This is a genomic window from Blautia sp. Sow4_E7 (genome assembly GCF_052116245.1).
GTDB lineage: Bacteria > Bacillota > Clostridia > Lachnospirales > Lachnospiraceae > Blautia_A.
The window spans coordinates 170,024-227,694 of sequence record NZ_JBQKLL010000003.1 but is presented as its reverse complement, the minus strand read 5'-3'; the positions used below and the strand labels follow the sequence as shown (position 1 = coordinate 227,694).

Genomic DNA, 57,671 nt, shown 5'->3' with positions numbered 1-57,671 from the left:
AGAGACTGGGACATAAGGACATTATTGCAGAGGACCTTGGTTTCATGACGGACTCTGTGAAGCGTCTTGTGGAGGAGAGCGGTTACCCTAATATGAAGGTTATTGAGTTTGCCTTTGATGAGCGTGATACTGGAAATGCCAGTGATTATCTGCCGCATAACTATACCAGCAATTGTGTGGTTTATACAGGAACCCACGATAATGAGACGCTGCTTGGCTGGTATGCGGATATTACTCCTGAGGAGCGTCACATGGTCCGTGAATATCTGTGGAATTTTCATGATGATGAGAAAGGCATCTGTCGAAATATGATCCGTCTTGTTATGGGAAGTGTGGCTGGAAGATGTATCATTCCTATTCAGGATTATCTTCAGCTTGATAATTCAGCCCGTATCAATCAGCCGTCCACTTTGGGAACCAACTGGAAATGGCGTCTGAAAGAGGGACAGTTTAGCAAGGAATTGCAGAAAGAAATGCTGATCCTGGCGACCAGATTCGGAAGAAGAAACTGGACACCAGATCCAGTAGAAGAGAAATAGTTGCATAAAAAGTGAGAATAGAGTAAGATTGAGGGCAAATAGTTTTGCCCTCAATTTTGCTATATGGAGAGCGAAAATAGTTCATATTTTATAAAAAAGATATGAGGAGGAAACCAAGTTGGAAATTGAGAGAAAGTTTCTTGTTAAGAAAGAGAATCTTCCAGAGAATCTGGAGCAGTATCCAAGTAAGGTAATTGAGCAGGGATATCTGTGCACAGAGCCGGTAGTGCGGATCCGCAAGTCAAACGACAATTATTATCTGACTTATAAGTCAAAGGGACTGCTAGCAAGAGAGGAATATAATCTGCCGCTGACAAAGGAAGCCTATGAGCACTTAAAGCCAAAAGCAGATGGAATCGTGATCTCCAAGGTTCGCTATGTGATCCCCGAAAAAGACGGCTTATCCATTGAATTGGACGTGTTCAAAGCCCCCTATGAAGGTCTTCTCCTGGCAGAAGTAGAATTCCCTACCGAAGAAGCCGCCCACGCCTACCAGCCGCCAAAGTGGTTCGGGGAGGATGTGACGTATTCTACGGAGTACCATAACAGTACGTTAAGTAAGGGGAAAAATAGATAAGATTTTTATTTTATAATGAGCCTTAACTAAACAACGGTCTACATGAGAGGAGCAGAAGATATGAAAATTGGATTTATCGGATGTGGAAATATGGGTTCTGCAATGATCGGTGGAATCCTGAAAAAAGGTGTATTTAAGAAAAATGAGATTATTGTTTCAAATCTTACAGAAGAGGGAAGTCGAAGAAGCAAGGAAAAACTTGGGGTTGTCACCACTCTGGATAATTGTGAGGTTGTGAAAAATGCAAATATTGTTATATTAGCTGTGAAACCTCAGTTTTACGAAGAAGTAATTAATGAGGTAAAAGATTACCTGACACCAGAGCATATGATCGTAGGTATTGCCCCTGGCAAAACACTTGCATGGCTGGAAGAAAAGTGCGGTCAGCCGCTGAAAGTAGTACGCCTTATGCCAAACACTCCGGCTCAGGTAGGCGAGGGTATGACTGGTGCATGCGTCAACGAACGTGTTACTAAGGAAGATCTGGATCAGATCCTTACCATCACAAACAGTTTCGGACGTACAGAGGTAGTACCGGAAAGAATGATGGATGCAGTTGGTGCAGTCAGCGGATGCTCTCCGGCTTATGTGTTTATGTTTATTGAAGCAATGGCAGACGCAGCAGTAGCCCAGGGAATGCAAAGAAAGCAGGCGTATCAGTTTGCAGCACAGTCTGTGCTTGGAAGTGCCAAGATGGTTCTGGAAACAGGCATGCATCCAGGTGAACTGAAGGATATGGTATGCTCTCCGGCTGGAACAACTATCGAAGGCGTCCGCATTCTGGAACAAAATGGCTTCCGTAGTGCAGTGTTTGAAGCACTGCAGGGCGCTGCTGATAAGGGTAAGAAAATGTAAATATTGTTATTAAAAATTAACTAGGAGGTTCTTAATATGAGCAAAAAAGTATATATCTTCCTCGCCGATGGTTTCGAAGACATCGAAGGCTTAACCGTAGTTGACCTTATGCGAAGAGCAGGGATCACCATCACAACGGTTTCTATTAAAAACACCAAACAGATCACCACATCCCACGGAATCACCATGCTGACCGATACCACCTTCCATGAGACTGATTTCTCTGACGCAGATATGCTGGTGCTTCCAGGCGGACAGCCAGGAACTACCCATCTTGGCGCATTCGAGCCGCTGACCGGTCTGGTTAAAAACTTCTATAATAATGGAGGCAAGATCGCTGCCATCTGTGCGGCTCCGACTGTCTTTGCAGAAATTGGACTTTTACATGGAAAGAAAGCAACTGCATACCCGGCTTGCATGGAGGGGCTTGGGGACGCAGTAAAATCCGAAGAGAACGTTGTAATTGACGGAAATATCACCACCAGCAGGGGACTTGGAACAGCAGTAGACTTTGCCCTTTCCCTGATCGCCCAGCTTCTTGGACAGGAAAAAGCAGACCAGATTGCAGAATCCGTAGTTTATAAGTAGGAAATATTATAAAAATCCCTGATTTTTTAAGGAATAACAGGGAAAACCATAAAAAAACACTGGCGTTTTTAATTTGGTTGTGCTATACTTCTACAATGACTGTAATAATAGGGGGAAACCCTGCGCATTTATAACCGCAGAAGGATCGCAGTGACAGGAACCTGTTTCGGACTTTCCGGTTATCATCTGCGGTATCATTATTAAGAAATGGACAATGTCAATGCATTGGACCTGACATTTTACCTGAGAATATTAAGGAGGAACACGAAAATGAGTTTACAGGTGGAGAAATTAGAGAAAAACATGGCGAAACTTACCATCGAAGTTTCCGCTGAAGATTTAGACAAGGCAATGGAGAAAGCTTATCAGAAACAGAAAAGCAGAATCAGCCTTCCAGGATTCCGTAAAGGAAAAGCTCCTAGAAAAATGATCGAGAGCATGTATGGCAAGGGCGTATTCATGGAAGACGCTGTTAACTCTCTCGTACCACAGGAGTACACAAAAGCACTTGGCGAGTGCGATCTTGAGATCGTTTCCCAGCCAGAGATCAACGTTACACAGATGGAGCCAGGAAAAGCTCTTATCTTCACAGCAGATGTAGCTGTGAAACCAGAGGTTACTCTTGGAGATTACAAGGGAGTAGAGGTTCCGAAGTCTGAGATCGTTGTAACAGACGAGGAAGTTGACGCTGAAGTTAAGAAAGAGCAGGAGAAGAACGCAAGAACAGTTGCAGTTGAGGATCGTGCAGCAGCAAACGGCGATATCACAACAATCGACTTCGAGGGATTTGTTGACGGTGTTGCATTTGACGGCGGTAAAGGATCTGACTACGCACTGACACTTGGTTCCGGTACATTTATCCCAGGATTCGAGGATCAGCTTGTTGGAGCAAACGCTGGTGACCACGTAGAAGTTAAGGTTACTTTCCCAGAGGAATATCAGGCAAAAGAGCTTGCTGGCAAAGAAGCTGTATTCCAGTGTGACGTTAAGAAGATCGAGACCAAAGAGGTTCCGGAGCTTGACGACGAGTTCGCTAAAGACGTATCTGAGTTTGATACTCTTGCTGAGTACAAAGAAGACGTTAAGAAGAACCTGACAGAGAAGAAAGAAAAAGAAGCAAGAACTGCAAAAGAAAATGCAGCAGTAGATAAAGCAATCGAGAATGCACAGATGGATATTCCGGAGCTTATGACTAAGACAGAGTGCCGTCAGATGATGGATGACTTCTCCAGAAGAATGCAGCAGCAGGGATTATCCATGGAGCAGTACTTCCAGTTCACAGGCCAGAGCATGGACAAGATGATGGAAGACATGAAACCACAGGCACTTAAGAGAATCCAGACAAGACTGGTTCTTGAGAAAGTTGCTGAGGTTGAGAACATCCAGCCATCCGAAGAAGAGATCACAGAAGAGATCCAGAAGATGGCAGACGCTTACAAGATGGAAGCTGACAAGATCAGAGAAGCTATCGGTGAGAGCGGACTTGAGCAGATGAAGAAAGATATGGCTGTTCAGAAAGCTGTTACTGTTATCGCTGATGCAGCTGTTGAAGTTGAGAAAGCAGCAGACGCTGAGTAATCTGTAAGCAGATAACTATATATCCCAAAGATGGGATAAAATTATTTCGTTATTTAAGCGTTCCTTATGGCGGCGTATGCTGCACGCCAGGGAGCGCTTGGCTAATAAGAAAAGAGGGAATATATGAGTTTAGTGCCTTATGTCATTGAGCAGACAAGCAGAGGGGAGAGAAGTTACGACATCTATTCAAGGCTTCTGAAGGACAGAATCATTTTCCTGGGAGAAGAAGTAAACGATGTAAGTGCCAGCCTGGTAGTTGCAGAGCTGCTTTTTCTGGAAGCAGAAGATCCTGGAAAGGATATCCAGCTTTATATCAACAGCCCGGGTGGTTCCGTGACAGCTGGTATGGCAATTTATGATACCATGCAGTATATCAAGTGCGACGTTTCCACTATTTGTCTGGGAATGGCTGCCAGCATGGGAGCGTTCCTTCTTGCTGGTGGTACAAAGGGTAAGAGATTTGCACTGCCGAATTCTACGATCATGATCCATCAGCCATCTGGCGGAGCCCAGGGACAGGCTACAGAGATCCAGATCGTGGCAGATCACATTGCCAAGACAAAGAGAACATTAAATGAAATTCTGGCTGCAAACACTGGACAGCCTCTGGAGGTTGTAGAGAAGGATACAGACCGTGACAATTACATGTCCGCTGAAGAAGCTTTAGCTTATGGTCTGATCGATGGTGTTGTAACCCACAAGTAAAACGTGACAGAACACCGAAAACGTGTTTTGCCCGCCTAAACTGAAAACAAAAGAAATCCCCCTGGAGCTTTTAGAGGCTCTAACAGCCGGAGTTTTCTTTTGCATGCTACTGTAAGAAAAGACTCCTGAATTAACAGGAGTCTTATCTTGTAAAATGGGATAATTTTGCAAAATAGGTATATTTTACAGAATAATTCCAAATTTTAAGAAATAAAGAAATCTTTTTTCAGAATAGCTCTGAAGAAAAAGGCTTTATTTGAAAGAAAGGAAAAGTTAAAGATTCATGGCTGAGAAGATAAGAGAAGGAAAAGTAAGATGTTCCTTTTGCCAGAAAACCGAGGATCAGGTCCGCAAATTGATCGCTGGACCAGATGGAGCCTACATCTGTGATGAGTGTGTAGGAATCTGCTCGGAGATCATGGAAGAAGAGTTTGGAGGATACGACCAGGAAGATATTCTTGGATCTGAGATCAATCTGATGAAACCAGAGGAAATCCATGCAATTCTGGACGACTATGTAATCGGACAGGATGAGGCCAAGAAAGCACTTTCCGTCGCTGTATACAATCATTATAAACGTGTTACTGCTTCCAAGAATCTGGATGTAGAGCTTCAGAAGAGCAACATCCTTATGCTTGGACCAACTGGTTCCGGTAAGACACTTCTTGCCCAGACACTGGCAAGACTTCTGAATGTGCCTTTTGCCATTGCTGATGCAACCACACTGACAGAAGCCGGATATGTAGGTGAGGATGTGGAGAACATTCTTCTGAAGATCATCCAGGCAGCGGACTATGATATTGACAGAGCACAGTACGGAATTATTTATATAGATGAGATCGACAAGATCACACGTAAATCCGAGAATGTTTCCATCACCCGTGATGTATCCGGTGAGGGTGTACAGCAGGCACTTCTGAAAATACTGGAAGGTACTGTTGCAAGTGTTCCGCCGCAGGGTGGAAGAAAGCATCCACATCAGGAATTTATCCAGATTGACACTACAAACATACTGTTTATCTGCGGTGGTGCTTTTGATGGCCTAGAGAAGATCATCGAAGGCAGACAGGACACCAAGGCAATCGGTTTTGGTGCTGAGGTTACTTCCAAAGAGGAGCAGAACGTTGGCGATCTGTTTAAACAGGTAATGCCAGAGGATCTGATCCGTTACGGCCTGATCCCGGAGTTTGTAGGACGTGTGCCTGTAGTAGTAACTCTGGACGGACTTGATGAGAACGCACTTCTTCGTATCCTTCAGGAGCCGAAGAACGCACTGACCAAGCAGTACCACAAGCTGTTTGAGCTTGATGGGGTAGAGCTTGACTTCGAGGATGAGGCACTTCGTGTTATGGCGAGAAAGTCCATGGAGCGTAAAACCGGTGCCAGAGGACTTCGTGCGATCATGGAGAGCACCCTTATGGATCTGATGTACAAGACTCCATCCGATGACACCATTCGTAAATGCATTATTACAAAAGAAGCTGTAGAAGGAACCGGTGAACCGGAAATTGTTCACGGGGAAGCTCCTGCGCAGCCGGTAAGTCCGGCGAACACAGGCAGAAGAAGCCAGCATGCGCGCAAGAAGGGCACTCCTGAAACAGCCTGATGAAAGGGATTTGACCACAGATGAGTGAGCCGATCAATGTACTTCCTGCCCTTGCCCTTCGGGGAACCACCATTCTCCCGGGAATGATCATCCATTTTGATGTAAGCCGGGAGCGTTCCAAGAAGGCAATCGAAGCGGCCATGCTTCAGGATCAGAAGATCTTTCTGGTAACACAGAAGGATCCACAGATTGAAGATCCTGGCTTTGTGCAGCTTTTTCAGGTGGGAACAATTGCATATATCAAGCAGGTTGTGAAGCTTCCTGACAACCTGCTCCGTGTTCTTGTGGAAGGAAAGAGAAGAGCAGAACTTCTTGGACTGGAACAGGAGACACCATATTTAAGAGCAGAGACTGTTCTGGTTAACGAGGAAGAAGAGGAACTGCCTCAGGCAATGCTGGAGGCCATGTACAGAAGTATCAAGGAGCTTTTCCATACTTATTGCGCCAAGGGCGGTAAGATTGGGAAGGAACTGGCAGACCAGATCATGAATATCGAGAAAGCACCTGAGCTGATCGACCAGATCGCCATCAATCTGCCCCTTTCCTGGCAGAGTAAGCAGAAGCTTCTGGAAGCTGCCAGGCTGACTGACCGGTATGAGCTTCTGGGTGCGATCCTCAGCAACGAGATCAATGTGCTGGACATCAGTCACGATCTTCAGCAGAAGCTGAAGAAACGTGTGGACAAGAACCAGCGTGAATATATTCTGAGAGAGCAGCTGAAGCTGATCCGTGAGGAGCTTGGCGAGGACAATACAGCTGACGAGGCTGAAGAATTCCGAAGAAAAGCCAAGGAGCTTACCGCTTCCCAGGAAGTGAAAGACCGTATTTTCAAGGAAATTGGCCGGTTTAAGATTACCAATACCAATGCAGCTGAGAGCAGCATTTTGCGCGGCTATATTGAGACACTTCTTTCCCTTCCATGGGATAAGTGCTCGGAGGATTCCGAGGATCTGAAGGCTGCATGGAAGATCCTGGAAGAAGGCCATTATGGCCTGAAGGATGTAAAAGAGCGGATCATGGAATTCCTGTCTGTACGTAAGCTGACGCATAAGGGAAAATCCCCGATCCTTTGTCTGGTAGGACCTCCAGGAACAGGAAAAACCTCCATTGCCAAATCCGTTGCAGAAGCAACTGGCAAGCGCTATGTGCGTATCTGCCTTGGCGGTGTGAGAGATGAGGCTGAGATCCGCGGCCACAGAAAGACTTATGTAGGTGCTATGCCGGGAAGGATCACCGTTGCCCTTCAGCAGGCAAAGGTGGCCAACCCGCTGATGCTTCTGGACGAGATTGACAAGACCAGCAGCGACTATAAGGGAGATACTGCCTCCGCGCTTCTGGAAGTGCTGGATCCGGAGCAGAACAGCCATTTCAATGACCACTATGTAGAGCTTCCCCAGGATCTTTCGGAGGTATTATTTATTGCAACAGCCAATGATATCCAGGGGATTCCGAGACCGCTTCTTGACCGAATGGAGGTCATTGAGATCAGTGGTTATACAGAGAATGAGAAGGAGCACATTGCCAAGGAACATCTGATTCCTAAGCAGATGGAAGCCAATGGAATTGAGAAAGGCAGACTTTCCATCCAGAGCGGCGCCCTTCGCAAGATCATCAACAATTATACCAAGGAAGCCGGTGTCCGTAATCTGGAGCGTCTCATCGGTCAGATCTGCCGTAAGACAGCACGTCTGATCATGGAAGACGGCAAAGAGAAGGTAACAGTCACAGGAAAGAACCTTGAGAGCTTCCTGGGACAGGAGAAATACAATTACCTGATGGCAAATAAAAAGGACGAGGTTGGGATTGCAAGAGGCCTTGCCTGGACACAGGTGGGCGGTGATACCCTTCAGATCGAAGTAAATATTATGCCGGGTAAAGGGGAATTTGTACTTACCGGACAGCTTGGGGATGTGATGAAGGAGTCTGCCACAGCAGGCATCAGCTACATCCGTTCTGTAGCGGCTAAATATGGAATCGACCAGGAATTTTTCCAGGAAAATGACATTCATGTACATATTCCGGAAGGGGCAGTGCCAAAGGACGGCCCATCAGCCGGAATTACCATGGCAACCGCAATGCTTTCTGCCATTATTGATAAACCGGTAAGAGCAGACCTGGCCATGACTGGTGAGATCACCTTAAGAGGCCGTGTGCTTCCGATCGGTGGACTGAAGGAGAAGCTTCTTGCAGCCAAGTACGCCAAGATCAAAGAAGTACTGGTGCCAAAGTCCAATAAACCGGACATAAAAGAACTGGATGAAGAAATCACAGACGGACTGAAGATCACGTTTGTGGAGAATATGAACGAAGTGCTGGAACGGGCACTTGCCTGAAATGAGAGGTAGGAAAAATGGTAATTAAAAATGTTTCACTGGATATCGTTTGCGGTATTACCAGCAAACTGCCGGACACAGGAAGACCTGAAATTGCTTTTGCAGGGAAATCCAATGTGGGAAAATCCTCCCTCATTAATGGTCTTTTGAACCGTAAGGCGCTGGCGAGAACAAGCTCCCAGCCTGGTAAGACACAGACCATCAATTTTTACAATGTAAATGATTTTATGTACCTTGTGGATCTTCCGGGATACGGTTATGCCAAGGTTCCGGAGACCGAGAAGGCGAAGTGGGGAAAGATGATTGAGCGTTATCTCCACACTTCACAGGATTTAAAAGCAGTATTTCTGTTAATTGATATCCGTCATGATCCATCTGCAAATGATAAGCTGATGTATGACTGGATCGTGAACAACGGATACAATCCGATCATTATTGCAACCAAACTGGACAAGCTGAAAAGAAGCCAGGTACAGAAGAATATTAAGGCAATCAAGGATGGACTGAAGCTGCGCCCGGGAAGTAGGATCATTCCTTTCTCTGCTGAGACCAAGCAGGGAAGAGAGGAAATCTGGGCGTTAATGGACGAGTTGACTGGATGCGCTCCGGCAGCTACGGACGAGCCGAAGGCCTGACAGACGAGGAAAAAGAATATGGGAATTATCAAGGCGTTCAAGCTGGGATTTGACTATCTCAAGTATGATGAGGACGGCAATGTGGAAGCAACACAGCGTGCCGTCAATGATGTAAACCTGGACATTGAAGCCGGCGATTTTGTGGCCGTTCTGGGGCACAATGGTTCCGGAAAATCTACACTGGCGAAGCAGATGAATGCGCTGCTCATCCCTTCTGAGGGAACCATGTGGGTGGATGATATGGATACAGCCAAGGAGCCGGAGTTGTGGAAGATCCGCCAGAGAGCGGGAATGGTTTTCCAGAATCCGGACAACCAGATCATTGGTACGGTTGTGGAAGAGGATGTGGGATTTGGTCCTGAGAATATGGGAATCCCTACAGACGAAATCTGGAAGCGTGTGGATGACAGTCTGAAAAAGACAGGAATGACCGCTTACCGTTATCAGTCTCCGAACAAGCTTTCCGGAGGTCAGAAACAAAGAGTTGCCATCGCAGGTGTTGTGGCCATGCGTCCAAGCTGCATTGTACTGGACGAGCCAACTGCAATGCTTGATCCAAATGGCCGTAAAGAAGTATTGGAAGCCGTTTCCGAGCTCAACAAAAAAGAAAATGTAACCGTTATCCTCATTACCCATTATATGGAAGAAGTGATTCATGCAAACAAGGTTTATGTAATGGATCGTGGAAATGTGGTAATGCAGGGAACTCCAAGAGAAATTTTTTCCCAGGTAGAGACACTGAAAAAATACCGGCTGGATGTACCCCAGGTGACCTTGCTCGCCCATGAGCTTCACAAGGCTGGCGTGGACATTCCGGAAGGAATACTGACGAAAGAGGAATTGGTAGGTGCATTATGTCGATAGAGCTTAAGAACGTGACCTATACTTACAGTCAGGGTACTGCTTATGAGAGCCACGCCCTGAAGGACATTAATCTTGTGATTCCGGATGGACAGTTCATTGGTGTGATCGGTCATACCGGAAGCGGAAAATCAACTTTGATCCAGCATTTTAATGCATTGATCCAGCCTACAAGCGGACAGATCTTTTATAATGGAGAGAACGTGTGGGCGGAGAATTATAACCGCCGGGCCCTTCGAAGCGAGGTTGGCTTGGTATTCCAGTACCCGGAGCACCAGCTGTTTGAGAATACAGTTCTGGCGGATGTGTGCTTTGGCCCTATGAACCAGGGACTTTCCAAAGAGCAGGCGGAGAAAGAGGCGAAAAAGGCCCTTGCTCATGTAGGGGTGAAAGAAGAGAATTTTACAAAGTCTCCATTTGAGCTTTCCGGAGGCCAGAAAAAGAGGGTTGCTATTGCAGGAGTGCTTGCTATGAACCCGAAGATCCTGATCCTGGACGAGCCGACAGCAGGACTTGATCCCCAGGGAAGAGATGACATTCTGGATCAGATCGCAGCCCTTCATAAGATGCGCGGAATCACCATTATCCTGGTTTCCCACAGTATGGAGGACATTGCCAAGTATGTGGAGCGTCTGATCGTTATGAATCATGGGGAGATGGTATTTGATGATACCCCGAAGAATGTATTTTCCCATTATAAAGAGCTGGAAGGAATGGGGCTTGCGGCACCGCAGATTACTTATATTATGCATGCCCTTTCTGAAAATGGTTTGAATGTGGATGCTACAGCTACCACTGTGGAGGAAGCCAGGGATACTATTCTGGAAGCTTTGAAAAAGCAGAAGCCTTCACTTCTTAAGAAGGGAGGCAATGCAGAATGATCAGAGATATTACAATCGGACAGTATTATCCGGCGGATTCTTTGATCCACAAGCTGGATCCAAGAACTAAGCTGGTAGGAACCATTGGATTTATTGTATCTGTGTTTTTATTTCATACCTTTGTGGGATATGCAGTGGCTACGATATTTCTTGCAGGAATGATCCTGTTGTCAAAGGTTCCGGTGAAGTTTATTTTTAAAGGTCTGAAGACCATTTTCATGCTGCTTCTGATCACCATATTTTTTAATATGATCCTGACTCCTGGTGAGGTAGTGTGGAAGCTTGGTTTTATTAAGGTGACAAAGGAAGGACTGGTGCTGGCTGGCACTATGGCGATCCGACTGGTTTACCTGGTGATCGGTTCTTCTATTATGACGCTGACTACCACACCCAACCAGCTGACGGACGGACTGGAGCGTCTGCTTCGTCCTTTGAATAAGATCCATGTGCCGGTGCATGATATCGCTATGATGATGTCTATCGCCCTTCGTTTTATCCCGATCCTTCTGGAAGAAACGGATAAGATCATGAAGGCGCAGATCGCCCGGGGAGCTGATTTCGAGAATGGTAATCTGATCCAGAAGGCGAAGAACATGGTTCCTCTTCTGGTACCGCTTTTCATCTCCGCATTCCGCCGGGCCAATGACCTGGCCATGGCTATGGAGGCAAGATGCTATCACGGTGGTGATAACAGGACGCAGATGAAACCGCTTACTTATAAGAAGAGAGATCATGTGGCTTATCTGGCACTGGTGGCTTATCTGGCGGTAGCAATTGGGTTCCGGGTAGCTGGAATCTGACAAGATAGAAGAAACGTAGTAATTAAAGATTCAGTTGCTGCATTCCAATGCCATCACCGAAGGTGATATTGAATGAACTTTGGTTCGAATGTTGAATGGACTGAAAAGTTACGAATGTTTATACAGTTCCCTCACTTGCAAATAATGCAGGTGAGGGAATTTTCACAAGGAGAAGATTATGAAACGAATTGGACTTGTAGTAGCATACGATGGAACCAATTACTGCGGCTGGCAGACGCAGCCCAATGGAATTACAGTACAAGGTGTACTTAATGACACTCTCTCAGAGCTTCTGGGTGAAAAAATCGAGACCATCGGTGCCAGCCGTACAGATGCCGGCGTACACGCCCTGGGAAATGTAGCCGTCTTTGACACAAACACCCGCATTCCCGGCGAAAAAATATCCTATGCCCTGAATCAGCGTCTCCCCGAAGACATCCGGATCCAGATGTCGGAAGAAGTGGAGCCAGATTTCCATCCAAGATACTGCGACAGTGAGAAAACCTACGAATACCGCATTCTGAATCGTAAATTTCCGGTTCCTACAGAGCGCCTGTATTCCTATTTCTATCACTATAAATTAGATGTAGACAAAATGCGCGAGGCAACCTCCTACCTGATCGGCCGCCACGACTTCGCCAGCTTCTGCGGCTCCGGCGCCCAGGTAAAGACCACCATCCGCACCGTCACTGGAATCGAAGTTTTCCGCGACGGTGACATTGTCACCATCCGTGTCTCCGGAACCGGTTTCCTCTATAACATGGTGCGTATTATCTCCGGCACCCTGATCGAGATCGGCAATGGCCAGTACCCTCCGGAGCGTATGCAAAAAATCCTGGACGCCAAAGACCGCTCCGCCGCCGGCCCCACCGCACCGGCACAGGGACTGACACTTATGGGGATACAGTTCTTTGATTAATATGATCATATATAATTTAGCGCAGCAACGATAATGGTTGCTGCGCTATTTGCTTTATATCCCCAAAATGTCAATAGCACATAATTATAATCTAGCACTATTCCACAACAAAAATGTCCAGTCCAGCACAAAATTGTGCATATCCTAACACAAAAATTGAAAGAGTAATCAAAAATTAGTCCATTTTACACAGGGTACTGATATGATATTATAATCCTATCAAAAAGCTATAGAACATAGCAAATAAAAATGATACGGGAGGTTTTTTCATGAAGAGAAAAGTAGCAATGGCAATGGTAGCAGCAATGGCAGTTGGTTCACTTGCAGTTCCGGTAATGGCAGAAGACGGAGCAGCTGGCGGCGGAAAGATCGGTATCTCAATGCCTACACAGTCTCTGGAGCGTTGGAATCGTGATGGTTCTTATCTGCAGAAACAGTTCGAAGATGCTGGATACGAAGTAGAGCTTACATACTCTGACAACGAGACAGACCGTCAGGTAAACGATATCCAGAACCTGATCTCCGACGGAGTTAACCTGTTAGTTGTAGCAGCTATCGATGGCGAGGCTCTTAATACAGTTATGGATGAAGCAGCAGATGCAGGAATCCCGGTTATTTCCTATGACCGTCTGATTAAATCTGACGCTGTTTCCTACTATGTATCCTTTGATAACTATACAGTTGGTACCCTTCAGGGACAGTACGTTGTAGATACTCTGGATCTTGACAATGCTGGTGACAAGACATACAATATCGAGTTTACAGCTGGTGATCCTGCTGATAACAATGCCGGATACTTCTTCAATGGTGCATTTGATGTATTAAAACCATACATTGATGCAGGAACCTTAAATGTAGTTTCCGGACAGACTGATTTTGATTCTGTTGCAACACCTGCATGGGATACCCAGACAGCACTTGAAAGAATGCAGAACATTCTGGCATCCTACTATGCAGACGGAACACAGCTTGACGTAGCTCTTTGCTCCAACGACTCCACAGCACTTGGTGTAACACAGGCAATCGAGTCTGACTATGCTGGTGATAACACTGTTCTGATCACAGGACAGGATGGTGACGAAGCAAACCTTGCAAACATCGTTGATGGAAAACAGTCCATGACCGTTTACAAAGCAGTTGCCAATGAGGCAGTCGTAACACTTGACCTTGCAAAAGCAATGCTGGCTGGAGACACAATTGATGAGTCCCTGATTGAAAAATCTGGTTGGGATTTCGATTGTACTTATGATACAGAGTCCTATGAGACTTCTGACGGAAACAAATGCCCATCTTTCCTTCTGGTTCCTACAGTTGTAACAAAAGACAACCTTCAGGAAGCACTGGTTGACCCAGGATACTATACAATGGACGATGACGGATATCTTCATCCGGCAAACTAATTGAAGCTGAACTAAAACGTCAAATCAAAAATGAAGTTGTAAATGTGGGCGGGGTGAAAAGCCCCGCCTGCTTTATGGGAAAGGGGGCGCCATTTTGGCTGACAATATTTTAGTAATGGAACACATTACGAAGGAATTCCCCGGTGTCAAAGCTTTGGATAACGTTAACCTTGAAGTTCAGCGTGGCGAGATTCATGCGCTGATCGGTGAGAACGGTGCGGGAAAGTCCACATTGATGAACGTATTAAGTGGTCAGTATCCATACGGCAGCTATACTGGAACGGTTACCTACGAAGGTGAAGAGTGTAAGTTTAAAAAGCTTAATGACAGCGAGGCAAAAGGTATCGTTATTATTCACCAGGAGCTTGCATTGATCCCACTGCTTTCCATCGGTGAAAACATGTTTCTTGGAAACGAGATCAAAAATAAAAGAGGAGCCATCGACTGGGATAAAACATTCAGCGAGGCTGAGAAACACATGGCTCAGGTAGGTCTTCACGAATCTGCCCAGACCCTGATCAAAGATATCGGAACCGGCAAACAGCAGCTGGTAGAAATTGCAAAAGCTTTTTCAAAGAAAGTAAAACTGCTCATCCTGGATGAGCCTACTTCATCCCTGAATGATGAAGATGCAAAGATGCTTCTGGACCTGCTTATGGAATTTAAGAAACAGGGACTGACATCTATTATTATCACACATAAACTGAATGAGATCATTTACTGTGCAGACCGTTGTACCATTCTTCGAGACGGAAGCACGATCGAGACACTTACAAAAGGCGTGGATGACTTAAGTGAGGACAGAATCATCAAAGGAATGGTTGGACGTCCTATGGAAGACCGTTATCCGAAACGTGAGCACAATGTAAGTAAAGACGTGATGCTGGAGGTAAAGAACTGGACGGTTCATCATCCTCTGTATCCGGAAAAAATTGTAGACGACAATATTTCCTTTAAAGTACATAAAGGCGAGGTTGTTGGTTTCTCAGGACTGCAGGGTGCAGGCCGTACAGAGCTGGCAATGTCCATCTTCGGTAAGAGCTATGGAAGCGCAATCTCCGGAGAACTGTACATAAAGGGTGAAAAAGTAGATTTGAAGGATCCTCGTGCAGCCATCCAGCATGGCCTTGCATATGTAACTGAGGACCGTAAGACAAACGGACTGATCCTGGATGAGTCCATCCGTTTCAACACAACTCTGGCCCGTCTTGCAAAAGTCTGTGATAAAGGAATTATCAACACAGACCTTGAAGTACAGCTGGCAGAAGAGATGACAAAAGAAATGGGAACCAAGACACCTTCCAATGAGCAGCGTATCGGTAACCTGTCTGGTGGTAACCAGCAGAAAGCCCTTCTTGGAAAATGGATGTTCACAGAACCAGATATTTTGATTCTGGATGAGCCTACCCGTGGTATCGACGTAGGTGCAAAATATGATATTTACTGTCTGATCAATCAGATGGTGGAACAGGGAAAATCTGTAATCATGATTTCCTCAGAAATGCCTGAAATCCTTGGTATGTGCGACCGGATTTACATCATGAATGAAGGTAAAATGGCCGGAGAACTGGATGCGAAAGAAGCTACCCAGGAAGGCATCATGGCACATATCATGCAGAATCAGAAGAAATAATGAAGGGGGAAAACAAAATGAATGCAAAAATAAAAGACTTTTTAAGAAAATATACGATGGTCATTGCGCTTGTAATCGTATTTATCCTGTTCTGTGCTCTGACTGATGGACGACTTCTTTACGCACAGAACATGTCAAACCTTATGCTCCAGAACGGATACGTACTGGTTCTTGCATGTGGTATGTTACTCTGTATCTTAACTGGTGGTAACATCGATCTTTCTGTTGGATCTGTTATCTGCTTCGTTGGTGGTGTTGCAGCTGTTCTCATTGGCAGCAAGGGCTTTAACCCATTCCTTACCATCATCCTTTGCCTGGTGATCGGCCTTCTGGTTGGTGTATGGCAGGGCTACTGGATTGGTTATAAGAGAATCCCTCCATTCATCACAACACTTGCTGGTATGTTCATTTTCCGTGGATTTGGACGTCTGGTACTGGACAACAAAACAGTTTCCATCCAGAGCAAACCTTTCCTGAATGTATTTACATCCTACATCAACATCCCAGGACTTGATGATGGAAAGAAATATTCCGCACTGATCGTTGGTGTTCTGATCGCATGCTACATTATTTTCTCAACCATGCGTTCCAGAGCAAACAAAGCGAAAAAAGGTTACCGTCAGAATACAGCAGCTTCTGATTACAGCAGAACAGCCGTGATCGCAGTTGTTATCCTGTGGTACTGCTATAAACTGTATCAGTACAAAGGTATCTCCGTAATGCTTGTATGGGTAGTTGCAATCTGCATGATCTACAACTTCATCACATCCAAGACAGCATTTGGACGTTACTTCTACGCAATCGGTGGTAACGAGAAAGCAACACAGCTTTCCGGTATCGATACAAATAAGGTTTACTTCATTGCATACGCAAACATGGGCTTACTTGCTGGTCTTGCTGGTCTTCTCTGCGCAGCACGTGTAGGTTCTGTAAATGGTAGTACAGGTACATCCTTCGAGATGGATGCGATCGGTTCCTGTTTCATCGGTGGTGCTTCTGCATACGGTGGAAGCGGTACTGTAGGCGGTGTTGTAATCGGTGCTCTTCTCCTTGGTGTTATCAACATGGGTATGTCAATCATGGGTATCGGTGATTCCTGGCAGTACGTTGTAAAAGGTGCCGTACTTCTGATCGCAGTTGTATTTGATGTTATCTCTAACAGAAAATCCAACTAATTCAATATAAGAAAAACTGCTGTGAGAGCAGTAATGAAAAGGGCTGTTGCAGAAAATGCAATGGCTCTTTTTGCATATAATAAGTAAATGTGTTAAACTGTAAAGTATCTTGAAAAAAGGACCTATTGACTATGAAAAAATCTACACTGACTGTCTTTTTTATTCTGGCAGGCTGTATGCTGTTTCTCTCCGGGATCTGGATCTATTTCCAGAAAAATCTGGATCAGGTAGATCTGGGAGAAGGAGAAGGGGCATCCAGCTACGCAAAACATTATCTGATGATCTCTGGAGAGGAAAATACCCTGATGTGGGATTCTATCTACGAAAGTGCCAGCCAGGCAGCGAAGGATGCAGACGCTTATCTGGAGCTGATCGAGCCAGGACACGATTCCAATTATACCAAGGCAGACTATCTGCGCATTGGAATTGCCTCCCAGGTGGACGGAATCATTCTGGAAGCGGACGGCAGCAGTGAAGAGCAGGAGCTGATCCAGGAAGCCACAGATGCAGATATTCCGGTGGTTACCGTAATGACAGATGATTCTTCCAGCGCCAGGATCAGCTTTGTAGGGCTGAACAGCTATCAGCTGGGAAATGCCTACACAGAGCAGATTTTAGGGCTTTTGAAGGAACATGGAACTACCCAGGTGCTTCTTCTGTCAAATTCCCAGTCCAAAACCCAGGAAACCAATCTGATCTATTACCAGATCAAGAAAGAACTGGAAGAGAAGAAAAAAGAAGATCAGACGGTAAACATTTCCGAGTACAGCATTGACAGCAGCTCTGACTTTGACACAGAAGAGTTTGTCCGGGATATTTTTGTAAGCGAGGAAGATATTCCGGATGTACTGGTCTGCATGGATGAGGTGGTAACAGAATGTGTTTACCAGGCATTGGTTGACTATAATCAGGTTGGAAACGTAGACATTGTAGGTTTTTATTATTCCGATGTGATCCTGGATGCCATCAGTAAAGGAATCATTTCCTCAGCCATTGCCCTTGATATGGATGAAATAGGGCGCTATAGCATCAATGCCTTGGAAGAGTTTTCTTCCCTGGGACATACCAGCAGCTACTACAGTGTGGGCCAGCATGTGATCACCAGAAGCAATGTTGGGACTTACAGAACGGAGGGGAATTAAATGAGAGAGAAAAAAGAAAGCCTTTCCGTCCAGAATTCCATACAGACCAGACTGAGCTCTGCCATGGTGCTGGTTATGGTGTTCGTGGTGTGTATCAACTTTTTTATCTTTGAACAGATCCATACGGGTGTAGACCGGATCGACGCTGTTTTTTCCAGTAATGCAGCAATCAACGACTTGTCGGACACCTTAAATAAGCTGGAGGGAACCGTTTACGAATATCTGAATACAAAGGGAACCAAGGCCCTGGAAAATTACTACCGCTACGAGCAGGATTACCGGGAGCTTCTGGATGGGCTGAACGACCGGAACGTGGATAGTGAAGTAAAAATGCTGGAAAAAAATATCCGCAGAATGTCAGAAAGCTATCTGGACCAGACCAACGAGACCGTTCAGGCCAAGCGAGGCAGAAACATTGAGAAGTACAAGGCTTCTTATGAAAAAGAGCTGCAGCTTTATGAATACATCAATTCTTATATTTACAAGCTGAATAACCTGCGTTTTCGGATGAACTCCTCCAATTACCAGATCCTGCTTTCTTCTATGGATATATTGTACCGGCTGGCGCTGGTGGTTATTTTCATTGTGGCAGCAGTGGGCGTGGCGATTATTATTCTGGTTGTGCGCTCTATGATCCGGCCGCTGACCCAGCTTTCCAGTACCGCTCATGAGGTTGCCATGGGAAACTTAAATGTGCCCATTCTGCCGGTTGTCTGCGAGGATGAGGTAGGCGTGGTAACACGGGGGTTCAATCAGATGCTGGACAGCATTCGCCTTCATATTAAGCAGCAAAGGGAAAGCATGGAGAAACAGGCACAGATGAAGGAGCGGGAGCTTCTGATGGAGACACATCTGAAGGAGGCCCAGCTGAAGTATCTTCAGGCCCAGATCAACCCTCATTTCCTTTTTAACTGCCTGAATGCAGGAGCCCAGCTTGCCATGCTGGAGGACGCAGAGCGCACTGGCGTTTTCCTGGAAAAAATGGCGGACTTTTTCCGGTATAATGTGCGGAAAATGGAGGATGATGCCCTTCTCTGGGAAGAGGTGGATGCTGTTGACAACTATATTTATATTTTAAATGTGCGGTTTGCCGGAGATATCAATTACGAAAAGGATGTGGATGAGGGAATCGGAGATTTCCGGATCCCAAGTATGATCCTGCAGCCTCTGGTGGAAAACGCAGTACAGCATGGGATCCACGACTGCATGGAGACTGGAAAAATCCGAATGTCGATTCACAAGGACGGGGATGATCTGGAGATCACAGTCAGTGACAATGGCGCAGGAATGACTGCCCAGATGATAGACGCAGTTATGGCTGGAAAAGCCAGAAATAACGGGGAGGACCGGTATTCCACAGGAATTGCAGTTGGAAATGTAATTGACAGATTGGAGCTGTATTATAAGCAGAAAGGGCTTCTTACCATTGAAAGTGAGGGACTGGGAAAAGGAACCAGTGTGCATATCACTTTGCCGGTGGAGTCTGAGGAGAATGGGGTGTGAACCCTGCCAGGATCCGCTGGCTGACGGCGGACCGGGACTGCTGAATGATCGAAAATGCAACATATAGAAAGAGGAGCGAAAAAAGAATGTACCGTATTCTGATAGCAGATGACGAAGGACTTATGCTTGAGGCTTTTAAAGGAGTGATCCTTGCCGAATTCGGAGATACATGCAGCGTGGAGACTGCGAAGACTGGAAGAGTCGTAATCGAGAAGGCTGAGACTTTTCACCCGGATATTGTGTTTATGGATATCCACATGCCTGGGATCAATGGAATCCAGGCTATGCGAGAAATCCGCAAGTTTAATAATTCCGCATTGTTTTATGTGGTTTCCGCATATGATAAGTTCGATTATGCAAAAGAGGCTATTGATCTTGGTGTGGAAAAGTACTTAACGAAACCGATTTCGAAAAGCAAGATCATCTCTGTAGTGGAAGAAGCCATAGCCAAGGTGGATAAAGTCCGTGACCAGAGAAGCAATCTGTTGAAAATCCAGGAAAAACTGGAGACGGTGATTCCGGTTGTGGAGTCCAGTTATGTAAACTCCCTGCTTTTCCAGAAGGAAATGACGGCTGCGGATTATTACCAGCAGCTTCTGGATATTGAATATGGTCAGGGCTATGTTATGGTGGTTCAGTTTGGCCAGAGCTATGAAAATGGCAGACTGATCAGCCCGGTGGGAATGAATGTAAAGGCCCAGAGTTTTTACCCGGAATTTCGGGATGTAGTGAAATCTGCTTTTCCCTGTGTAGTTGGAAATATTATGTCCAACCGTATTCCGGTGGTAGTGCCTTGCGAAATTTTCCAGAATCCTTATGAAGACCGTATTGATCTGGTGGAAAAGGCCAGAGAGCTGGTGGCAAGGCTGGAGAGCAGGCTGGATGCCAAATTCCGTGTAGGTATTGGAAGAGTGTGGGAAATGGCAGAACTGGAGCGGTCTTACCGTGAGGCGCTCCGGGCGTTAAATGGAAGCCTGAGCAGGGTCATACATATTGAGGATCTTTCCCAGAGTGGTGTTTATGACGAGGCTTTTCCCGGAAATAACGAGAAGCGTATGTTCCGTTTCCTGGCAGAGGGAAATGAGGAGGGCATGCTCCAGGAGGTGAATTTCTTCTGCGACTGGATGGTAGAACATTATTCACAGGATATGAATAATATTCGCCTGAAGATCCTGGAGTTTATTATCTGGGGAGAAAAGATTGCTTTTGAGAGTGGGGCGATCAATTATGGTTTCAGCTACCGCAGGGATTACCTGGATACGGCAATGTCCCTTTCCACTTATGAAGAGCTTCGCAAGTGGTTCCAGGAAAAAATGGTAAATGTATGCAGGGCAATCCGCGATCAGAAGGAGGATCAGTCCAATTCTGCGGTGAAGAAGGCCATGCTTTATATTCAGGAAAATTACAGCAAGGATATTTCCCTGGATGATGTGTCCAGCCAGGTGAATATCAGTCCCTATTATTTCAGCAAGATTTTTAAGGATGAGACTGGGGAGAATTTTATTGAGTATCTGACCAGAGTCCGGATCGATAAGGCGAAGGAGCTTCTGGTGGATGCAAATGTGAGCGTAAAGGAAGCGGGAATCCAGAGCGGCTATTCGGATCCCAATTATTTCAGCAGGATCTTTAAGAAGCAGATGGACATGACTCCAAGTGAGTATAAGGCGAGGTATGGAAAATGAGAAAGAGACGTTGGCTGATTTTACCCATGATTTTGATTCTGGCCGGGGCGTTGGCAGCAGGCTGCGGAAGTAAGCCGCAGGTACCCCAGAAGGAGGAAGCGAAGGAAGAGGACAAGCTGCAGATCGGACTTAGCTTTGACTCCTTCGTAATTGAAAGATGGCTGCGGGACCGGGATATGTTTGTTTCTACTGCCCAGAGCCTTGGGGCTGAGGTGAATGTGCAGGTGGCCGGAGGCGTTGTGGAGGAGCAGATTTCCCAGATCGAGTATTTCATTAAGAAAAAAATGGATGTGATCGTGGTCATTCCCATTGATGGCAATGCTTTATATGATGTGCTGAAGGAGGCCAAGGACAAGGGGATTTATGTGATCTGTTATGACCGTATTGTGGAGAATATTAATGCGGATCTGTATATCACCATTGATAATGAGAAGGTTGGAACTCTTATGGGGGAGGCGCTTATCAAGGCCTGCCCGGAGGGTGGAAATATTTTTGCCATTAACGGATCCCCTACAGACAGAAATGTGGATGAAGTTGTGAAGGGCTTCAATAAGGCCATTGAGAATAGTAATCTGAATGTGGTTTATACAGGATATTGTGATAACTGGCTGGCGGAGCTGGCGGGAAATCATGTGACTGAGGGACTGGAGGTTACCAAAGACATTGTAGGTGTGATGTGCGGAAATGATGATCTGGCTAGTCAGGCGGTGAAGGTATTGTCTGAGAACCGGCTTGCCGGAAAAGTGGCTGTGGTGGCCCAGGATGCGGATCTGGCAGCTTGCCAGAGAATTGTGGAGGGCACACAGGAGATGACGGTGTATAAGCCTATTGAGCAGGAGGCAAATACGGCGGCGGAGTTCGCGGTGGCGCTTGGCAAAGGGGAGGATATTACTTCCGGGGAAGGAGAATACAAGGCGGTAGAGACCTTCAATGACGGGACTTATGAGATTCCTTATTATAAGATCGATCCCATCGCGGTGACGGCGGAGAATATGGATGAGGTGATCATTGATGGAGGGTTCCATACGAGAGAGGATGTTTATTTGAATATTCGGTAGGGGGATTGGTTTCCCGAATGTATGCTGATTACTGATAAAAGTTAAAAATCCATCAGATAGTATTGCGGACGATACTATCTGATGGTAAGCGCCTCATAACATGGCGTAGTGACTTGTCTCGACATTCCTGATATATTGTAAACCATCATATGTTAGGAGGAACTGCTATGGCTAGAGCAAATCAGGAAACAGTTACAACATTTGGCGAAGTTCTTCATTCTGCGAACATTTCTTATTCACAGAACAGGACTAATACGCCAGATAATCGGTTGATGATCTATTTTCAGGGGATGAAACTTTATATCCCGGATGGTTTCCAGCCGGATACGCTTCTGAAACTTCTTCAAACCATGAAAAGACTATGATGAAACGTATCGCAGAAGGAGCCACGAGGATCTTCCTTCGGTATGATCAGAATGGTTTTATCCTGGCAACCAAAAAGTTACTGGATGATATGAAATTCCAGTGGCCAAGGACGCCGGATGAAGTGAAAGAAATCTCTTTCCAGCAGGTTGAGTGGCTCCTTCAGGGACTGGAAATTGAACAGAAAAAAGCCCATCACCAGGTAAAGATCAATCATGAAAACAGCTGCTTCTGACAGCTGTGATATTGCCTTGAAAAGTGCCGGAAAATCCTATAAATTCGGCTGTTTCAGAGAGAAAAGTGTCTTGGAATGATAGAAAAAAGCCATAAAAAATGGTATAATGTTCTCATCAAAACACGAGGAAAAATGGCATGACAGAGCATGAAGAATTACTGATGCTGAGAGCTCTTGCTGCAAAACAGGCGCAGGAACTGGAAGCAAGTAAAAAGATCATCGCTGAGCGTGATGAAAAGATCCGCAAACAGAATATCCAGATCGACAACATGATCCAGGCACTGCTTCATGCCAGGAAAAAGTTATTCGGACCATCCACTGAGGTTACTCAGATGGATGGCCAGTTGTCGTTATTTGAATCCGTCCAGGAACTCGCTGAGCAGTTAAATCTTTCAAAAGAAAAGATAACCGTGAAACCGTACACCCGGACTCCACGCCAGCCGGGCGTACGTCAGGAAATGCTTGCAGGCCTTCCACAAGAAGTTGAAGAGTATGTTCTTCCTGCTGATGAAAAATGTAGTGTCTGTGGCGGAGAAATGAAAGTGACAGGCAAGCGTGTTGTCCGTACAGAAGTGGAATTTCATCCTGCGAAACTTATAGTGAAACAGATCGTCCAGCAGGTTGCCAAATGTGTAAGTTGTGGGGGAAAAGACAGCCCGAATGAGAAATGCCATTTTCAAAAAGCTGCAGTACCAGTGCCGCCGCTAGCCCATTCTATTTCTACGCCGTCCCTGATCGCACAGGTCATGTACCAGAAATTTGCACTGGGGCTGCCACTATCCCGACAGGAGAAAGACTGGTACCGTCTTGGCCTGGTGCTTTCCAGGAGCAACATGGCAAACTGGGTAATCCGCTGCAGCCAGGAATGGTTCGAACCTGTCTACTGGAGGATCCATGAAAAACTGATTGAATGTGATCTCATCCACATGGACGAGACCAGGATCCAATGCAACAAGGAAGAAGGAAAGCTTCCGAGCAGTGAATCCTTTATGTGGGTCATGCGGAGTGCGGCAAGTGAAGATATCCAGGCAGCATTCTTCTTTTATTCCCGCAGCCGAGGTGGGGAAAATGCCAGAAAGCTGCTAAAAGATTTCAACGGATATTTGATCACAGATGCCTATGCCGGCTATGATACGGTTCCGGACATAAAGAGAGCCCTGTGCTGGTCACACGCCCGCCGATATCTCATAGAGAGCATCCCCTTGGATTCCAAAGGGAAAGAGATTCCCGGCTCCAAAGGTGCCGAAGGAAGGGAATATATCAATCTTCTCTTTAAAGTGGAAGAAGAAATCAAGAACCTCCCTTGCGAAGAGAAGAAACAGAAGCGTCAGGATGCGTCAAGGCCAATCCTTGATGCCTTTTGGTCGTGGGTAGAAAAGACTTCCGCCATATACACAACAAATGAGAAGCTTACCCAGGCACTTGGCTACTGCCAGAACCAGAGAAAATATCTTGAAACATTTTTGGAAGATGGCCGGATCCCCCTTAGCAACAATTATTGCGAAGCAAACATAAAACCGTTTGCAACAGCAAGACGAGCCTGGCTGTTTGCCGATACTCCGAGAGGCGCATTTGCAAACGGAGTCTTATACACACTGGTGGAAAGTGCCAGAGCCAATGACCTGGACGTATATGAGTATCTGAAACACCTGCTTACAGAAATGCCCAATAATCATCATCTGGAAAATCCATCCGTCATTGACCAGCTTCTGCCCTGGTCAAAGGAACTGCCAGAGCAATGCCGGATGAAGAGAAATAGAAAACAGTGCCTCAAACAATGATGTAGGCATTATAGCAGAGATACTGCTATTTTGCACTACGCCATGTTATGAGGCACTTACTATCTGATGGATTTTTTTATGGCTATGAGTAAACACGGTCGATCTGGATCACGGCGCAGTAGTTGCCGTCGTCCATGTTGCGGATGCGCTCTTTGAGAAGGTTGGAGACCTCTACGTTGGTGAGCTTGCACTCGAAGGGGACGGCGATGTCGAAGATCAGGTTGGTGTGGGTGGGACCTTCTACCATACGGAAATCGTGGATGGAAAGGCGGCGGTCCAGGTTGCGGGTGATCTCTTCAATCTGGGTGCGCATTTCATTGACCTCTTTGTTGTCTGTGACAATGGGATCAATGTGGATGGTGGCAGAGCAGTTCAGTTTGTCCTGAAGCTCGTGTTCGATGTTGTCGATCTCGTCGTGGATGATCAGCAGGTCTCCATGGGCGGGAACCTCGGCGTGGAGGGAGAGGATCAGTCTGCCTGGACCGTAGTCGTGGACGATCAGGTCGTGCATGCCATGGACAAGAGGATGGGCAAGAACAATCTCTTCGATTTCCTCTACCAGATTTTTCTCCGGGGCTTGACCGAGAAGGGGATCAATGGTATCCTTCATGGTTGTGATTCCGGTATAGAAGATAAAAATGCCAACCAGGACACCAAACCATCCGTCCAGCACCAGTCCGGTAAGCTGGCTGATGATGGTGGCCAGAAGAACCAGGCTGGTGGCAACGGTGTCACTTAAGCTGTCTCCGGCTGTGGCCTGCATGGCAGTACTGTCGATTTTGTGGCCGACGGTACGGTTATAGTGGTACATATATATTTTTACCAGAATGGAGGCTATAAGGACAGCAATAATAACCGGGCTGCACTCAATGGGTTCCGGAGTACGGATCTTTTCAATGGAGGAGCGGATCAGTTCGAAGCCCATGATCAGCACCGCGACGGAGACCAGAAGACCGGAAATGTATTCCATACGGCCGTGGCCAAAGGGGTGCTCCGTATCCGGCTTTTGCCCGGAGAGCTTGAAGCCTACCAGGGTGATCACGGAGGAACCGGCGTCAGATAAGTTGTTGAAGGCATCCGCGGTGATGGCAATGGAGCCGCTCAGGATTCCGGAAAGCCATTTTCCTATAAATAAGAAAATATTCAGGGCAATTCCCACAGCCCCGCAGAGCATTCCATAAGACTGGCGCACCTGGGGCGAACCGTAGTCTTTGTAATCTTTGATGAAAAAACGGGATAAAAATGTTATCATAAAAACCTCACCTCAATAATATAAGAAGAAACAAGAAAACCGGTAGCGTGTATTCCGTGAGGGTATCAGTGCCCCCTGTGGATTCATCCTTTCAAATATAACACCTTGCCAGGAAAAATTCCAGTAAAAAATGAAAGATTGTAGATAATTTGGGTGTGCTAATCGGAGAGGGATTAGGATCAGATAAGCGGTGTTAAATGAAAATAATATTTTTACTGCGGTTAGGTGGTTTGAATTTTACGTATTGTGGAAAATCGTGTATACTGTGGAAGAAGCAGAAGGACTTTGTGGAAAAGCAATTTTAAAATCCTGGCGGAATGTGGAAAACTTTTTGCAAAAAAGTTGGAAATATGGGGAAAAAGTAGTTGACAGAAGCGGAGGCTTATAATATAATTACTCAATGTGACGTAGTGCGAGATACTTTAGCCAATAGCCCCGGCGACGGTATTTATCAGCGGTTTCGGACATTTCCGCAGTAATTGCACCATCGTTTCCATATTACTAACATATGCGAGAATTCGCATTTATACAAACAATCGTTGATAAATAACAGGAGGTAAAACCATGCAGACTTATATGGCTAATCCAGATAAAATCGAGAGAAAATGGTATGTAGTTGACGCTGAAGGCTGCACCCTTGGCCGTCTGGCTTCTGGCGTAGCAAGCGTTTTAAGAGGAAAGAACAAACCTCAGTTTACACCACACGTTGACACAGGTGATTATGTAATCGTTGTTAACGCTGACAAGATCAAAGTTACAGGAAAGAAAATGGATCAGAAGATCTACTACAATCACTCTGATTATGTAGGTGGAATGAAAGAGACTACATTAAAAGAGATGATGGCTAAGAAACCTGAGAAAGTTGTTGAGCTGGCAGTTAAAGGTATGCTTCCAAAAGGACCATTAGGAAGAGAAATGTACACAAAACTTTTCGTTTATGCCGGACCTGAACACAAACATGCGGCTCAGAAACCGGAAGTTTTAACATTTTAATTAGGAGGTAGAAAACATTGGCTAGCGCAAAATTCTACGGAACAGGAAGAAGAAAAAAATCAGTAGCAAGAGTTTACCTTACCCCAGGTACTGGTAAAATCACTATCAATAAAAGAGACATTGATGAGTATTTTGGATTAGAGACACTTAAAGTTATCGTTCGTCAGCCACTGGCTGCTACCGAGACAGAAGGCAAATTCGACGTTCTTGTAAACGTACACGGTGGCGGATACACAGGACAGGCTGGTGCTATCAGACATGGTATCTCCAGAGCACTCCTTGAGGCAGACAAAGAGTACAGACCAGTTCTTAAAGCAGCTGGATTCCTTACTCGTGATCCTCGTATGAAAGAGCGTAAGAAATACGGTCTCAAAGCCGCTCGTCGCGCACCTCAGTTCAGCAAGCGATAATCTACAGCTTAAAAATGCTAAAAAAGCCCGGAAATACGCCATTTTCCGGGCTTTTTCTATGCCTGAAATCACCTGATTCCGATGGTGAAATTTGAGGAAATTTGACTTCAAATTAGCCCATTTTGATGGGTTTACCATGGGTTTACGGCCTATTTTTGAGCCTAATGGGTGGGAAAATGGGTTTACAAAAGGCCATTTTGGAGGGGAAATTAGCCCCATATCCTTGACAGATTTTTGGGAAAAATCCGGCTGAAATAGAATGAAAAACAGTGTCAGGATCGTTTGGCGAGTTTTGACGAATTCTGCAAAAAAATAATATCAGGTATCCTGTTACATAGAGCCTTGGCTCATTCTTTGAAAACGAGAATGGGTCGAGGCTCTATTTTTTTGCCCGAAATCCGGCGAGACAAATTTGAGTAGGAGGTAACAGGTATGACGGATTTCAATCAGAAGACCCATGACAGCGATGTGGCGAAAGCGTTGGGGTATGTGAATCCCTACGTCGCTGTGAAACGCCATTGCAGAGGCCCCCTGACGAAACGCGAGGGGGTCGTGCAGAAGGTGAATCAGTATGGGGATGCTGGAGAGCAGGTCGTTGAAATCTCCTTTATTACGGAAGGCGATGTTTACCGGCTGATCGTTCACAGCAAGCTGCCATCGGCAGAACGATTTGAGCGTTGGGTGTTTGATGAAGTTCTCCCTTCCATTCGCAAGCATGGTGTGTATATGAGCGATTCCATTTTGGATCAAGTGATTCAGCATCCGGAGGTCATCTACACCCTGGCACAGGAGCTTGTAGCCGAGAGGGAGCAGCTTGAGGGTATCCGCAAACAGCTGGATGCGGCTCAGCCCAAGGCAGACTACTTCGACACCTTTGTGAACTCGGAGGATTGTACCTGCATCCGGAATTTCTGTAAGGAAATCGGAATCCCGGAGAAGACGGCAGTGACTCTCTTACTGGATCACCGCTATCTGTACCGAAGTCCAAGCGGCTGGCTGATGCCTTTTGCAGACAAATCTGCAAGGGGCTATTTTATTGTCCGAGATTGCTATGGCAGAAGCGGAAAGCTGGTGCAGCAGACGAGAGTGACCTGCAAGGGAAAGAATCATCTCTTCAAGTTGTTTAAGAAATGGGGTGTGATCGAATGACGCTTTTTACAGAGGGACGCCTTCAGGCGTTTGAACGCATGATGCAGGATACAGGTAAATACCATCGCCGGGAGGACAGCGAAGATCGTCCGCGCAAATGTCCGAAGAAAAAAGCGGAGCCTGCGAAAAAGGATGGTGAACACCATGCCGGTATTCAGGGTTGAGAAAAATAGCAATTACACAACGATGTGCAATTACCACCTGCGGGATCAGGGTCTCAGCCTGAAAGGGAAAGGGCTTCTCTCTATGCTGCTCAGTTTGCCGGACACATGGAACTATTCGGTACGGGGATTATCTTCGATTACGCCGGATGGCGTAGATGGAGTGCTTACGGCTCTAAAAGAGCTGGAGCGTCTTGGGTATCTGGAAAGGAACCAGCAGCGTGAGAGTAACGGTCGGATGGGCAGAGCAGAGTATGTGATTTATGAGATGCCAAGGAAAAAGCCGTGTACGGAATCACCGTGTACGGAAAAGCCGTATGCGGTAAATCCGAATACGGACACACCGGTTACGGAAAATCCCGCGCAATTAAGTACTAATAGAACAAGTACTGAAACAATCAATAAAAGAGAGAAGAAGGAAATCCAGCACCGGTATGGCTCATACGAAAATGTCCTTTTCTCTGACACAGAATACGGCAAGCTCCGGCAGGAGTTCCCAAGAGATTATCAGATGCGGGTGGAACGGCTCTCTGAGTATATGGCTTCCACCGGCAAGAGCTACAAAAATCACCTTGCCACAATCCGAAGCTGGGCAAAGAGAGAAAAGCCGAAGTATAACCCGGCAGACTACACATTTGAGGAAGGAGACAGCCTATGAGCGAAATGGTGCCTGAAGTTTTGAATGCGGCGTTGGATTCGCTCTTTGCACCGAAAGAACCCGGAGAGCAGGAATACCAGGGCGAGGACGGGCTGCTGTATTGCCGGAACTGCCATACGCCGGTGCAGTGCAGAGTAAAGCTCTGGGGCAGAGAAAAGATCGTTCCCTGCCTTTGCAGATGCCAGCAGGAAGCGATGGCGGAAAAGAAACGCCAGGATGAACTGGTGGAGCGGCAGCGTAAAATCAGGCAGCTGAAAGCAACGGGGATTCAGGAAAAGCATCTTCAGGAATGGAATTTTGCAGTTGCAGAAGATAATAAGGATATCCAGATGGCAAAACGCTATGTGGAGCAGTGGAAAAAGGTCAAGGCTGAAAACCTTGGCCTTTTGTTATGGGGAGATGTCGGAACCGGAAAGTCCTTTGTGGCGGCATGTATTGCCAATGCGCTGCTGGAACAGGGCATTCCGGCTTTGATGACGAACTTCTCCAAAATCCTGAACCAGATGGGTGCCATGTATTCGGAAGAACGATATCGGTATATCGCTTCGTTTTCCAACTATTCTTTGCTGATTCTGGATGATCTGGGAATTGAGCGCAGCACCGAATATGCGCTGGAGCAGGTCTACGCTGTCATTGATGAGCGTTACAAGTCTGGGCTTCCGGTCATTATTACAACCAATCTGAAGATTGCGGAAATCCGCAATCCGCAGGATGTGGCATATGCCCGGATCTACAGCAGGATTCTGGAAATGTGTACGCCGGTGCGAATCAGCGGAGAGAACCGCAGAAAGAGCATTGGAAAAGAGAAACAACAGGTCGTTAAGGAGGTACTTGATCTATGAAGTGCAAGGCAAAAAAGGCGTTTTTCGCAGGTAAGAATGACATCTATCACCGCTGGAAGGAGGTTAAGAGGCTGAATGGCAAAAGCAAAAACCAGTATTACAACAGAAAAACGCAGTGGCTCAGCTGCCGACGCTGCGGCTAAGGAGCAGCGGACGGAGATGGCGCTTTCTGACCTGCATCCCTTTGAAGGTCATCCCTTTAAGGTGCTGGACGATGAGCTGATGGAACAGACTGTGGAGAGCATCAAGCAGATTGGAGTGGTATCACCGCTGATTGTCCGACCTGACCCGGAAGGCGGATTTGAAATACTTTCGGGACACCGCAGACTTCATGCGGCACAGCTGGCAGGTTTGGAGACGGTGCCGGTCATCGTTAAGGAAATGGACGATGATGCGGCAATCATTTTCATGGTGGACAGCAACTTGCAGCGGGAAAATATCCTGCCCAGTGAGAGAGCGTTTTCCTACAAGATGAAGTTGGAAGCGATGAAGCATCAAGGTGAAAGGTCGGATTTAACTTCGGCCCAAGTTGGGCCGAAGTCGTGGGCAGCTCAGGTTGTAGCTGAAGAAGCTGGTGACAGTAAATCCCAAGTAAAGCGATTTATCCGCCTTACCAACCTGATTCCTGAAATTCTGGATATGGTGGATGAAAAGAAAATCGCTTTCAATCCGGCAGTAGAGCTGTCTTACCTGAAACCGCCCGAACAGAAAGAATTTCTGGAGGCAATGGATTATGCACAGGCATCTCCATCCCTGTCGCAGGCACAGCGGTTGAAAAAGCTCTCGCAGGAGGGCGGCTACACCTTGGATGCCATGTGTGAAGTGATGAATGAAATAAAAAAAGGATGAGCTTGACCATGTGACGATTAAAAATGAGGTTCTTCGGAAGTATTTCCCGAAATCCTATACGCCGAAGCAGATGCAGGACACGATTATCCGGCTGCTGGAAAAGTGGCAGCGAAGCAAACAACGAGATATGGAACGATGAGAAGGAGATTTTTATGATGATGAACTTTAAGAAGAATCAGAACAACGCAGTGTGCAGCATGGACTGCAAGAACTGCCCGAATGGTGCATCGCAGCCGAATCCGATGGATGATCCCAAGTTTGAGAAGTCCATTGCGATGCTTCATAACTGGGTGATGCTGGAGGCAATCCGTGAAGATCACCCGAAGGAGCGTATTGTGATGGTGATCCTGCCGGGGGCTGGCGGCGAACTTCTGACCGAGGACGGTAGCCGAGACATCTTTGAGGATGTTTACGATGAGATGGAGGCTGATCTGGTGGCAGATGGGGAGCTGCTTCTCCATTATGATGAGAGCGATGTAATCGAGACAGACAGAACCCGCTATCTGCTGGGAGCTGCGGAGGTTTCGGAAATCGACCAGAATGGCAACGAATGCAGCATCAACCTGTTTACGCTGGAACGCACCATAGACTATGTGAACGAAAATCTGACGGTGGTTTCCGTTGGCGGCGAGTCGGTTCCGGCACTGCGCCTGATCCAAGGAGGAGCCTATGAAGAAATTCGATGTAGAGATTACGGAAACTCTCCAGAGAAAGGTTTCTGTGGAAGCTGCCTCACAAGAAGATGCGGAACGCATGGTGACAGAGGCTTGGAACAATCAGGACTATGTTCTGGATTCCGGCGATTTCACCGGCGTGGATTTCAAGACCGTGGGAGAACATGAACTGGCAGAGACCAGGACAATGGATGTGCTGCTGGTACAGCCCAACGCCTACCCGAAGAAAATCAGCGTTGGCACGGAGCTGGAAGATTTGCAGGCAATGGTTGGTGGGGATATTGAAGTAACTTATCCATTTGAGGATGAAGTGGCCATTATTCTGAATGAATCAGGCAAAATCAATGGCCTGTCACTGAACCGTGCGATTTACACCGAAGACGGGGATATGCAGGACATTTATGCCGGTGATTTTCTGGTGGTTGGGCTGACAGAGGATGACTTTGGTTCTCTGATCTCGGAGCAGATGCAGAAGTTTGAGGAGCAGTTCCATCAGCCCCAGATGTTCGTCCGTATGGGTCGCAGCATCATGGCGATTCCGGTTCCGAATGACATGGTGAAGAAGATGGAGGAAAAGGCTGCAAAGCCCCAGGAAAAGAGTAAACCGGCACCGGATCGGGACGGTTTGTAAGGAAGGAGGTGGAGATTCATGCAGGAAGAAGTTGAAAATCGTACTGTCAATCTGGCAATTAGTACTACGAAACTGACCTTTCGCGCCATCGTGAATGGCTATAATGCGTGGAAACGGCACCATCAGGCGAAAGTGGCTCAGAAAACAGCGCAGCTGTCGGTTGGAAAGCAGAGCATCAAAGAACTGATCGGTCAGAATCAGGGAGTCAGCAGTATCCCCATTGAGAAAACGGATTTGAAAGGCTTTGAACAGGTGGCGCGGAAATACGGTGTGGATTATGCTATTACGAAAGACCAAAATGTGATGCCGAGGAATGGAGGCACGGCTGGGAGCTTGTTCAAAATAAGTATCTGGAACTTGCCGGAAGTCCTGAGCGGGTGGATATGCGCTCCTATGAACGGCAGGGGCTGGATAAGATTCCGACCGTCCACATGGGAGCCGCCGTTTGCGCTCTGGAACGCAAGGGCATTGAAACCAATATCGGCAATCTCAACCGGGATATTAAGGCGGCTAACCGCATGATGAATGCCATCCGCAGCACCATCCAAAATCTGCGGAACTGGATTGCAGACATTGTGGAAGCGACCAAGGAAGCCTTTGCGGAGGTGGAAGCACAGCCAAAAAGCACTGCACCTGATTTGGTTCTTCTGCTGCGTGACTATCTGAACTTACGCAAATCAGAGCGCAGCGACTGGTCAAGATACGGTCAACAGAAAGGCACGACCGATGATTTGAAGGCGGTTTCCAAAGCAATGATCTATCTGAAAGAGCATGAGCTTTTCACGCTGGAAGATTTGGATGCAGCCCTGCAAGGAATGAGTGAGAAGTCCAAGGGCATCAACGCCGCCATGAAGAAAGCATCTGCCCGCATGAAAGTCATTACCGGCATTCAGAACGCCGTGGCAGACTGCCAGACCCACAAAGCGGTTCATGACAAGTATCTGAAAATCGGCTGGAAAGCACGACAGGCAGCGTTTGCAGAAAGCCACAAGGACGAGCTGGACAACTTCAACAAAGCGTTCCGCTATCTCAAAAAGCAGGGCGTGGATTTGAATGTCAATCTGGATTCCCTGCAAGCGAAGTACAGCAAGCTGCAAGCAACCTATGCAGAGCTTGCCGGACAGCTTGCCGCCGCCAAGGAGGAATTGCAGCCGATGAAGGATATTCGCTATTGGGTTAGCAAAGTCCTCACGCCGGAGCAGTCCGAGGTCGAGAAAAAGCCCGAACCGAAGCACTCCGTCACGGAGAAGATGAAGTTTCTGCAAGAGCAGAGCAACCATCAGCCGGAGCAGAAAACCCCACAACAGAAAAAACAGAATATGGAACTGTAAGGCACTTGCCGTTTTCGACTTTGAAGATAGCAGGTGCTTTTTCATTTCCTGCGGAAAGAAAAATGCACCCGGCATTTGTACCGAGTGCATTTTCTTACTTTCCAAATAAATCGCTGTGCGTTCCTGTTCGGGATAATGTCAAGACGAGCAAATCATTCTCAATCCGATAGACCAATAGCCAATCCGGCTGAATGTGGCACTCACGATGTCCGACCCAGTTTCCGGTTAAAGCGTGGTCTTTATTCTTTTCTGGAAGCTGTTCGCTGCTTGCCAGTTTGCGAATGATGTCGTCCAGAAGGTCAATATCAAGATGGCGTTTCATCGCCAGCTTGTAGTCCTTCTTAAATTGATTTGTCCAAACAATGTCTAAATGTTTACTCATTCTTTCAACGCCCTCAATGCTTCCTCTACATCAGAGTAGCGTTTTACAGACGGATCACGGGCAATGCGTTCTGCTTCCAGCATTGCTGCCATCGTTTCCTTGTTCGGCTGCTCCATGCGAACATCAAAAGGAAAACCGCCGACACGGAGCGATTGGCGAAGAAACACATTGATAGCGGTAGTAAGGTTGATACCTAATTCACCATACATTGCTTCGCACTGTTTCTTAATGTCGCTGTCCATACGGACACTGAAATTAGTTGTGGTAGCCATGAATGTCAACTCCTTTCCTTGCTATTGCACTTATATTATATGTGATTTGCATTGCACAGTCAATCTATTAGACAGAAAATTTACAAAAAAGTCAACAATTATTTTTGGGAGGAACAACCTATTGAATGTATTTGAAGCGGTCAAACAGAACTTGACCACCCGACAGGCGGCAGAGATGTACGGCATTCCGGTCAACCATCATGGCATGGCAGTCTGCCCGTTTCACAATGACAAGAATCCCAGAATTTGAAATTTAATACTTCCGTTATGCTGTGGATGATGCGCAATCCTGTGAAGAGCAGAACTGTGGAGTATGCGGATAATCGTATATCATTGTTTGCGGCGCAATATGGAAAATCTCTTACATTGGATCAATTCATATTCGCCGTGAATGTTTGTGGCAAGGACATCAACGCCTCTATCTCCAGAACGGCCAATGACTTCTGCATGTACAAATCCCCTCCGAACAAAGTAGTCTGCAATTAATCTTTCAAAGTCATATGGATCCATTGCGCACAAATGCTCTCGTCCATCAGCATTATGGTTGATATTGATTGTATTACTAGCGAAGAATTTACCTTGTTCAGGATCCTCTACAGCATAAACGCTTAGTAGTTCTGGAATTAGTCTGTTTGCAGTGTGTAATTGATTGATAATTTCTCGACTGCCATTTTCCATGAAGGAGGCAAGGTGAATCACGTACTCCTCGAAAGTAAAACCTTGTCCATCAGCAGTTAATTCCTCAATTACGACCGGAGCAAACTCACGGAGCCTGATTTCAGCATTCATTTCACGGTTCATCATAGTATAAGGAGATAAGCCGGTAAGTCGATACTGCGCTCCATTTCTTGTTGTAAATCGCTCCAACGTTCTTTTAATTTTATTTTCGTACATTGGATGAGCCAGTCGCATCAAACCACACCTACGCAATTGGGATAAAAACTCCTGATTAAACTGAGTGATGACAAACGGATTGCCTTGATCTGTCGCAGCTTTTGTAGCAGCTAAGAAAACGAGTTCGTCAATATCGGTTTCACCCTCGTACCATCGACGCTCACTTTCTCGTAGCTTCAGGAAAATGAAGCATACATCATTTTTGAATGTCCAAGCGGCAGAAGCCAATGCCCTCATTGAAGGATCAGAGATTCCTGCAGAAATGGTTAAGAGTGGCTCGAAACCATGGCGTCGCCCAAAATCTTTTAATTTGTTGAGATCGCTAACCCAATCTCGTTGCTGCGGTCTAAAATACAAAACCATAAATCCATGGTCATCAACAATCCGATTTGCTTCAACAAATAATCTCTCAATATCGGTGAGAAATTGCTCTTTGCTGTGTTTGTCCGCTCTTGATGGAGCATTGCTAATAACAACTTCGTTATGAAGCCTATCGTTATCTTCTCTTAGTGAATATCCCATAATTGGGTGTACTCTTTGGGCATGCTCAAAGTATTGGGCATTGTCTCCATATGGAGGATCTGTCAGCAGAAGATTAACTGTATTGGGTGGGATAGTATGCAAAAAGCTACGATAATCCATAGAACTAACTTCCAATAGATTTAAATCGAAATTCTGCGTAGCAATGTAGGTTTTGCGTTCTTCCAGCTTTTCCAAGAACCTATGGTATAGATTAGTTTCCTTTAAGCGATTTTCAGGACAATGATTGTCCTGACTTTTACTGCGGTAATCAGTGTATTTTCCGCAGTGAGTAATTGAAATAAGCGTATCCTCGAAGAATGTGCGAGTGGATTCCGGTAGCTCAGCAATAGCGTTCTTGAGAGTCATTAAAGCAATTTGTTGACGCTTGGAGAACAAATTTTGATATGCTGTATATTGCGGAGCAGTGAAATTTAGTCGAGAATTCTCAATTAATTCAACGTTGGGGAAATCACAGGGCATAGCTTCCACTTGAAGGCGCACAGCTTCATCAAAATCATCATAGTGTTTTTCTGTGCATCCACAATGACATCTATAACGGCGATTTCTAAAAATTACGTTTTCACCGTTTGCTCCAAGACGTTCATGCGGTGTTGGATGGTAATACTCAAGAGGGTCACGATCGAAGAATAAGCCGTCAAAAGATAGCTCTGTTCCGCAGTTCGGACATCTTGTTTTATAGATGGCATTCATAGTAGGTTCTACGCGCTGTGTAATAAAACGCAAAGAAGCACAGTACTCCTCTGAATCCGGGACGCCACGGAATGGAGCCGTAGACATTTTGTAGGCGTATGGTTCCCATTCATTAAAGAGCACATGACGGCCAGCATCAAGCGCAGCATATGCAAATGTACCAGAGCCCCCGAACGGGTCTACAACAACCGCATTTTCATCCGTGAGATTCTCGATCAGTGTTCTTGCAATTGTGCGACTCTTTCGGCCAATGAACGGGAATATCTGTTCGGACTGATCTCGAGGTTGCCTATTGAGAATTGTACTTTGTAAGCGAATCATTCGTTGTCGCAGATTTTCCTGTTCTGCGTAGTCTAATAACCAATACATTATTTACACCTCCATACACCATCCTGAAACACAAAGGAACCATTGATAACATCAATAAAAGTTTTGTACTTTGTAGATAGAATTTGTAGATATCCACGCTCAAAAGATTCTTTGAGCATACCACAGTCATACAAATCTTGAGAAGTTATCAAAAGAAGATTATGTAGAACTTCATGCAGCATATGGAAAAAGGCTTAGGAATGCAGAAGAGAGTATCCGGGCAATCCAGAAAGAAATGGATAACATGTTGGAAAAAGCAGATGCTTCTAACACATGGCTGGATTATTTTGTGAAATATCAGGATATTGAAGTGCTGACCAGGACGGTAATCGTGGAATTGATTCGGGAAATCAGAGTCCATGACAAAAAGAATATTGAGATCGTCTTTGACTTTGATGACTGTTATCAGGCATTGCTGACACAGCTTCCGGCTATGGGAGTGGAGGTTGCAACAGATCCGGATAACAATCTGCAGGTCAAGATAAAGGAGGTTGTATAAAATGGCACGAAAAAGCAGGAAAAATATTTCTGAAACGGTCAGCGGTGCAGCCGTTCAGGAAGAGATCAAAAGACCGTTCCGGGCAGGGTTATATGCAAGGATTTCTATGGAAACAGAGGAAACGATATTTTGATTCTTTTCGGGAGGGAGTGGATCTGACTGTTCCCTTAAAGAATATTATCAATGAGTTCTATTCCAAAGACCTTGCAAAAAAGAGCAGCAGTGCAAAAAAAGCATTGTGGAGAGAAGGGAAATTTACCGGTGCCTGGGAACCCTATGGATATAGGAAATCAGAACAGGACAGACACCAGCTGGTAGTTGACGAGGAAGCTGCCGGACATTTACGGGCAATTTTTTCTATGTATATGGATGGATGCAGTTACAGTGATATTGCAAAAAAACTCAACGCTGATGGCGTCTTGTCCCCAACTTTGCAGAGGGAATATTATAGATCCGGGGAAAAGCCATCCCCAGAGTCCAAACCGTGGAATAATTATGAAGTAAAACGTGTGCTTCAGGATGTTCATTGTACCGGGGATTCCGTATATGGAAAATATCAGCAGAGCGTTTTCCAGGGAAATAAGCAGAGAAACAGACCGGAGAGTGAGTGGATCTATGCAGAGAATACCCACGAAGGGATTATAGATAAAGAGCTGTTCCGCCAGGTACAGGAAAAAATCCGGGAATTTACGGAAGAATATAAAAAGAGGCATCAGCTGAATAATGGAGCCATCCGGAGCCAGAATTTTTATACCGGCAAGATCAGGTGTGGAGGATGTGGCAACCGCATGATCCTGTCCAGGGAAAAGTCCGGGACATTTTATTATATCTGCGGTGCCAATGCAAACCATAAATCAGGAGGAAACCAGTGCAAGGGGCACAGGGTCAAAAAAGAATACGTGGATGAAGATGTCCTTCGTCTGATCCAGTCACATATGAAAAACGTACTGGATACAGAAAAAATGATCCGGGAAATGAACTCCGCTTCCAGAAACCAGACGCAATATTTGCTTTTGGACAAGGAAGTAGGGAAACTTCGGCGGGAACTGAGCCGGATCAGTAAGCGTAAATCTGATTTATATGAGGATTATTCGGAACGCCTGATTACAGAAGAAGAGTACATGCAGTTTTCCCGTATCTATTCCAATGAAATAGAAAACATCAAGAGCCGTCTGGATGCAGTATTGACGGCGCAGGTACGGTATTCCCAAGATTATCATATCGAAGAAGGATGGGGGAAAGTGATACATACTTATATGTCTAAGCGGAAGCTGACAAAAGAAATGGTGGATGCCTTTGTGGATTCCATTATTATCCATGGTAAGTATGATTATGAAATCAAACTGGTATATGATGACCAGTTCGCTGAATTGCAAAAGATAATGAAAGAGAAGGAGGCACAGTCAAGATGACAGAAAATAGGAAAACAGCTGTCTATATCCGTTTATCTATGGAAGATGAGAATGTGGATGGCAGAACCAAACTGGAAAGTGACAGTGTGACTTCTCAGAGGATCCTGTTGAAATCGTTTGTGATCGATCAGCTTGGTGTGGATGAGTCGGATATCCTGGAATATGTGGATGACGGTGTTAGCGGCACCCATTTCAAACGCAATGGTTTTCAACAGTTGCAGGAGGATATGAAAAGCGGACAGATCGGCTGTGTAGTTGTGAAAGATTTCTCCAGGTTTGGCAGGGACTATCTGGAAGTGGGATTTTATATTGAGTATATTTTTCCGCTTCTTCAGATCAGATTTATTTCCATTAATGACAGTTATGACAGTGCAGCCAGCTCTGGAATGACCGGCGGTATGAATGTGGCTTTGAAAAATCTGGTTTATAACATGTATAGCCTGGATTTGTCGAAAAAAATCTCATCCGCAATGCAGATCAGAATGAAAAACGGTACAAGGCTTCCGGTAAATGCCAGATATGGTTATAGAAAGGGCAAAGATGGAAGGCTGGAAGTTGATCCAGATGCGGCTAAAGTGGTGAAGATGATCTTCCAGATGGCTGCAGAAGGTATGAGCTTTGCAGAGATCACAAGGGAACTGAACAAACAGGAAATTGCCACCTGTGATGAGCAGAAAATGTCAAGAGGAGAGCAGGTTCAGTTCCGACGATTTGATACCATCATGAAAAAACGCTGGAATCCAACCACAGTATCTGCAATCATCCGGGATGAGATTTATATTGGAACCCGGATATGGGGTAAAACACGCTGCAGTATGCACACCGGTCATAAGGCGGTTCTTAATGACGAGTCTGACTGGATCAGGCTGGAAAACCACCATGATCCGATTGTTGACAGGGAACTGTTTGAAAAAGCGAACAGACTGCATCCGAAAAAATCCAGAGGTGTTGCAGAAACAAGAACCAATTATACGCTGGCAAGACGCAAGAAACAGCCAGCACTGATGTTGTGTGCACACTGTGGTCATTGTCTGGTAAGAGAAACGGAGCATCTACTGAAATGCTCGGATGGGCGTACCAGCGGTGATCATGTCTGTCGAAGCCTGGTGGTCAGACGTGAGCCAATGGAAAAGCATATCCTGGAACTTGTTCATCAGTTTGCATCTTCCATGCTGGAAAACCGGAAGATTGTTGAATCAAGGAACCAGAGCAAAGGTATGAAGACAAATGTTGCAGAATTGTTGAAACAGAGCCGCCAGTTGTCTTCTGAAAAAATGAGACTTTATGATGGGTACAAAGATGGTTGTATTGATCGGGAACTGTACAAGCAGAAAGCAGAAAAGATAGGCAGACAGTTGGAAGAAATCAGACGAAAGATAGCAGAGTCTGAACGTGATGCAAAGATGCTTAAGCAGGACAATACTGCGAAGGAAATGAAACTGGAAGAATTTCTGAACATGGAGAAATTCGATACAGAGAAGTTACGGGAGATCATCAAGGTTATCCGGGTGCATAGCCAGGAGGAAATCGAAATTGAATGGAATTTTGATGATGTATTTTTAGGGCAGAGATAAAATGTTCTGGACAAGAGCGATTTTGTGGAAGATAATAAAAGTGCTGGGGTACCTGATTGGAATGGTCAGGTACTATCCGGCAAGAAAAAAGAAATATTTTTTTTGTCCCATACTTGACACGTCCACATGTCTGCAGGCACACCTATTGTTCCGATATGGCAAAATCGGGGATGAATCCAAAGATACTGCAGTACCTTATGGAACATAGCGATATTTCAGTAACGATGAATGTATACACACATATCAGCTGTCAGGATGCAGAGGAAGAACTGAATCGTATTGCCGGTGGTGAAGGGAGAACCTGTCCCCCAGTTTTCCCCTTGTTTGAAAAAAACAGTTAAGAATGGATTGACAAAGTGTAAAAAAAACGCTTGAATATAATTACCTTTTAGGGAAGAATAATTTGGAGAAGTTGAGAACATCGGGAATTTACTTCCAACAGGGTGCGTGAAAAGAAGTAATCTGCAGAAAAAGGGTGAAAGTGTATGGATTAAATGTGGTGAGAAAAAACGGATGAGGCGGCTTTTTATTCTGTTAGCAGCTGTCCTGACGGCAGCGGCAGCAGTAGGATTAATGGGATCCGTCCGTGGAAAATGGGAATTGCTGATGATACCGTTTACATTGGAGTAAAAGATGGAAAGCAGTATAAATTATACTGCATATCCGGTGAAGGCGAAATTGTATTTGAGAAACCTTTTGTAAGCTTGCAGTAAGGGGCCAGGGACAGGTTCCCCTGACACAGAATAAATCGGAGGGACAACTTTGAAGAGCAGGAAAACATACATCAATTATCTGGCATTGGCTGTTCTGCTGCTTTTGGCAGCAGTTTGTCTGCTGTCCGTATCGCTGAATAACAATCAGGCAGCGTTGTCGATGCCGATTCCTCTGACTTTCAGCGGGGAGTACAGCTATGACGGGGAGAATTGGCTTCCTCTGTCTGAAGAGGCAGAGCTTTCTGCACTTCGCGGCAGTGTAATCCTGCGGGGACATCTGGACGGCGAGATCCCGGAGGGAGCCTATTTATATTACTACCGCAACCATATTGGTGTCAGTATGTACATCAATGGGGAGCAATGTGCGTTGGATCCTGTCTCACAGTGCTTGTCCATGGGCATTGATTTGATGTCATCCATGTGTGGGAAGGAATGGACAAGTATCTATTCGCCCGGCATTCAACCGGAGGACGAGCTGGAGATCTTCCTGTATAATCCTCATGATCATGGAAACGCGGCCGCCTATCGGGATTTCCTGAATACACTCTGCTGCGGTCCGAATCCGGAAAAAACCGGGCTGCTGCAAAGAAATCTGGAGACCTATGGACAGCCTTTCCGGATTGCAGGAGAACTGTTTATCGTTATGGCTATGATTCTCCTGGGCACAGCGATGGCCTCCGTTTTTTTTCGTATTACTATTGGCGGCAGGCTGTTTATCATGGCGCTGATAATCCTGTTTGCCGGCGGATTTTTCATCTTTGATGCCATTGATGTATGCTTCTTGATCGACTTGCTGGTGCTGAATACTTATGCCCGGCAGCTTTGCATGATGCTGGCGGTTTCTTGCCTGGGATTTTATCTCTGTGATGTTCTGACCGGAAAAATGCAAAAAGCAGCAAGGGCGGCAGTTCTGCTTAGTGCACTTTTGAATGCTGTTCTGATCGTGTCGTCTTTTACCGGTGCAGCAGTTATTTATGATACCTATATTTACTGGGCTGTTTCTCAGTGGCTTTTGTGCCCTTTGCTGGCGGTCTGCTGTATTTTTCAGCTTTGCCGTACAGGAAAGAAAAACGCACTGGCGCTGGTTTCGGGGATTCTGATGTGCACAGCCATACTGCTGGACATTGCCGGTGTTGGTTCAAGTATCCTGTCCCACGGAAACTGTTCCAAAGGGATGTTTTGTATTCTCTTTGTGGTACATATCGCTGCAGCTGCCAAAGGCATTGCGGATGATTACAGAGCCTCTGTTCAGGTGCAGAAACTGGAAAAGGAACTGCAGGAAAGCCGGATCTCCATCATGCTCAGCCAGCTTCGGCCGCACTTCCTGTTTAATGTGCTGAACAGCATCTACTACCTGTGCGGGAAAGAACCGGAAACCGCGAGAAAAATGATTGATAAGTTCTCTTCCTATTTGCGAAACAATCTTGCTTCCCTGGATCAAAAGACAATGATTCCTTTCAGCAGGGAGTTTGACCATATTCAGACTTATCTGGAACTGGAAAAGCTTCGATTCGAAGAAGAGCTGACCATAGTTTACGACATTCAGGAAGACGGTTTTTCACTGCCTGCTATGACTGTTCAGCCTCTGGTGGAGAATGCGGTAAAGCATGGAATTACAAAAAAGCGGGGCGGCGGTGTTCTTGCCCTGGCCACACGGGAAGAGTCAGAAAACTATGTCATTACGATCACCGACACGGGGGTTGGTTTTGACCCTGAGCACTACATGGACGACGGGGAAGTTCACATTGGCATTGAGAATGTGCGCCAGCGGCTGGAACACATGGCAAATGGTACGCTGAAAATCACCAGTATTCCTGGAGAAGGAACTGCTGCCGTGATTATCATTCCGAAGAAGGAGGACATTCATGCATGGTGATTATAGCTGTAGATGATGAAAAATTAGCATTGGAAGCCCTGATGAATGCGATCCGGGAAGCAGCTCCTGAAGCGGAGCTGCACAGCTTCCGATGGAGTGAGGATGCGCTGATGTTTGCAGAGAAATCCCATATCGATGCGGCGTTTCTGGATGTGGAAATGACGGGTGCAAATGGAGTGCAGCTGGCTCAGAAGCTGATGCTGTACCAGCCGCAGATTAATATCATCTTTGCTACGGGCTACGGGAAGTACCGGGCTTCGGCTTTTGATCTCCATGCCAGCGGCTATCTGGTGAAACCGATCACCGCCGAAAGGGTGCAGGTAGAACTCGCCCACCTTCGTTACCCGGTTCGTCTGGCCAAACGTGTACAGGTATATACCTTTGGTAACTTTGAAGTTTATCTGGATGGCAGGCCCATAGAATTCAAGTACAGCAAAACAAAGGAACTGTTTGCCTATCTGGTGGACCGCAAAGGCGCGATGTGCACCGTTGGGGAAATGAGGTCTGTTCTTTTTGAGGAGGATCAGGGCCACGAGACTTATTTTAAGAGTTTGCGCAGGGATCTGCTGGACACACTGGAAGCGGCTGGCTGCCAGGAAATAATCTCCCAGCAGCGAGGAAGACTGGGCGTTGTGCCGGAGCAGATTGAATGCGATTATTTTGATTATTTAAATGATAAGGGAAAAGGGAAAGCAGCATACAGAGGTGAATATATGACCCAGTACAGCTGGGGAGAATATACCAATGGTCTGCTGGGAAGATAGTGGGGACAGGTTCCTTAGAGGGAACCTGTCCCCACTTGCCTTTGCCTACTTTCTGCCTACTTTAGAATTATATAATAGACTGCAAATTGATACTGATTCAAGGAAACGAAGATGATTCACAGGATAGTGAGGTTAGATATTGGGGGGATACCGCGTGGTGTTTGTAACTGTGGATGAGAGTCGTGTGAGGCTTGAAAACCTGACAAAACTGCTGGTTCGCACTTTCCCCGGCAGCGTAATCTATCAGTATACTGATCCGGGATTCGCCGTTATTCATATGGAGAATCGGAGGATCGATACGGTGTTTGTTCATATAAATGTTTTGCAAAAAAATGACTGGAAATTACTGGCACTGCTGCGAAGAAAAAAGTCAAATCTGCAGGTTTTCGTCCTTGCCGAGGGCGAACAGTTTCGGGAAACTGCCTTACAGCGCGGAGCCTGGGAATACCTGGTTCGTCCTGTTACCGGACAGAAGCTGCGTGAGACCATCTATAGTATGACAGAAGAGAGTGCAGGACTGTTTTGATGACGAATGAAAAGGGAAAGCAGAAAGGGGACTGATGTTTTGAAAAATATACGAATATTATTGCCAAAGGGGGGCGTTTTCAGGAGAATGTTCGCCCTTTTTCTTGCGTGTGTGATGCTTTTTTCTGCAACGCCTGTTCAGGCTTTTGCACAAGAGGATACCTCTTATCTTATAGAGGAGACGAATCCGCAAGAGGATGTGAATCTGATAGAGGATACGGGTCTGACAGAAACAGTGAATCTGGGTGAAGATATCAATCTCTCAGGGGATACAGGGCCTTCAGAAGGAACAGAGCTGTCAGAGAACACAAATACGACAGAGGACTCAGAACTGATAATAGAGGGGGAAGAGTCAGAAGCAAATCCCCTTGAAACAGAGGGGGAAGAGTCAGAAGCAAATCCCCTTGAAACAGAAGGGGAAGAGTCAGAAGCGAATCCAACAGAAACTGAAGGAGAAGAGGCGATAGAGGAAACGTTCCAGACGGAGATGGAAGATCCGATCGATGATACGGAGCTGCTAGAGGGGACGGAAACGACCGAGAATCTTCAGCCGGAGGAAACCCTGCCGAAGGACATTACCAATTGCATGGATCAGCTGACGTTGTCGATGAAGAAATGGTGGTATGAGGATCAGGAGAACACAGTTGACGTAACAGAAGAAAAGTATGTTGATTTTTCCGAATTCATACAGGATCCGGACGAACCTGTATGGGCAGGCGTAAGCCTGAAGTATGAAGCGGTTGGTTTTCAGGAAGGGGACTGGTTCACCGTTGTACTTCCGGAGCAGTTTGAAGATGTGCAGATTGAAGAAGGTTTTGTATTCCCGGAAGGAATGGAAGGATCTTTGAAAGAACTGGAGGAACCAGAACAGGGCACAGAACTGACGATGCGCTTTTCAACTGTGGAAGAAACGTTTGACGGTGAGCTTCCGCTGCAGTTTCGTTTGTCAGCACTGGAAGATGTTTCCATCCTGCTTCAGGAGGATGCAGATCGTCAGAATGAGTATGTGGTGATTCCGCCTTTTGCGGAAACGGAGCAGGAAGGAATGGTTGGAGTATTTTCACTGCGAAGCGGCAAAGCGGAAACGAATACATTTTCCATCAAAGGAGAAATTGTATTTGATGAGAACCTGGGCGGAACCGACTGGCGCAGTATCCTTCGTCCGCTGGAGTTTGACCAGAATATCAAACTCATCGCGACCTATCAGGATGCTTCCGAAGTCGATCATACGGTGGAATACTATGCCCAGGACAGCGCACCCCAGGACGCGTTCTATTTGATGATGACCCATGACGGTGAGGGTGGCGGCAGTTTTGAGATCATTAATGTCCCTAAGAAGGTGACGCTGGAGAATGGATTTAATGCTGAAGTAACAAAATACAACGTATCGGTGGACACTCAGTATCCCTATTACGAGAATGAAAACGGTGGATTTGATGTAACGGACATGGGGGCAACGCAGACAGTTTCTACGCTGCGGCTGAAGGTTAAATCCCAGAACCTGACGCTGGATCCTAACGTCGTAGGGGATCAGACACCAGCGACCTTCCCCATGGATGTGACATTTACCAAGTCCAGCGGAGCGGTAACAGAGCAATCCACATTATCCAAGACCGTGAATCCTACAAACATAGCTTCCACCACAATTCAGGTTCCTGTGGGTATTGATTTCAGCGTTGTTCAAAATCTGATTGAGGGGTACAAGCTGGATTTGCAATATACAGTTACTACCCAGACAGAAGGATCAGAACCTGTATCAAATATTCAGAACGGTAATGCCACTGGTACAATTGTGGAAGGTACCAATGTCACTGTCACAACAAAAAACTATATGCAGAACCTGACGTATCCTTTATCAGTTACCTGGGTGGATAATAATAATTCCGGAAGACCGGTTTTAGGGGAGAGCAGTTTCAAGCTGCAATATAAAACCGAAAGTGGAGAGTGGACAGATCTTACAGAGGCATCCAAGGAGACTCTCGGTATCGATAATCTTCCGACCTTTGACGCATCCAACGCGGCACTGGGGAAATATGTCTACCGTGGCCTGCCAAGTATAGATGCAGAGGGGAATTCCCTGTCCTATCAGGTCGTGCCATTCGACCTGCCGGGATATACCGTGTCCGCCGATGCGACGAATAGCAAGTTTACCTACCGACAGACCACCACCTTTAATGCCACCATCTCCTGGATGGATAGTGACAATGCAGATAATAAGCGCCCGGACGCCCTGCCGCTGAATCTGTACCGCCGTGCTGCAAACGGAAGTTATGAGTTAGTCAGTGAGGATGTTCCTGTAAACAAAAATAGTGATAATACATGGAGCGTATCGGTATCTGACCTTCCCCGATATAACGACTCCAATCAGGAATATGATTATGTATTGGTGCAGGGAACCATTGGCGAAAATAACACTGTTACCCAGACTACAATTGACTCCTACAAGACCTTCTATGACAACGGCACTGGAAATTATGGCAACGACATCGCTTTGTGCCACAACGGTGGAACCATATCCCAGCGTATTTCGGGTGTGGTGGATTTTAGTGCTACAAAGAAATGGAAGGATAATGTGAGCACAACAGAAGAGCGACCGGAGACCACTGTGACATTGTGGCGTTATTCGGTTCCGAAAGATGGTGACCACAGCATTGACACAATGTATAATTCTGGACTGGCTGCCCAGGTCATTTACCGAAAGACGACCACAGATGCATCTGGAAATCCGACTTATCAGGACGTTCTTTTGTCCTATCAGCTGAACAAGCAGGATGGAGAACGCATTACTTTTGACCAAAATACGGTTCACGATCTGCCAGATGGTTTTAAACTGCCTGCCTATGATGAACAGGGAAGGAAGTATGTCTATTTCGTCCGCGAGACTGTGGATTCCGAATACTATGAGACATCCTACACCTCAAATGTTGGGGTTACATTTGCCCAGGGAGCCCCTAATGGCGGAACGATAACCAATACCCGTCGGGAGAAGTCAGCGGTCAACATCACCAAGGTCTGGCAGTGCCCCTCCAACCTTCCAGATATTGAGGGTGTTTCTGTTCAGATGAAGATTCTGGCTCCAGATCAGGATGATAACTATGAGGAACTTACGGTATATTCCGCAAAGTTGAACTCTTTTGATAAATTAACTGGTGATGAGAAGACAGAAGCACAGACATTGTCCGGCTTTGCAGAGAGCATTGCCACTCTGGATCTGCAGTTCTATGTCAATATTTATGATGAAAATGGCCTTCCTTATGACATGACAAAGGCGGTCATTCAGGAAATAAAAGTGCTGGATAAAAATAAGAATGAAATTGATGTGTCCTATTCGGGTGAAGCAAATTTAGGAACAGGGATGTTTACACTAGAGGGAAACCAGTATACGGCGGCCTCTACATATATTAATCAGACAGTGCTTGCCGATGGTATGAAGCAGTTCCAGTATAAGGAGACTAACACAATCTCCGGTGAACGGAATTATACTCTTATCAAGAAGTGGCAAGGTTTTGAAGCTTCAGAACTTGATAATTATGCCTCTGTGTCTTTCAGTTTGAAACGCCGCAGCAGCAAAGATGGGGCAAGTTATGAACAGGTGAATACTCCGGCTGGAGAAACCACATGGCTGGTTACTAAAGAGGCAGGATGGCAAAGTGTACTGAATAATTTGCCTAAGTATGATAATCAGGGTTATGAATATTTATACAGTGCTGAGGAGGTTGCTGTTAAAGATACGAATGGCAATACAGTGACACAAAACTGGTCTTCTTACCATTACCGTACAGAGGATTCAACCACGGTGACGAATTATAGAGGCACCGGTGGCAGCGGAGCTTTCTACATCACCAAGGAATGGATGGATAACGGGGATACAGAAGCCCGGAAGGCAGTAACTGTCAGGATATATCGAAAGTCGGATGTTCTTAATGCATTGCAAGAAAAGCAGGACGAGGAAGTTGTAGATCTGAATTCTCTTAATATTGGGTATGCGTCGTGCCAGCTTTCTTCTGAGAATAACTGGTTTTGTGAGATTGCCCTTTCAGCTGTTGAAAATGAGATTACTCAGAAGGGAGGCAGCTCAGTTCAGTCCACTCCTGGTGTAGGAGATTATCTGATTTTGGAATATCAGGTAGGTGGTGAATCCGATGGTGCACACCCTGCCAGCTATACCGTTTCCCAACTGAAGAGTGCTATCGAATCTGAGAGTGTGTATACGTATAACATCTCTGGTACGGTTTCCAATTCTCAGCGTCAGTACGAGACGTTGGTAAATAGAGCAGCAAATGGTATGCTGGTGACCATCACCAACATTCGTATTGGCCAGGCATCTCTTGAGGTTACAAAAAACTGGTTTGACGAAAACAATGTCGGAGGTATTCGACCGAATTCCCTTCAGTTCCAGGTCTACCAGGACGGTCAGGTCTATATGCCAGGAGTGAACAGCGGCATTGGCCAGATATCTGGTGATGGTGCAACATGGGATCCGGCCACCGGAATCATCACCGTGTCTCGTATAGCCAATGCCAATACGGAGTCCAATTGGTCCTTACGGCTGGAAAATTTGCCGCTGTTCTCAGAAACCGGTGTTCCCCACACTTATAATGTGGAGGAAATAGAAGATACCCAGCAGGGAACAGGCGGTAAGAATCAGAATGGTGGCTCTTCCTACTATCTTTCGGAGAAAGGCGATATAACGGTAACGTCGCATGATAGTATTCCGGATCGTGTGACCTATGGATTCTCTTTCGATAATACCCTTACCGGCACCATGGTACATTCTGTTCACAAAACCTGGAATGATATCGACAGCGGCGGCTTTGACCGTCCCGACTTGTATCTGACCCTTTATCGATACTTAAGGAGTGATGAACAAAACAATCCAACCACATCTGTAGAAGCACTTGATTCGTATGAGAAGTATTCCGACTGCGAAGATCCGATCTGGACCGTGGATAATGCCTACCACTGGAGGGCTGAGGTAACCGGACTGCCCCGGTATGACGATCAGGGACGGGAGTATGTCTACCGCTTCCAGGAGGCTTTGAATAATAACGGTGTGACCGTTTACGGAACTTATGTGCAAACAGCGGAATACCTTGTGAAAGAGTGTGATACTTGTAAAGGCCTGGGAATTTCCTATGCAGCGCCTTATGACAAGTTCACAAACACTCTGACTGATAATATGACTGTCAGTGGCGTTAAGACCTGGAAGGGATTTGAAGGGTATGAGATTGAACAAAAGGATTATCCAACAGTTACTATTGAACTGTATCGTTCGCTGAATCCTAATATCAATCCTTTGAATAAGAAAGATACTGATGAAGAATTTAAGCAGTGGATATCTGATAGTACCATCGAGAAAGTTACTGAGGTTGTATTGAGGTATGATGCAGAAAATAACTCTTACCCGACAACATATTCTTTTGGTACGGAAAGTAATCCTCTTCCCAAATTTAACGGAGAGGGGCGGCGGTGGTATTACTCGATCAGGGAAGTTTTTCCAGATACGATTACGAACAGTTTGTATACCGAGAACTTTGACAATGGAACATTGACCAATGTTTTTCTCAAAAACGGGAACCGGCGAACCATTCAGGTGATGAAAACCTGGAATAGGGGGAAACTGCTGGAAAATGAAAAAGATAAATATCCTTCCGTTACGTATTATCTGTATAGGTATGAAGAGGGCGTGAGTCCTGAAAATGCTGCACTGCTGAAAAGTATTCAGGTTTCTGCTAATGATGTTGCTGCAAATGCTAATTGGGCTGCAACGGGAGAGGGGCAGGAGAAACCGCCGTTGTGTGAGTTTAAGGATCTGCTGATTTATTCTCCTTTTGGCAAACCGTATTATTATTATGTCACCGAAAAAGCAATCAGTGGCTATTCCATCAGTTATTCGGATGAAGCCGGAATTGGGGAAGGTTATTCGGGTAATAGACGAAGTGACGTTATCAGTATTCCCGAAAACCCATTTACACAAGAGAGTGATCATACTGTAAAGGTTGGTACCACCAACACTTATGATAATCCTGGCTTATTGAATATTTCCGGGAAGAAGTACTGGAACGACTATGGAAACAGTGATCTCATTTACGGCAAACGTCCCGACTCCATTGAGGTGACTCTTAAGCGTTATACTCAGAATGAGAGCGGTCAGGCCAACATGGTTTCGGAAGAGACGATTGAACTTTTATCTGTGGAGACACAAGGAAAGCCATATATTCTATGGGAGAAATCTGTTAATGGTGATAATAATTATTGGCAATATACCATCCACAATCTGGAACGCTACGCCCCTAATGGCATGCCGTATATTTACAGCGTAACGGAAACACCGGTGGATGGCTACAAACAATTCAATGGGGCGGTCTCTGGATCCGTAGGAACGACCGGAGACCTCTCGTTGGCCGTGCTGACCAACAGCCTTGGTACGACCTACTATGTCCGTAAAAACTGGATGGACGGCAACAACAAGTACGGTCTTCGCCCCACTAGCATTACGGTTGTGCTGCAGCGATCCAATGACGGTGGCAATACTTGGCGGAATATTCCATGGGAAAGCAGCTTCGGCACCTATGACGAGACAGCAAAGAAGTGGACCGGCCTGCCTAGCGTGACTACGGATGAAAGCGGAAAGAAAATCGTGTCTATCAAGCTTACCGCGGATTATGTCATGAACAACACCAAGGGTAACTCTTGGCAATACACCTTCACCAATCTGCCGGAGAAGGATAAAGACGGAAAAAACTGGACATACCGTTGTATTGAGACCAAGATTGATAACGCAGCTGTTGAAGAAAAGAATAATATATTTAAAGCTGGTGCTTATACCTGTACTTATCCTATACAGGATGACGCTAAAACTGTTATCCAGAATAAGCTGGAGTCCACCTCTTTGCATGTGACGAAGAATTGGGAAGGGGATCAGAACGACCTGTATCATTCCCGACCGGATAGTATTACCTTTGTCCTTCAGATGAGGGGGATTGTGCAAACTGATACCCCTTCTGTAAGTCCGGAATCTGGAGGAACATCAGGAGAATCTGGCGGAACATCAGGGGAATCTGGCGGAACATCAGGGGAACCCGGCGGTTCCGAAGGAAATTTTGACCTTTCCGATTGGCAGAATGTAAAAGTAAATGGCCAGGATTATACCTTTACCATCTCGAAGGCTGAAAACTGGAGAAAAACTTTGCAGGATCTTCCCGTGGCAATCGTAGGAGAGGACGGCAGAACCTACTATACTTTGTATTTCCGTGCTGTAGAGAAACATGTGGATGATACAGTGGATGCAAATGGGAATACGATCCTCGGAAATAAAGTGTCGGGTGCACAGAACTATGAGGATAAGACTAATTATAATCTAGAATCCTCTGATCACTCCTATAATAGTACACTTAGTCGTAACGAGAGCAAAATCACGAACCAATTGATTCTGGATGAACCGGCAAAGAATATTTCAATTACCAAGAATTGGAAACGTCAGTCAGGTGAGTCAGTAACTGCAACCTTTGAGCTTCTCTATAAGACCGTAGAGGAAGGAGAAAATAGCTGGCACTGTTTTGGCAATCAGTCAATCAGTGGCACCTGGACGGGGCACACTGCAGCCAAAGGCTGTGTCCTTCAGACAGATACCTCAACAGGTACGTGTACTAATACCCTGACATGGTCGGATCTTCCGAAGTACGACAGGGAAGGGAAAAAACTTGTCTACAAGGTCGTGGAGCATCCGATAGCGGGGTACAAAATAGAATACGATGAAAAGGCCTACACTTACACCTTTACCAATATCGAGCTTCAAAACTACACGGTGAAAAAGAAATGGCAGAATACCGACTATGCTGAAAAAGAGGGCTCTGGGTTTACTGCCACTTTCCAGCTTCAGCAGAAGATTGCGGATGGTGAATGGAATGATGTAGAAGGTAAAACCTGCACCCTTATTTCGATCACTGCGAATGATAAGAACCAATCGTATACCTGGGCAGCTCTGCCGAAGTACACCACGGATGGAACGATAATCACTTACCGTGCGGTGGAGACTAAGATTAATGGGGTAGGTGTGGATGCCAATAATACCAACGGATCCTATATTGTTAGCTATCAGTATAATAATGGAACTGTACTTCAGTATGATCCGGCTTTTGCGGGCACCGAAACGGTTGCCACGAATCGTATGGTGTATGGCTTCGTTAACTTAAGCAAAGCCGCCGCCTATCTGGCTCCCGGAGTAACTCCGGATGGAAGCAAAAAACTAAAGAATGTTGTATTTGACATCTATTCCGGCACTGGTACTTCTAAGACGCTTTATGCTTCGGGCATTCAGACAGACGAGAACGGCAACTTGATCCGCAATGACGACGGAACCTATGGCACGAAGCATAAGTACCTGATATCTGGTACCTATACGTTGATGGAACGCAGCACAAATCCTGGATATAGTGTCTGGAAGGATGGTGTAACTTTTACTGTCGGTGTAAATGGACCAGAGGATTCGACAAATAAAGATACAGGAGAACACGGCACGGCCTGGATCAGTACGAGTGGAAGCGAAAATTCCGTTTTGTCTCTGAGCACGGAGTATAAGTCAAGTGGACAATCATATCATACCTTTGGTAATACTGAGAATTGTACGCCGAAAACAAACAGCGGTGATGCTTACAATCTTGAAACTCGAGGTGTAATTGAGTTTACAAAGACCGGCCCAAATGGTGAGGCACTTGATATCCATGCAGGTGCATCTGGAGAATCTAAGGCTTACTTTGGTGTGTACACAGATGCTACGTGTAACAAACAGATTGCCGGCATGATGTCAGATAGTACAGGAACGAAGATGGTTCTGACCACGCTTGACAAGGATGGAACGGATAAGGAAACAAAATTCTGTGGCATAATGAATACGGCAGGCATTCCTTATCTCCGCAAGAGTACAGACAATCTGTTAACGTTGCTTTCAGGTACCTATTATTTGAAAGAACTAGTGGCTCCTCCGGGATATAAGCTGGATGGCACAGTTCGAAAGGCGATTGTTCCTGAAATTCAACAAAACAATGGAAGCAACACCTATGCAAACAACAAAGCCGGCATCATGTTAATAGGGGAGTCAAGCGGAAGTACCGAATATCAATGGGCAAATACTGAGAATCAGGTAACTCTTTATAAGAGAGACCAGTACGGCAGACATGTTGACCTGGGAGAGAATGGATATCTGGAACTTAAAGTAGAAGGTGAAGGCAACAAATTCTTGACCGGAGAGAATACGATCCGGCTGTATCAGAATGCGGCGAAACCTGCAACAATGGCAGACGGTTCTGCTTTTGCCGCAGGCAGTGCACCAAAGATTTCCTATGATTCTGCAACTGGTTCATGGACAATCAAAGGTCTGTTTGATATCGGTAAGACCTATACCCTTAGCGAGCCGGTTACCAGTGTTCCGGTGAATAACATTCATGCCAAGGATTTCTCCTTTACCATAGGTGCGGACGGAAAGATTACCGTCACCTCTACTGACGCAGTAAACAAAGAAAACCCACTGGAAGTTGCTGGAGACGATTACGAGAACTACTATAAATCTGATTCTGGCAATAATGTAGTGGTTCTGCGCGATGTTGTACGGTATCTGACAGATGTTGCATTGAAGAAGGTCAACAAAGTGACCAATGTCTCTATACCGAACATTTCCTTCGAATTGTATAAAATGATTGGCACTGATGAAGAAGGAAATGAGATGTATACATCGGTTTTGGAAAATGATAAATTCCTGACCACCGATAGTAATGGAGTGATTAAACTTTCTGATACAAGCGGATATATGAACTTGATTACATCCTGCGATCTGAAATATGGTCTGGATGTCGGCATGTACTACTTCCAGGAGATTGAGCGAGGTGCATCTGACATCTACCGGCTGATGGATAAGATCTATTTTGAGATTAAACCAAAAGATCCTGGTACAAATCCGGGCAGTTATGAGGATTATGCAACGGTTGAGTTTCAGGATACTGGGGATGGATCTGTTTCACAGACATCAGGGGAACATTCGGCTACCGTTAAGAATACACCTGTCACTGAAAATACCAAGACCCTTCAGTTGACAAAAGTTGATAGTATAAACAGTGCTGAGAAATTATCTGGTGCACAGTTCACTTTGACTTACACCTCCATCACCAATGGGCAGAATGGTGCTCAAACACAGCAAACCTATAACTGTAAAACAGACACTGACGGTGTTCTGTATCTTTGCAATGATACAGGGACTTTTGATAATCCGAAAGTTCAGCCTGATATCTCCAGGAAGGGCACCTATGTTCTGGTGGAAACCCAAGCTCCGGATTATTATATGACTCGGACTCCTGAAATCAAGGTTACGTTCAAGGTGAATTCTCAGAATGAAATCAAAGATGTGGTGTGTTCCGATCCGCTGATCAGTGCAATGGTTGTTACGGAAACGGGGGAACACAAGGCTTTGGAATTGACCGTTAAAAATGAGAAGACGGTAGTCTCCATTGCCAAGAGGAATGATATTGAGAACAATACCAAAACCAGTAATCAGAAGAGTCTGAACGGAGAACCACTTTCTGGTGCTACACTGGAAATCTACGAGGGCATGTATAACAAGGATGCATCCCCTGCTCAAATTCCTGTAAAATCCTGGACATCTGATGCTGCAGGAAACTGGAACGTGGATCCTGGTACACTGAAGGAAAATACCATCTATACCCTCCACGAAAGCCAGGCACCGGTAGGCTATCTGCCAGCGAAAGACATCTACTTCAAGCTGTTTGGTACTACCACGAAAGATAGTAAAGTTGTTTCTAAGCTTTATGTCTGGACGGGAAGCGAAACACCAACTTTGAATGGAAGTAATTGGTCGGAGAGTAGTTCCATCAAGGATACCATGCTGACCATGGTTGATGAAGCAATTATCGCCCCGGTAGATTTGCAGAAGGTTGTAGGCGAAGGTGAAACATACAAAGCACTGCCTGGTGCAGAATTTGAAGTGAAGTCTCTGGATGGTGATATAGTCCTTGGAACTGCTGTTTCCGATAGTAATGGTCATCTGGTATGGAAAACAGTCACAAATCCAAATCAACTGGTTTTCAATTCCAGTCGAAAACGCATTACAGACTCGGAAGAGGATAAATCTTCTGTTATTGAAAAGACCATCATCCTGCGTCAGAATTCTGATGGATATCTGTTCACGGAAACCGATGCCCCGGATCATGCCTATAACAAGGGCGAAAGCTTCACGGTGAAGATTACGGACCAAAACTATATGGATTACCGGGATGGCGGTTATCGGACGGATGTCTATGTGGACATTCTGGCTGCGAGTAGTGCGAATGGTAATACCGTTTCAGAACTTACGGCCAGAGAAAACACGCCTGCAAGTACTGATTTGGTAAATCCACCGTATAAATCCACGGTGACGCTTCACAAATACGATGCCGATGAAGAAGCAAATAACGTTTCTATTCCTGGTACGGAGTTCACGTTGTATCATGCATCAGAAAGCGGTGGTACATGGACGAAAGGAGATGTGGTCACGGACGCATTTGTAGCAGGAGAAAGCACTCCTAATTTATCAGGTGTCTTTACGACAGATGCATATGGAAATCTCTCTATTGAGATACATAACAAGGGGTATTACATTCTGGAAGAAACAAAAGCAGCCACAGGATACGAATTGTCCAATGAATTGTCCAATGTATCGTTCCAGTTTCAGTTGATTGATGATACGACCCAACCCTATGGCTATAACACCATCACGCAGCTCGAGAAGACGAATAACGGTGTGCCTAACGAGAGAAAGAAAGGTACTGTGACCCTCATGAAAAAGGACAGTGGTACCCAAGAAGCCTTAAACGGAGTGGTCTTTACCTTAACCCGAACGGATTCCCCAACAGGCATTTCAGATTATCTGTTGAAAACACCGTTAGAGGTAACTACGGGTATAGTCTATGAGCCAGTGAAAGATAGCGGTACATGGACGTGGAAGGAATCTGCTGGAACGTCCGGTGAGATCAAAGTAACCGGATTGAACTGGGGCGACTACAAGTTAAAAGAAAAAACTGAGAAAAGTGGTTATATCCGATCTGATACGGAATACAGCTTCAAAGTAAAGGCAGATGAACGGACATTCAGCTATGATGTATCCAACAAGAAGAATCAGGTCACTTTCTATAAGACTGATGACGCGGTATCTAAAGGGTTGGCAGGTGCTGTGTTTGAGGTTCATGAAGGTGACACATGCAGTGGATCCTGTACAGCGATTTCTTTCTATTCTTCAGTTTCAGAGACAACTATTGTTAATTCAGTGGTATCCGGCGACGATGGCAGGGTTACCATTTATGGCTTGCCTACGGATACGGCCAATGAAAATTCTAAGACGTATCATTTAGTGGAGACGACGGCACCTAAAGGCTATAAGCTTGCCCCTCCAGTATCTTTCACTATTGATCGCTCCGGTAAAGTTCAGGTAAATGCATCGGATGTGAGTGAAGTGCAGATGAAGGATGAACCGATCAAACTCTATATTAAGAAGATAGGTGAAGATTCATCAGTCACGCTGGCTGGTGCACAGTTCCAGTTGACAGATATCTGTACGGGCAGCTGTGATCACAAGTTGGCCAATGGAGGGGACTCAGAGACAGTTACCACAGAAGCGGGTGGTAATGTTATGATCCCGATTGAGCGCGTGATTGCCGGTCACACCTATCAGTTGGAGGAAACTAAGGCTCCAGATGGGTACGAATGTACGGCAGTGGTAACCTTCAAAGTGAAAGAAGATGGAACAGCTGAACTATTGTCAACCTCTGGTGGTCATACTGCTGCAGAATTGGATTCTAATAAAACAACTTTCACAATCAGTAACGAAAAGATTCAAGTTTCTTTGACTAAGGTAGATTACGAAGACCCAACGAAGAAATTGGGAGGCGTTACCTTTACTCTGAAACCAGCGGAGGGCTCTGGTTTTGTGGAAGGTTATACTGAATCAATCGAAAGTGACGGCACTGTGAAATTGACAACGGATGCAAATGGAACAGTTAGAATTCCTTTAGAATTGATGAAGCATGACAATTCTTACATTCTGACTGAGACCGGCCTGGGAAGTAATAGCAGTTATCGGTTGGCTGAACATGAAGCTGACAGGCAGATTACTTTCAAGGTGGAAAAAGGTGGAACCATTACCATTACAAACCCAAATGATATGTTCCAGCTTGATCAGGATGAAAATGGTGTTATCAATGCTGCCGCTCTGATAGTATCCAATCAGAAGATTACATTGACGGTTGACAAGCAGAATCAGGCAACAGGACAAAAACTGAAAGATGTAACGCTAAAACTGAGTAAGCAAGACACCAA

At 45.8% G+C, this 57,671-nt stretch carries 44 protein-coding genes and 6 pseudogenes (2 of these 50 running past the window's edge); 46 read left to right on the top strand and 4 right to left on the bottom strand.

The window, feature by feature from the left end:
* The 23 genes from malQ to tnpC form a co-directional block, all read left to right on the top strand.
* Positions 1 to 539 carry the 3' end of a 4-alpha-glucanotransferase gene (gene malQ, locus ACTQ50_RS03785; protein WP_441483025.1) on the top strand. Its footprint begins 991 nt before the window's first position, so only the last 539 of its 1,530 coding nucleotides appear in the window; its start codon lies off the left edge, out of view; it ends in the stop codon at positions 537 to 539.
* Between the two features lie 118 nt (positions 540 to 657).
* Complete coding sequence (locus ACTQ50_RS03780) at positions 658 to 1,116, top strand: CYTH domain-containing protein (protein ID WP_441483024.1); 459 nt, start codon at positions 658 to 660, stop codon at positions 1,114 to 1,116.
* A 60-nt stretch (positions 1,117 to 1,176) separates the two neighbouring features.
* Positions 1,177 to 1,971 (top strand): pyrroline-5-carboxylate reductase, encoded by a 795-nt coding sequence (gene proC, locus ACTQ50_RS03775; RefSeq protein ID WP_441483023.1) that lies wholly within the window; start codon positions 1,177 to 1,179, stop codon positions 1,969 to 1,971.
* 36 nt (positions 1,972 to 2,007) lie between these two features.
* Complete coding sequence (locus ACTQ50_RS03770) at positions 2,008 to 2,559, top strand: DJ-1 family glyoxalase III (protein ID WP_441483022.1); 552 nt, start codon at positions 2,008 to 2,010, stop codon at positions 2,557 to 2,559.
* A 270-nt stretch (positions 2,560 to 2,829) separates the two neighbouring features.
* On the top strand, positions 2,830 to 4,137 hold the full coding sequence (gene tig / locus ACTQ50_RS03765) for a trigger factor (RefSeq protein WP_441483021.1): 1,308 nt from the start codon (positions 2,830 to 2,832) through the stop codon (positions 4,135 to 4,137).
* 123 nt (positions 4,138 to 4,260) lie between these two features.
* Positions 4,261 to 4,842, top strand: a complete 582-nt coding sequence (gene clpP / locus ACTQ50_RS03760) for an ATP-dependent Clp endopeptidase proteolytic subunit ClpP (protein ID WP_118582708.1) — start codon at positions 4,261 to 4,263, stop codon at positions 4,840 to 4,842.
* 283 nt (positions 4,843 to 5,125) lie between these two features.
* Positions 5,126 to 6,448, top strand: coding sequence for an ATP-dependent Clp protease ATP-binding subunit ClpX (clpX, locus tag ACTQ50_RS03755; RefSeq protein ID WP_441483020.1), 1,323 nt, complete (start codon positions 5,126 to 5,128; stop codon positions 6,446 to 6,448).
* Positions 6,449 to 6,468: 20 nt separating this feature from the next.
* Positions 6,469 to 8,781, top strand: coding sequence for an endopeptidase La (gene lon, locus ACTQ50_RS03750; protein WP_441483019.1), 2,313 nt, complete (start codon positions 6,469 to 6,471; stop codon positions 8,779 to 8,781).
* Positions 8,782 to 8,798: 17 nt separating this feature from the next.
* Positions 8,799 to 9,416, top strand: a complete 618-nt coding sequence (gene yihA, locus ACTQ50_RS03745; RefSeq protein WP_441483018.1) for a ribosome biogenesis GTP-binding protein YihA/YsxC — start codon at positions 8,799 to 8,801, stop codon at positions 9,414 to 9,416.
* Positions 9,417 to 9,434: 18 nt separating this feature from the next.
* A complete protein-coding gene (locus ACTQ50_RS03740) occupies positions 9,435 to 10,280 on the top strand; it encodes an energy-coupling factor transporter ATPase (RefSeq protein WP_441483017.1) in 846 nt (281 codons plus the stop codon).
* The gene (locus tag ACTQ50_RS03735; protein ID WP_441483016.1) at positions 10,271 to 11,158 is read left to right on the top strand and encodes an energy-coupling factor transporter ATPase; all 888 of its coding nucleotides are present in this window, start codon (positions 10,271 to 10,273) and stop codon (positions 11,156 to 11,158) included. The genes ACTQ50_RS03740 and ACTQ50_RS03735 overlap by 10 nt, the downstream gene beginning before the upstream one ends.
* Positions 11,155 to 11,958 (top strand): energy-coupling factor transporter transmembrane component T family protein, encoded by an 804-nt coding sequence (locus tag ACTQ50_RS03730; RefSeq protein WP_441483015.1) that lies wholly within the window; start codon positions 11,155 to 11,157, stop codon positions 11,956 to 11,958. The genes ACTQ50_RS03735 and ACTQ50_RS03730 overlap by 4 nt, the downstream gene beginning before the upstream one ends.
* Positions 11,959 to 12,136: 178 nt before the next feature.
* The gene (gene truA / locus ACTQ50_RS03725; RefSeq protein ID WP_118582728.1) at positions 12,137 to 12,877 is read left to right on the top strand and encodes a tRNA pseudouridine(38-40) synthase TruA; all 741 of its coding nucleotides are present in this window, start codon (positions 12,137 to 12,139) and stop codon (positions 12,875 to 12,877) included.
* A 269-nt stretch (positions 12,878 to 13,146) separates the two neighbouring features.
* The gene (locus ACTQ50_RS03720; RefSeq protein ID WP_441483014.1) at positions 13,147 to 14,277 is read left to right on the top strand and encodes a substrate-binding domain-containing protein; all 1,131 of its coding nucleotides are present in this window, start codon (positions 13,147 to 13,149) and stop codon (positions 14,275 to 14,277) included.
* Positions 14,278 to 14,371: 94 nt separating this feature from the next.
* Positions 14,372 to 15,910, top strand: coding sequence for an ATP-binding cassette domain-containing protein (locus tag ACTQ50_RS03715; protein WP_441483013.1), 1,539 nt, complete (start codon positions 14,372 to 14,374; stop codon positions 15,908 to 15,910).
* 17 nt (positions 15,911 to 15,927) lie between these two features.
* The gene (locus ACTQ50_RS03710; protein WP_441483012.1) at positions 15,928 to 17,085 is read left to right on the top strand and encodes an ABC transporter permease subunit; all 1,158 of its coding nucleotides are present in this window, start codon (positions 15,928 to 15,930) and stop codon (positions 17,083 to 17,085) included.
* A 131-nt stretch (positions 17,086 to 17,216) separates the two neighbouring features.
* Positions 17,217 to 18,227, top strand: coding sequence for a sugar ABC transporter substrate-binding protein (locus ACTQ50_RS03705; protein WP_441483011.1), 1,011 nt, complete (start codon positions 17,217 to 17,219; stop codon positions 18,225 to 18,227).
* Positions 18,228 to 19,730, top strand: coding sequence for a sensor histidine kinase (locus ACTQ50_RS03700; RefSeq protein WP_441483010.1), 1,503 nt, complete (start codon positions 18,228 to 18,230; stop codon positions 19,728 to 19,730).
* Positions 19,731 to 19,816: 86 nt separating this feature from the next.
* Positions 19,817 to 21,412 (top strand): response regulator, encoded by a 1,596-nt coding sequence (locus ACTQ50_RS03695; RefSeq protein ID WP_441483009.1) that lies wholly within the window; start codon positions 19,817 to 19,819, stop codon positions 21,410 to 21,412.
* The gene (locus tag ACTQ50_RS03690; RefSeq protein ID WP_441483008.1) at positions 21,409 to 22,470 is read left to right on the top strand and encodes a sugar ABC transporter substrate-binding protein; all 1,062 of its coding nucleotides are present in this window, start codon (positions 21,409 to 21,411) and stop codon (positions 22,468 to 22,470) included. Before ACTQ50_RS03695 ends, ACTQ50_RS03690 begins: the two co-directional genes overlap by 4 nt.
* A gap of 167 nt (positions 22,471 to 22,637) precedes the next feature.
* On the top strand, positions 22,638 to 22,835 hold the full coding sequence (locus tag ACTQ50_RS03685; RefSeq protein ID WP_441483007.1) for a hypothetical protein: 198 nt from the start codon (positions 22,638 to 22,640) through the stop codon (positions 22,833 to 22,835).
* Positions 22,832 to 23,068, top strand: coding sequence for an IS66 family insertion sequence element accessory protein TnpB (gene tnpB / locus ACTQ50_RS03680; RefSeq protein ID WP_441483006.1), 237 nt, complete (start codon positions 22,832 to 22,834; stop codon positions 23,066 to 23,068). The genes ACTQ50_RS03685 and tnpB overlap by 4 nt, the downstream gene beginning before the upstream one ends.
* Before the next feature lie 137 nt (positions 23,069 to 23,205).
* The gene (tnpC, locus tag ACTQ50_RS03675) at positions 23,206 to 24,849 is read left to right on the top strand and encodes an IS66 family transposase (protein WP_441483005.1); all 1,644 of its coding nucleotides are present in this window, start codon (positions 23,206 to 23,208) and stop codon (positions 24,847 to 24,849) included.
* Between the two features lie 82 nt (positions 24,850 to 24,931).
* On the opposite strand, the gene ACTQ50_RS03670 is transcribed toward tnpC, so the two are convergent.
* Positions 24,932 to 26,101 carry a cation diffusion facilitator family transporter gene (locus ACTQ50_RS03670; protein WP_441483004.1) on the bottom strand — a complete coding sequence of 390 codons (1,170 nt, stop codon included), beginning with the start codon at positions 26,099 to 26,101 and terminating at the stop codon, positions 24,932 to 24,934.
* Between the two features lie 564 nt (positions 26,102 to 26,665).
* Between ACTQ50_RS03670 and rplM the strand changes: the two genes are divergently transcribed.
* From rplM to ACTQ50_RS03610, 12 genes and pseudogenes are all read left to right on the top strand, one after another.
* Entirely contained in the window at positions 26,666 to 27,094 is a 429-nt protein-coding gene (gene rplM, locus ACTQ50_RS03665; RefSeq protein ID WP_117853326.1) for a 50S ribosomal protein L13, read from the top strand.
* A gap of 17 nt (positions 27,095 to 27,111) precedes the next feature.
* Positions 27,112 to 27,504: a 30S ribosomal protein S9 gene (rpsI, locus tag ACTQ50_RS03660; protein ID WP_226822858.1), complete on the top strand. Its 393-nt coding sequence runs from the start codon at positions 27,112 to 27,114 to the stop codon at positions 27,502 to 27,504.
* A gap of 432 nt (positions 27,505 to 27,936) precedes the next feature.
* Positions 27,937 to 28,653 (top strand): phage antirepressor KilAC domain-containing protein, encoded by a 717-nt coding sequence (locus ACTQ50_RS03655; protein WP_441483003.1) that lies wholly within the window; start codon positions 27,937 to 27,939, stop codon positions 28,651 to 28,653.
* Positions 28,650 to 28,817: a hypothetical protein gene (locus ACTQ50_RS03650; RefSeq protein WP_009532276.1), complete on the top strand. Its 168-nt coding sequence runs from the start codon at positions 28,650 to 28,652 to the stop codon at positions 28,815 to 28,817. Before ACTQ50_RS03655 ends, ACTQ50_RS03650 begins: the two co-directional genes overlap by 4 nt.
* Positions 28,798 to 29,472: a helix-turn-helix domain-containing protein gene (locus tag ACTQ50_RS03645; RefSeq protein ID WP_441483002.1), complete on the top strand. Its 675-nt coding sequence runs from the start codon at positions 28,798 to 28,800 to the stop codon at positions 29,470 to 29,472. The genes ACTQ50_RS03650 and ACTQ50_RS03645 overlap by 20 nt, the downstream gene beginning before the upstream one ends.
* Positions 29,469 to 30,314: an ATP-binding protein gene (locus ACTQ50_RS03640; RefSeq protein ID WP_441483001.1), complete on the top strand. Its 846-nt coding sequence runs from the start codon at positions 29,469 to 29,471 to the stop codon at positions 30,312 to 30,314. The genes ACTQ50_RS03645 and ACTQ50_RS03640 overlap by 4 nt, the downstream gene beginning before the upstream one ends.
* A gap of 75 nt (positions 30,315 to 30,389) precedes the next feature.
* Positions 30,390 to 31,302 (top strand): annotated as a pseudogene (locus tag ACTQ50_RS03635) (ParB/RepB/Spo0J family partition protein).
* Positions 31,303 to 31,832: 530 nt separating this feature from the next.
* Positions 31,833 to 31,919, top strand: a pseudogene (locus tag ACTQ50_RS03630) (DpnD/PcfM family protein); the annotation flags it as partial.
* A 57-nt stretch (positions 31,920 to 31,976) separates the two neighbouring features.
* Positions 31,977 to 32,468 carry a DUF3846 domain-containing protein gene (locus ACTQ50_RS03625; RefSeq protein ID WP_441483042.1) on the top strand — a complete coding sequence of 164 codons (492 nt, stop codon included), beginning with the start codon at positions 31,977 to 31,979 and terminating at the stop codon, positions 32,466 to 32,468.
* Positions 32,469 to 32,486: 18 nt separating this feature from the next.
* Positions 32,487 to 32,777, top strand: a pseudogene (locus ACTQ50_RS03620) (PcfB family protein); the annotation flags it as partial.
* A pseudogene (locus tag ACTQ50_RS03615) lies at positions 32,732 to 32,872 on the top strand (MobA/MobL family protein); the annotation flags it as partial. The pseudogenes ACTQ50_RS03620 and ACTQ50_RS03615, both read left to right, overlap by 46 nt.
* 114 nt (positions 32,873 to 32,986) lie before the next feature.
* Positions 32,987 to 33,799, top strand: coding sequence for a hypothetical protein (locus ACTQ50_RS03610; protein WP_441483000.1), 813 nt, complete (start codon positions 32,987 to 32,989; stop codon positions 33,797 to 33,799).
* A 94-nt stretch (positions 33,800 to 33,893) separates the two neighbouring features.
* On the opposite strand, the gene ACTQ50_RS03605 is transcribed toward ACTQ50_RS03610, so the two are convergent.
* A complete protein-coding gene (locus ACTQ50_RS03605; protein ID WP_441482999.1) occupies positions 33,894 to 34,181 on the bottom strand; it encodes a type II toxin-antitoxin system YafQ family toxin in 288 nt (95 codons plus the stop codon).
* Positions 34,178 to 34,453, bottom strand: coding sequence for a type II toxin-antitoxin system RelB/DinJ family antitoxin (locus tag ACTQ50_RS03600; RefSeq protein ID WP_441482998.1), 276 nt, complete (start codon positions 34,451 to 34,453; stop codon positions 34,178 to 34,180). Before ACTQ50_RS03600 ends, ACTQ50_RS03605 begins: the two co-directional genes overlap by 4 nt.
* 121 nt (positions 34,454 to 34,574) lie before the next feature.
* On the opposite strand from ACTQ50_RS03600, the pseudogene ACTQ50_RS03595 reads away from it, so the two are divergent.
* Positions 34,575 to 34,694: pseudogene (locus ACTQ50_RS03595) on the top strand (CHC2 zinc finger domain-containing protein); the annotation flags it as partial.
* Between the two features lie 89 nt (positions 34,695 to 34,783).
* Here the strand turns inward: ACTQ50_RS03595 and ACTQ50_RS03590 are convergent.
* Positions 34,784 to 36,949 (bottom strand): DNA methyltransferase, encoded by a 2,166-nt coding sequence (locus ACTQ50_RS03590; RefSeq protein ID WP_441482997.1) that lies wholly within the window; start codon positions 36,947 to 36,949, stop codon positions 34,784 to 34,786.
* Between the two features lie 244 nt (positions 36,950 to 37,193).
* On the opposite strand from ACTQ50_RS03590, the gene ACTQ50_RS03585 reads away from it, so the two are divergent.
* From ACTQ50_RS03585 to ACTQ50_RS03540, 10 genes and pseudogenes are all read left to right on the top strand, one after another.
* Entirely contained in the window at positions 37,194 to 37,448 is a 255-nt protein-coding gene (locus ACTQ50_RS03585) for a DUF4368 domain-containing protein (RefSeq protein WP_441482996.1), read from the top strand.
* 1 nt (position 37,449) lies between these two features.
* Positions 37,450 to 37,581: a hypothetical protein gene (locus ACTQ50_RS03580; protein WP_441482995.1), complete on the top strand. Its 132-nt coding sequence runs from the start codon at positions 37,450 to 37,452 to the stop codon at positions 37,579 to 37,581.
* 16 nt (positions 37,582 to 37,597) lie between these two features.
* Positions 37,598 to 38,860 carry a recombinase family protein gene (locus ACTQ50_RS03575; RefSeq protein ID WP_441482994.1) on the top strand — a complete coding sequence of 421 codons (1,263 nt, stop codon included), beginning with the start codon at positions 37,598 to 37,600 and terminating at the stop codon, positions 38,858 to 38,860.
* A complete protein-coding gene (locus tag ACTQ50_RS03570; protein WP_441482993.1) occupies positions 38,857 to 40,434 on the top strand; it encodes a recombinase family protein in 1,578 nt (525 codons plus the stop codon). The genes ACTQ50_RS03575 and ACTQ50_RS03570 overlap by 4 nt, the downstream gene beginning before the upstream one ends.
* Positions 40,435 to 40,538: 104 nt before the next feature.
* Positions 40,539 to 40,775 (top strand): annotated as a pseudogene (locus tag ACTQ50_RS03565) (tyrosine-type recombinase/integrase); the annotation flags it as partial.
* A gap of 106 nt (positions 40,776 to 40,881) precedes the next feature.
* Positions 40,882 to 41,064 carry a hypothetical protein gene (locus ACTQ50_RS03560; protein WP_441482992.1) on the top strand — a complete coding sequence of 61 codons (183 nt, stop codon included), beginning with the start codon at positions 40,882 to 40,884 and terminating at the stop codon, positions 41,062 to 41,064.
* A gap of 132 nt (positions 41,065 to 41,196) precedes the next feature.
* Entirely contained in the window at positions 41,197 to 43,023 is a 1,827-nt protein-coding gene (locus ACTQ50_RS03555; protein ID WP_441482991.1) for a sensor histidine kinase, read from the top strand.
* Entirely contained in the window at positions 43,017 to 43,787 is a 771-nt protein-coding gene (locus ACTQ50_RS03550; protein ID WP_441482990.1) for a response regulator, read from the top strand. The genes ACTQ50_RS03555 and ACTQ50_RS03550 overlap by 7 nt, the downstream gene beginning before the upstream one ends.
* A gap of 154 nt (positions 43,788 to 43,941) precedes the next feature.
* Entirely contained in the window at positions 43,942 to 44,313 is a 372-nt protein-coding gene (locus ACTQ50_RS03545) for a response regulator (RefSeq protein WP_441482989.1), read from the top strand.
* A 198-nt stretch (positions 44,314 to 44,511) separates the two neighbouring features.
* On the top strand, positions 44,512 to 57,671 hold the 5' portion of the coding sequence (locus ACTQ50_RS03540) for a SpaA isopeptide-forming pilin-related protein (RefSeq protein WP_441482988.1). The gene runs 871 nt beyond the window's last position; only the first 13,160 of its 14,031 coding nucleotides appear in the window; it begins with the start codon at positions 44,512 to 44,514; the stop codon falls past the right edge of the window.

Bases quoted from the DNA above. Each gene is read 5' to 3' on its own strand.
- proC (WP_441483023.1), top strand. From the start codon at position 1,177: ATGAAAATTGGATTTATCGGATGTGGAAATATGGGTTCTGCAATGATC.
- ACTQ50_RS03570 (WP_441482993.1), top strand. From the start codon at position 38,857: ATGACAGAAAATAGGAAAACAGCTGTCTATATCCGTTTATCTATGGAA.
- ACTQ50_RS03685 (WP_441483007.1), top strand. From the start codon at position 22,638: ATGGCTAGAGCAAATCAGGAAACAGTTACAACATTTGGCGAAGTTCTT.
- ACTQ50_RS03720 (WP_441483014.1), top strand. From the start codon at position 13,147: ATGAAGAGAAAAGTAGCAATGGCAATGGTAGCAGCAATGGCAGTTGGT.
- truA (WP_118582728.1), top strand. From the start codon at position 12,137: ATGAAACGAATTGGACTTGTAGTAGCATACGATGGAACCAATTACTGC.
- ACTQ50_RS03640 (WP_441483001.1), top strand. From the start codon at position 29,469: ATGAGCGAAATGGTGCCTGAAGTTTTGAATGCGGCGTTGGATTCGCTC.
- ACTQ50_RS03710 (WP_441483012.1), top strand. From the start codon at position 15,928: ATGAATGCAAAAATAAAAGACTTTTTAAGAAAATATACGATGGTCATT.
- ACTQ50_RS03735 (WP_441483016.1), top strand. From the start codon at position 10,271: ATGTCGATAGAGCTTAAGAACGTGACCTATACTTACAGTCAGGGTACT.
- ACTQ50_RS03670 (WP_441483004.1), bottom strand. From the start codon at position 26,101: ATGATAACATTTTTATCCCGTTTTTTCATCAAAGATTACAAAGACTAC.
- yihA (WP_441483018.1), top strand. From the start codon at position 8,799: ATGGTAATTAAAAATGTTTCACTGGATATCGTTTGCGGTATTACCAGC.
- ACTQ50_RS03690 (WP_441483008.1), top strand. From the start codon at position 21,409: ATGAGAAAGAGACGTTGGCTGATTTTACCCATGATTTTGATTCTGGCC.
- ACTQ50_RS03605 (WP_441482999.1), bottom strand. From the start codon at position 34,181: ATGAGTAAACATTTAGACATTGTTTGGACAAATCAATTTAAGAAGGAC.
- ACTQ50_RS03645 (WP_441483002.1), top strand. From the start codon at position 28,798: ATGCCGGTATTCAGGGTTGAGAAAAATAGCAATTACACAACGATGTGC.
- ACTQ50_RS03655 (WP_441483003.1), top strand. From the start codon at position 27,937: ATGACGGATTTCAATCAGAAGACCCATGACAGCGATGTGGCGAAAGCG.
- ACTQ50_RS03740 (WP_441483017.1), top strand. From the start codon at position 9,435: ATGGGAATTATCAAGGCGTTCAAGCTGGGATTTGACTATCTCAAGTAT.
- ACTQ50_RS03550 (WP_441482990.1), top strand. From the start codon at position 43,017: ATGGTGATTATAGCTGTAGATGATGAAAAATTAGCATTGGAAGCCCTG.
- ACTQ50_RS03600 (WP_441482998.1), bottom strand. From the start codon at position 34,453: ATGGCTACCACAACTAATTTCAGTGTCCGTATGGACAGCGACATTAAG.
- ACTQ50_RS03700 (WP_441483010.1), top strand. From the start codon at position 18,228: ATGAGAGAGAAAAAAGAAAGCCTTTCCGTCCAGAATTCCATACAGACC.
- ACTQ50_RS03705 (WP_441483011.1), top strand. From the start codon at position 17,217: ATGAAAAAATCTACACTGACTGTCTTTTTTATTCTGGCAGGCTGTATG.
- clpP (WP_118582708.1), top strand. From the start codon at position 4,261: ATGAGTTTAGTGCCTTATGTCATTGAGCAGACAAGCAGAGGGGAGAGA.
- ACTQ50_RS03695 (WP_441483009.1), top strand. From the start codon at position 19,817: ATGTACCGTATTCTGATAGCAGATGACGAAGGACTTATGCTTGAGGCT.
- ACTQ50_RS03580 (WP_441482995.1), top strand. From the start codon at position 37,450: ATGGCACGAAAAAGCAGGAAAAATATTTCTGAAACGGTCAGCGGTGCA.
- tnpC (WP_441483005.1), top strand. From the start codon at position 23,206: ATGACAGAGCATGAAGAATTACTGATGCTGAGAGCTCTTGCTGCAAAA.
- ACTQ50_RS03730 (WP_441483015.1), top strand. From the start codon at position 11,155: ATGATCAGAGATATTACAATCGGACAGTATTATCCGGCGGATTCTTTG.
- lon (WP_441483019.1), top strand. From the start codon at position 6,469: ATGAGTGAGCCGATCAATGTACTTCCTGCCCTTGCCCTTCGGGGAACC.
- ACTQ50_RS03770 (WP_441483022.1), top strand. From the start codon at position 2,008: ATGAGCAAAAAAGTATATATCTTCCTCGCCGATGGTTTCGAAGACATC.
- rplM (WP_117853326.1), top strand. From the start codon at position 26,666: ATGCAGACTTATATGGCTAATCCAGATAAAATCGAGAGAAAATGGTAT.
- clpX (WP_441483020.1), top strand. From the start codon at position 5,126: ATGGCTGAGAAGATAAGAGAAGGAAAAGTAAGATGTTCCTTTTGCCAG.
- ACTQ50_RS03650 (WP_009532276.1), top strand. From the start codon at position 28,650: ATGACGCTTTTTACAGAGGGACGCCTTCAGGCGTTTGAACGCATGATG.
- ACTQ50_RS03610 (WP_441483000.1), top strand. From the start codon at position 32,987: ATGATGAATGCCATCCGCAGCACCATCCAAAATCTGCGGAACTGGATT.
- ACTQ50_RS03590 (WP_441482997.1), bottom strand. From the start codon at position 36,949: ATGTATTGGTTATTAGACTACGCAGAACAGGAAAATCTGCGACAACGA.
- tig (WP_441483021.1), top strand. From the start codon at position 2,830: ATGAGTTTACAGGTGGAGAAATTAGAGAAAAACATGGCGAAACTTACC.
- ACTQ50_RS03585 (WP_441482996.1), top strand. From the start codon at position 37,194: ATGTTGGAAAAAGCAGATGCTTCTAACACATGGCTGGATTATTTTGTG.
- tnpB (WP_441483006.1), top strand. From the start codon at position 22,832: ATGATGAAACGTATCGCAGAAGGAGCCACGAGGATCTTCCTTCGGTAT.